Origin of the sequence: Rossellomorea sp. SC111 (genome assembly GCF_024733565.1) — a bacterium.
Taxonomy (GTDB): domain Bacteria; phylum Bacillota; class Bacilli; order Bacillales; family Bacillaceae_B; genus Rossellomorea.
This window is the reverse complement of record NZ_JANIOC010000025.1, coordinates 1-48,134: the sequence shown is the minus strand read 5'-3', so window position 1 is coordinate 48,134 and position 48,134 is coordinate 1. Positions and strand designations below refer to the sequence as shown.

46 protein-coding genes, 1 riboswitch and 3 other annotated features are annotated in these 48,134 nt (G+C 44.6%); of the genes, 41 read left to right on the top strand and 5 right to left on the bottom strand.

Annotated features, from left to right (window positions below; all coding sequences use genetic code 11):
* Window positions 1-419: 419 nt before the first annotated feature.
* From speD to NQ095_RS21750, 12 genes are all read left to right on the top strand, one after another.
* Entirely contained in the window at window positions 420-800 is a 381-nt protein-coding gene (gene speD / locus NQ095_RS21805; protein WP_034756998.1) for an adenosylmethionine decarboxylase, read from the top strand.
* A 133-nt stretch (window positions 801-933) separates the two neighbouring features.
* Window positions 934-1,314 carry a cytosolic protein gene (locus NQ095_RS21800; protein WP_258265441.1) on the top strand — a complete coding sequence of 127 codons (381 nt, stop codon included), beginning with the start codon at window positions 934-936 and terminating at the stop codon, window positions 1,312-1,314.
* Between the two features lie 82 nt (window positions 1,315-1,396).
* A complete protein-coding gene (nrdR, locus tag NQ095_RS21795) occupies window positions 1,397-1,852 on the top strand; it encodes a transcriptional regulator NrdR (protein ID WP_034757001.1) in 456 nt (151 codons plus the stop codon).
* Between the two features lie 67 nt (window positions 1,853-1,919).
* On the top strand, window positions 1,920-3,308 hold the full coding sequence (locus NQ095_RS21790; RefSeq protein WP_375162871.1) for a replication initiation and membrane attachment family protein: 1,389 nt from the start codon (window positions 1,920-1,922) through the stop codon (window positions 3,306-3,308).
* A gap of 12 nt (window positions 3,309-3,320) precedes the next feature.
* Window positions 3,321-4,253: a primosomal protein DnaI gene (dnaI, locus tag NQ095_RS21785; RefSeq protein WP_224519373.1), complete on the top strand. Its 933-nt coding sequence runs from the start codon at window positions 3,321-3,323 to the stop codon at window positions 4,251-4,253.
* Between the two features lie 139 nt (window positions 4,254-4,392).
* Window positions 4,393-5,259, top strand: a complete 867-nt coding sequence (locus NQ095_RS21780) for a putative sporulation protein YtxC (RefSeq protein WP_258265440.1) — start codon at window positions 4,393-4,395, stop codon at window positions 5,257-5,259.
* A 52-nt stretch (window positions 5,260-5,311) separates the two neighbouring features.
* Window positions 5,312-5,564 (top strand) — a binding site (T-box leader).
* Window positions 5,565-5,622: 58 nt separating this feature from the next.
* The gene (gene thrS, locus NQ095_RS21775) at window positions 5,623-7,554 is read left to right on the top strand and encodes a threonine--tRNA ligase (protein WP_258265439.1); all 1,932 of its coding nucleotides are present in this window, start codon (window positions 5,623-5,625) and stop codon (window positions 7,552-7,554) included.
* Window positions 7,555-7,759: 205 nt separating this feature from the next.
* Window positions 7,760-7,899 (top strand) — a sequence feature (ribosomal protein L20 leader region).
* A gap of 72 nt (window positions 7,900-7,971) precedes the next feature.
* Entirely contained in the window at window positions 7,972-8,490 is a 519-nt protein-coding gene (gene infC, locus NQ095_RS21770; protein ID WP_167562127.1) for a translation initiation factor IF-3, read from the top strand.
* A 23-nt stretch (window positions 8,491-8,513) separates the two neighbouring features.
* A complete protein-coding gene (gene rpmI, locus NQ095_RS21765) occupies window positions 8,514-8,714 on the top strand; it encodes a 50S ribosomal protein L35 (RefSeq protein ID WP_032087387.1) in 201 nt (66 codons plus the stop codon).
* Window positions 8,715-8,742: 28 nt separating this feature from the next.
* A complete protein-coding gene (rplT, locus tag NQ095_RS21760) occupies window positions 8,743-9,102 on the top strand; it encodes a 50S ribosomal protein L20 (protein ID WP_034757014.1) in 360 nt (119 codons plus the stop codon).
* Window positions 9,103-9,190: 88 nt separating this feature from the next.
* The gene (locus NQ095_RS21755) at window positions 9,191-9,469 is read left to right on the top strand and encodes a DUF1294 domain-containing protein (protein WP_258265438.1); all 279 of its coding nucleotides are present in this window, start codon (window positions 9,191-9,193) and stop codon (window positions 9,467-9,469) included.
* 95 nt (window positions 9,470-9,564) lie between these two features.
* Window positions 9,565-10,134: a TVP38/TMEM64 family protein gene (locus NQ095_RS21750; protein ID WP_258265437.1), complete on the top strand. Its 570-nt coding sequence runs from the start codon at window positions 9,565-9,567 to the stop codon at window positions 10,132-10,134.
* A gap of 22 nt (window positions 10,135-10,156) precedes the next feature.
* Here NQ095_RS21750 and NQ095_RS21745 read toward each other — a convergent pair whose 3' ends face one another.
* Window positions 10,157-10,555 (bottom strand): sigma-w pathway protein ysdB, encoded by a 399-nt coding sequence (locus NQ095_RS21745; RefSeq protein WP_258265436.1) that lies wholly within the window; start codon window positions 10,553-10,555, stop codon window positions 10,157-10,159.
* A gap of 145 nt (window positions 10,556-10,700) precedes the next feature.
* Between NQ095_RS21745 and NQ095_RS21740 the strand changes: the two genes are divergently transcribed.
* Both NQ095_RS21740 and NQ095_RS21735 read left to right on the top strand, forming a co-directional pair.
* Window positions 10,701-11,189, top strand: coding sequence for a dUTP diphosphatase (locus NQ095_RS21740; RefSeq protein WP_258265435.1), 489 nt, complete (start codon window positions 10,701-10,703; stop codon window positions 11,187-11,189).
* Window positions 11,190-11,281: 92 nt separating this feature from the next.
* Window positions 11,282-12,367 (top strand): M42 family metallopeptidase, encoded by a 1,086-nt coding sequence (locus NQ095_RS21735; RefSeq protein WP_258265434.1) that lies wholly within the window; start codon window positions 11,282-11,284, stop codon window positions 12,365-12,367.
* Window positions 12,368-12,418: 51 nt separating this feature from the next.
* Here NQ095_RS21735 and NQ095_RS21730 read toward each other — a convergent pair whose 3' ends face one another.
* Together NQ095_RS21730 and sspI are read right to left on the bottom strand one after the other, a co-directional pair.
* Window positions 12,419-12,961 (bottom strand): cysteine hydrolase family protein, encoded by a 543-nt coding sequence (locus NQ095_RS21730; protein WP_258265433.1) that lies wholly within the window; start codon window positions 12,959-12,961, stop codon window positions 12,419-12,421.
* Between the two features lie 123 nt (window positions 12,962-13,084).
* Window positions 13,085-13,306: a small acid-soluble spore protein SspI gene (gene sspI, locus NQ095_RS21725; RefSeq protein WP_034757033.1), complete on the bottom strand. Its 222-nt coding sequence runs from the start codon at window positions 13,304-13,306 to the stop codon at window positions 13,085-13,087.
* Window positions 13,307-13,430: 124 nt separating this feature from the next.
* Here sspI and NQ095_RS21720 point away from each other — a divergent pair, with 124 nt between their 5' ends.
* The 3 genes from NQ095_RS21720 (at window position 13,431) to pheT (ending at window position 18,199) form a co-directional block, all read left to right on the top strand.
* Window positions 13,431-14,192 carry a TrmH family RNA methyltransferase gene (locus NQ095_RS21720; RefSeq protein ID WP_258265432.1) on the top strand — a complete coding sequence of 254 codons (762 nt, stop codon included), beginning with the start codon at window positions 13,431-13,433 and terminating at the stop codon, window positions 14,190-14,192.
* A 59-nt stretch (window positions 14,193-14,251) separates the two neighbouring features.
* Window positions 14,252-14,490: a binding site (T-box leader), on the top strand.
* Window positions 14,491-14,719: 229 nt separating this feature from the next.
* Window positions 14,720-15,757 carry a phenylalanine--tRNA ligase subunit alpha gene (gene pheS, locus NQ095_RS21715; protein ID WP_034757039.1) on the top strand — a complete coding sequence of 346 codons (1,038 nt, stop codon included), beginning with the start codon at window positions 14,720-14,722 and terminating at the stop codon, window positions 15,755-15,757.
* Window positions 15,758-15,784: 27 nt separating this feature from the next.
* The gene (gene pheT, locus NQ095_RS21710; RefSeq protein ID WP_258265431.1) at window positions 15,785-18,199 is read left to right on the top strand and encodes a phenylalanine--tRNA ligase subunit beta; all 2,415 of its coding nucleotides are present in this window, start codon (window positions 15,785-15,787) and stop codon (window positions 18,197-18,199) included.
* A gap of 293 nt (window positions 18,200-18,492) precedes the next feature.
* Here the strand turns inward: pheT and rnhC are convergent, their stop codons facing one another.
* Complete coding sequence (gene rnhC / locus NQ095_RS21705; RefSeq protein WP_258265430.1) at window positions 18,493-19,416, bottom strand: ribonuclease HIII; 924 nt, start codon at window positions 19,414-19,416, stop codon at window positions 18,493-18,495.
* Window positions 19,417-19,548: 132 nt separating this feature from the next.
* Between rnhC and zapA the strand changes: the two genes are divergently transcribed.
* The 21 genes from zapA to NQ095_RS21600 all read left to right on the top strand — a co-directional run bounded on the left by zapA (window position 19,549) and on the right by NQ095_RS21600 (window position 43,846).
* Window positions 19,549-19,809 (top strand): cell division protein ZapA, encoded by a 261-nt coding sequence (zapA, locus tag NQ095_RS21700; protein WP_034757046.1) that lies wholly within the window; start codon window positions 19,549-19,551, stop codon window positions 19,807-19,809.
* 6 nt (window positions 19,810-19,815) lie between these two features.
* Window positions 19,816-20,355, top strand: coding sequence for a CvpA family protein (locus NQ095_RS21695; protein WP_258265429.1), 540 nt, complete (start codon window positions 19,816-19,818; stop codon window positions 20,353-20,355).
* 182 nt (window positions 20,356-20,537) lie between these two features.
* Window positions 20,538-22,247, top strand: a complete 1,710-nt coding sequence (gene polX / locus NQ095_RS21690; RefSeq protein ID WP_258265428.1) for a DNA polymerase/3'-5' exonuclease PolX — start codon at window positions 20,538-20,540, stop codon at window positions 22,245-22,247.
* A 20-nt stretch (window positions 22,248-22,267) separates the two neighbouring features.
* Window positions 22,268-24,622 carry an endonuclease MutS2 gene (locus tag NQ095_RS21685; protein WP_258265427.1) on the top strand — a complete coding sequence of 785 codons (2,355 nt, stop codon included), beginning with the start codon at window positions 22,268-22,270 and terminating at the stop codon, window positions 24,620-24,622.
* Window positions 24,623-24,643: 21 nt separating this feature from the next.
* Window positions 24,644-25,051: a DUF350 domain-containing protein gene (locus tag NQ095_RS21680; RefSeq protein ID WP_258265426.1), complete on the top strand. Its 408-nt coding sequence runs from the start codon at window positions 24,644-24,646 to the stop codon at window positions 25,049-25,051.
* Window positions 25,052-25,381: 330 nt separating this feature from the next.
* Window positions 25,382-27,079, top strand: a complete 1,698-nt coding sequence (locus NQ095_RS21675; protein ID WP_375162870.1) for an AMP-binding protein — start codon at window positions 25,382-25,384, stop codon at window positions 27,077-27,079.
* Window positions 27,080-27,215: 136 nt separating this feature from the next.
* A complete protein-coding gene (locus NQ095_RS21670) occupies window positions 27,216-27,803 on the top strand; it encodes a fatty acid metabolism transcriptional regulator FadR (RefSeq protein ID WP_258265425.1) in 588 nt (195 codons plus the stop codon).
* 21 nt (window positions 27,804-27,824) lie between these two features.
* Entirely contained in the window at window positions 27,825-28,595 is a 771-nt protein-coding gene (locus NQ095_RS21665; protein WP_258265424.1) for an enoyl-CoA hydratase, read from the top strand.
* A 134-nt stretch (window positions 28,596-28,729) separates the two neighbouring features.
* Window positions 28,730-29,503: an electron transfer flavoprotein subunit beta/FixA family protein gene (locus tag NQ095_RS21660; protein WP_034757067.1), complete on the top strand. Its 774-nt coding sequence runs from the start codon at window positions 28,730-28,732 to the stop codon at window positions 29,501-29,503.
* Between the two features lie 43 nt (window positions 29,504-29,546).
* On the top strand, window positions 29,547-30,527 hold the full coding sequence (locus NQ095_RS21655) for an electron transfer flavoprotein subunit alpha/FixB family protein (protein WP_258265423.1): 981 nt from the start codon (window positions 29,547-29,549) through the stop codon (window positions 30,525-30,527).
* A gap of 212 nt (window positions 30,528-30,739) precedes the next feature.
* Window positions 30,740-31,054: a thioredoxin gene (gene trxA / locus NQ095_RS21650; protein ID WP_034757073.1), complete on the top strand. Its 315-nt coding sequence runs from the start codon at window positions 30,740-30,742 to the stop codon at window positions 31,052-31,054.
* Window positions 31,055-31,272: 218 nt separating this feature from the next.
* On the top strand, window positions 31,273-32,460 hold the full coding sequence (locus NQ095_RS21645; protein WP_258265422.1) for a hypothetical protein: 1,188 nt from the start codon (window positions 31,273-31,275) through the stop codon (window positions 32,458-32,460).
* 161 nt (window positions 32,461-32,621) lie between these two features.
* Window positions 32,622-33,575, top strand: coding sequence for an NAD-dependent epimerase/dehydratase family protein (locus NQ095_RS21640; RefSeq protein ID WP_258265421.1), 954 nt, complete (start codon window positions 32,622-32,624; stop codon window positions 33,573-33,575).
* The gene (locus tag NQ095_RS21635) at window positions 33,556-34,488 is read left to right on the top strand and encodes a lysylphosphatidylglycerol synthase transmembrane domain-containing protein (protein ID WP_258265420.1); all 933 of its coding nucleotides are present in this window, start codon (window positions 33,556-33,558) and stop codon (window positions 34,486-34,488) included. Before NQ095_RS21640 ends, NQ095_RS21635 begins: the two co-directional genes overlap by 20 nt.
* Window positions 34,489-34,494: 6 nt before the next feature.
* A complete protein-coding gene (locus NQ095_RS21630; RefSeq protein ID WP_258265443.1) occupies window positions 34,495-35,955 on the top strand; it encodes an alkaline phosphatase family protein in 1,461 nt (486 codons plus the stop codon).
* Window positions 35,948-36,715 carry a glycosyltransferase family 2 protein gene (locus NQ095_RS21625; RefSeq protein WP_258265419.1) on the top strand — a complete coding sequence of 256 codons (768 nt, stop codon included), beginning with the start codon at window positions 35,948-35,950 and terminating at the stop codon, window positions 36,713-36,715. The genes NQ095_RS21630 and NQ095_RS21625 overlap by 8 nt, the downstream gene beginning before the upstream one ends.
* A gap of 120 nt (window positions 36,716-36,835) precedes the next feature.
* Window positions 36,836-37,585, top strand: coding sequence for a hypothetical protein (locus NQ095_RS21620; RefSeq protein WP_258265418.1), 750 nt, complete (start codon window positions 36,836-36,838; stop codon window positions 37,583-37,585).
* A gap of 44 nt (window positions 37,586-37,629) precedes the next feature.
* Complete coding sequence (locus NQ095_RS21615; RefSeq protein ID WP_258265417.1) at window positions 37,630-38,550, top strand: FTR1 family iron permease; 921 nt, start codon at window positions 37,630-37,632, stop codon at window positions 38,548-38,550.
* 100 nt (window positions 38,551-38,650) lie between these two features.
* Entirely contained in the window at window positions 38,651-40,162 is a 1,512-nt protein-coding gene (locus NQ095_RS21610; protein WP_258265416.1) for a hypothetical protein, read from the top strand.
* Window positions 40,159-41,928, top strand: a complete 1,770-nt coding sequence (gene uvrC, locus NQ095_RS21605; RefSeq protein ID WP_258265415.1) for an excinuclease ABC subunit UvrC — start codon at window positions 40,159-40,161, stop codon at window positions 41,926-41,928. Before NQ095_RS21610 ends, uvrC begins: the two co-directional genes overlap by 4 nt.
* 312 nt (window positions 41,929-42,240) lie before the next feature.
* A riboswitch (Lysine riboswitch) is annotated at window positions 42,241-42,419 on the top strand.
* 188 nt (window positions 42,420-42,607) lie between these two features.
* Window positions 42,608-43,846, top strand: a complete 1,239-nt coding sequence (locus tag NQ095_RS21600) for an aspartate kinase (protein ID WP_258265442.1) — start codon at window positions 42,608-42,610, stop codon at window positions 43,844-43,846.
* Window positions 43,847-43,906: 60 nt separating this feature from the next.
* Here NQ095_RS21600 and NQ095_RS21595 read toward each other — a convergent pair whose 3' ends face one another.
* Complete coding sequence (locus tag NQ095_RS21595) at window positions 43,907-44,344, bottom strand: YslB family protein (RefSeq protein ID WP_258265414.1); 438 nt, start codon at window positions 44,342-44,344, stop codon at window positions 43,907-43,909.
* A gap of 351 nt (window positions 44,345-44,695) precedes the next feature.
* Here NQ095_RS21595 and NQ095_RS21590 point away from each other — a divergent pair, with 351 nt between their 5' ends.
* The 3 genes from NQ095_RS21590 (at window position 44,696) to sdhB (ending at window position 47,906) form a co-directional block, all read left to right on the top strand.
* Window positions 44,696-45,304, top strand: a complete 609-nt coding sequence (locus tag NQ095_RS21590) for a succinate dehydrogenase cytochrome b558 subunit (RefSeq protein WP_034757098.1) — start codon at window positions 44,696-44,698, stop codon at window positions 45,302-45,304.
* Between the two features lie 71 nt (window positions 45,305-45,375).
* A complete protein-coding gene (gene sdhA / locus NQ095_RS21585) occupies window positions 45,376-47,139 on the top strand; it encodes a succinate dehydrogenase flavoprotein subunit (RefSeq protein WP_258265413.1) in 1,764 nt (587 codons plus the stop codon).
* Window positions 47,139-47,906: a succinate dehydrogenase iron-sulfur subunit gene (sdhB, locus tag NQ095_RS21580; RefSeq protein ID WP_060671328.1), complete on the top strand. Its 768-nt coding sequence runs from the start codon at window positions 47,139-47,141 to the stop codon at window positions 47,904-47,906. Before sdhA ends, sdhB begins: the two co-directional genes overlap by 1 nt.
* Window positions 47,907-48,134 lie beyond the last annotated feature (228 nt).

Below are 48,134 nucleotides of genomic sequence, written 5' to 3'. Positions count from 1 at the left end.
TTGAGTAAACTTGGCCATATGTGCTGGTACCTCCTATTGTTGGTTGGGGTGTCCAACAATAGGGGTGCAACTCAAGCCCGAGGAGGCTCAACTCACGCCCCGCCGGAAAGCAAGTGCCTGAAGCGGAAAGGAACGGTCTTCAAACAATACGAGATATCTCTATTATGCTCTTTACTTAAAAAGGTGAAAATGATATTCCTTTTTGTATGGTTTAAAAACTTTATAAATATTTATTGCAAAAGAGTTTTAAACAAAGTATACTATTTTTCGTGAACTTCTTATTAGCAAATGAATACTGATTTAACTACTTAAAGGGTTAGGACCTCTTCGGACTAACTTTCCCCCGTGGTAGTTAAGATTTTGCCAAAGGATTCGTTCATTTTGACGAAAAAAATCATGTCAAAGGGGGAAATACGAAAATGGAAACAATGGGACGTCATGTAATCTCTGAATTATGGGGTTGCGATTTTGAAAAATTAAACGATGTAGTTGGAATTGAGAAAACATTCGTAGATGCTGCGCTTAAGTCAGGTGCAGAAGTGCGTGAGGTAGCTTTTCATAAATTTGCTCCTCAAGGTGTGAGTGGAGTGGTGATCATCTCAGAATCACATTTAACCATCCACAGCTTTCCTGAACATGGTTATGCCAGTATTGATGTATATACTTGCGGTGATTTAGATCCTAATATCGCTGCTGAATATATTGCAGATGCTCTTGGTGCTGACACACGCGAAACAATTGAATTACCGCGTGGAATGGGTCCTGTGCAAGTGAAGAAGTCCCAGGCTCAAGCCCTTTAATCGATAATAACTAGAGAAGAGATGCGTGTTTCATGCATCTCTTTTTTTTCGTGCGTTCAACGTGTATTACTTATGGGTTTTTCAATCGTGCCTTTTCGTGTAAAATAAGGGTAACTAAAGGGAGGAACTTGATATGAGTGGAATACGTACCCTGTTAAAGCGATTTCAATCGGAGTGTGAGACATCCGACCAGCATGAAGATAAGGAACTGCAATCCCGCTATTATAAATCCATGCATCAAGGTGCGTTTAATGCAGTGCTTGGATTGTTCTCGTCGTCAGAATATGAGGTGATTTCCCAGTCCAAGGACAGAGGGGAAATCACGGTCCGTAAAAACGGGACGCCTCAATTATTTATCGTTGCCACGGTCATCACGGTGCGGCCGCTTGAAACGGCAGTCGATTTCAAGATCAGTGCGGATAAAGGAAAGATCTTTGGTACATATACCGTTTTAAAAGCGCAGATCAATCATTACTATCACCAGCTTGATAGCGAATTGAAAAAAGTGAAATAACGGTAAATCCGATAGAAGCTTGTGTAAGTCACAGCTTTTTTATATGATGAAGATAATAGTATGTAATAACGGAGCTGATATTATGAAATGCCCGTCTTGCCAGCATAATGGTACCCGAGTGGTGGACTCACGACCTGCTGATGAAGGACGATCCATCAGGAGAAGAAGAGAATGTGAAGAATGTACGTTTCGCTTCACGACCTTTGAGAAGGTTGAAGAGCTACCTTTAATTGTGGTGAAAAAAGAAGGGGTCAGAGAAGAGTTTAGTCGAGAGAAGATTCTGAGGGGACTGATCAAGGCCTGTGAGAAGCGCCCGGTACCTCTTGAAAGATTAGAAAAGATCTCAACAGATATTGAAAAGGACCTGCGGAATCAAGGTGCCTCTGAAGTGGAATCTGTGAAGATCGGTGAGATGGTCATGGATCACCTTGCGAAAGTTGATGAAGTGGCATATGTCCGTTTTGCATCCGTATATCGACAATTTAAGGATATTAATGTATTTATAGACGAATTAAAAGAATTAATAAAAAAAGAGTAGAAGAATGAGCTGAAGATGGAATTCTTTGGCTCTTTTCTCTTTATTTATTGAAAGGTAGAATCCAACTATGATGAAGAAGCATTGGAATGAAATACAGCCAATCGATCACTACACGGTAGGTACATATGGGATGCTTCAGGAATATGACCGGAAAATCATTACGTTTCTATACCAGCCTTTAATCGGTTCCGTTTGCTACAGCCTCTATATGAGTCTATGGGGAGAAGTGGAGGAAAATCGGCTCTGGTCGACGGATTCGACCCATTATCATCTGATGAACGTCCTGTCCGTCAATCTTCAGGACGTTTACGAAGCAAGGATGAAGCTTGAAGGAATCGGATTATTGAAGGTTTATGAAAAAAGGGATGATGAAGACCGCCGTTTTCTTTATGAACTGCAGCCCCCCCTCTCTCCTCAGGAATTCTTTCATGATGGCATGCTTAATGTGTATTTATACCGAAAGATCGGCCGGACCCATTATTTGCGTTTGAAGAAATTTTTTACAGACGTGTCTGCTGATAAAAGTCAGTACACCGACATTACCCGATCATTCCAAGATGTCTTCACGTCTGAACCAATTAATTTCCTTCATCATGACGCGAATGTGGATTCGGAAACCGGATCAGGTGAACAATATATGAAATACGGCAAAAATGATGGACTTGCCCTGGATGAGATCGATTTTGATTTTTCTCTGCTGCTGGCAGGTTTATCGGAATCCATGGTCCCCCGCAAAGCCTTTACGCCGAAAGTGAAGGAAACGGTATTGAAGCTGAGCTATCTGTACGGGATCGATCCTCTTCAAATGAAGAATATCGTCTTAAGCTCATTGGATGCGGATGATACGATTGATATCGAATTGCTCCGTAAAACGGCCCGGGACTGGTATGGTATGCAAACGGGAGATCAACTGCCTGACTTGACGACGAGAGTGGAAACGAAGAAGCCTGTGGAACGGGATAAACCCCTTACCCAGGAAGAAGAGCTCATCGATTACCTGGAAACGACGTCACCAAAGGACGTATTATCGGATATATCCAATGGCGGATCCCCCTCAAAAGCTGATCTGCAAGCCGTCGAGGAAGTTCTCATGTCACAGAAGCTGCCGATGGGCGTGATGAATGTGCTGATCCAATATGTGCTGTTAAAAACAGACATGAAGCTCACGAAGGGATATATGGAGAAGATCGCCTCACACTGGTCCAGGAAAAAAGTGACATCGGCAAGTGAAGCGATGATACTTGCGAAGAATGAACACAAACAGTATCTTGAGTGGGCTGAAGGCAAGAAGGAGACGAAATCGAACAGGCGGAGAAAACCGATCCGTACCGAGAAGCTTCCGGACTGGTTCAAGGAAGACGATACGGCGGAAGAATCCGAAACCACTGTTGAAGGATACGACTTCGAAGCAGAAAAGAAAAAACTCGAAGAAGAGCTTAAAAATTTTCGGAAGTAGGTGAACAAAACCGTGGAGAAAATCAATAACACCTTAAAAAGGCTGGCGACTTCCGGGTCATTTCAACAGCGATATGAACAAATGAAAAAAGAGATATTAGAAAACAATGATGTAAAAGATTTTATCCGCAGGAATGAAGGCCGGGTAACGGCTGAAATGGTCAATGAAAGCCTGATGAAACTATATGAGTACATCTCTCAAAGCAAGGAATGCCGGTACTGTCCTTCTTTGCAGGAATGCAAGAACATGATGGAAGGGTATGACCCTCATCTGGTGATCAGGGGAAACACCATTGACATCGATTATCATCGCTGCCCGCGGAAAGTCATCCATGATGAAAGAACGAGTGCCCAGCGTCTGATTAAAAGTCTTTACGTACCTAAGGATATCTTGCAGGCCTCCTTTCAGACTCTTGATCTTGATTCGAAAAGCCGTCTGGAAGCGGTGCGCCTTGCGAAGAATTTCGTAGAGACGTATACAGAAGGGACGAAAATGAAGGGTCTCTATTTTTACGGGAAGTTCGGAGTGGGCAAGTCCTATCTGCTAGGCGCCATGGCCAATGAACTTGCTGAGAAAAAGATCGGATCTTTGATTGTATATGTTCCTGAGTTCTTCAGGGAAATCAAGTCTTCACTCGGTGATAATACGGTGAATGAAAAGCTGGAGATGGTAAAATCAGCACCGATCCTCATGCTTGATGACATCGGAGCGGAAACCATGTCCAGCTGGGGAAGGGATGAAATCCTCGGCACGATCCTCCAGTACAGGATGCTTGAGAATCTGCCTACATTCTTTACCTCCAACTTCAACTTCAACGAGCTGACCCACCATTTAACGTACAGCCAGCGCGGGGAAGAAGAGAAATTGAAGGCTGCGCGGATCATGGAGCGGATTAAATATTTATCTAAGCCTGTGTTGATTGACGGGCGGAATCGAAGGGAATAGTTTGTAGGAAAGGGAGTCGCGTATGCGGTTCCCTTTCCTTTTTTTGATCAGCCAAAAGAATTTCCTGCATCAACTTCTAATTTATACAAGCCTCCCATATATATAAATCAGGGAATTGGGTTTAAGGAGGCGAGAAAGTTTGATTGAATTTATTTTCAAGCAAAAAAGTGATGCGGTAAAGCTTCAAGAATACCTCAATAAAGAATTCATCCAATCATGGTTTCATGAAACGCTCTTTCAACATACAACTCACTATAATCTGACGATAGAGGTTTCGCCCTTCTTCAAGGAGCGGGAAAAGCTTTTCAACGGTGTTTCCAAATTCGTCATGAATGATAAATGCATGGACTGGTCCGAATCAGCCCTGAGAGAAAATTATTTGTATGAAGATAGTGATGAGGTCAATCAAATATTAGAAATCGTATCAGAGATGAGGATGGGGGAACGGCCGGAGTTGCTGGAGCTGATCGGTGAATGGGACGAGGCTGAATACGTACATGCAGGCCTTGAGCTGCTGGTGGAAGGGAAGGCCCCCATTTCATTCGACTCGTTCAGCAAGTTCAGGTTGAAGAAGCTTCAGGAGAGGCTTTTGCTGATGCTGGATCTGGCCATAGATGAATATAAGATGGAACAGGAATATCAGATGTTCGTGCATATGCTCAGGGAATATCTCTCATCCAGAGAACAGAAAATGCGCACAGTCCATCTTTACTCGACGGGTTATGGCTTTCGTTTCTTTGATGAAGACATGAAAGAAGTGACACGGCAGGAATTGACGAAGGCGATCGATAAACGGCTGCTCACCAATCACCCCTTATATGTGGATTCATTCACCATTGCCCCTTTATTGTCCCTTGCCCCTGAGAAGATACTTGTCTATGGAAATGGTGATCATCAATTGATCCGGACGCTGCAGAATATTTTTGAAGAACGGATCGATCTTCTGCCGTTAAGTTATTTTCCCGAGACACTTCTTTATCCTTCGTGGGATATTGCGAATGAATAGGCTTGCTTTTCAAAACATAACCGATTATAATACCTACATAATAAGTCAATAAATAAAGGTTATGATGAGGACAACAATATTCCTATTCATTCACAGAGAGGGAAGTCTCCAGGCTGCAAGCTTCCTAATTCGGTAGTGATATTTACCACCTCGGAACTTCAATCATGAACGGAACCTGATCCGGTTCACAGTAATGATTGACGGCTAAATGTCGTTATTCTTTTTCAATGAAGTCATTGTCTTTAAACCAGGACAGTGAGAAGTTGGGTGGAACCACGAGTTTATTTATTAACCTCGTCCCTTCAAACGTGAAGGGGCGGGGTTTTTTATGTTGTATAAAGATATTTTAAGGAGTGAAAGCACATGTCAGAAGTAGTGAAGATGCAGTTCCCGGATGGTAATGTCAAGGAGTTTCCTAAAGGGACGACGACAGAAGAGATCGCAGCGTCCATCAGTCCCGGACTGAAGAAGAAGGCGCTTGCTGGAAAAATAAATGGTGGAATGATCGACCTGCGTACAGGGATTCAGGAAGATGGAGCGATTGAAATCGTGACGGCTCCTTCAGCGGATGCCCTTGAAGTCCTTCGTCACAGTACGGCCCATTTAATGGCACAGGCCATCAAACGTTTATATCCTGAAACGAAGCTTGGGATCGGTCCGGTCATCGAAGGCGGGTTCTATTACGATATCGATTCAGAGCATACGTTCACTCCCGAGGATCTTCCGGTGATCGAGAAGGAAATGAAGAAGATCACAGGAGAAAACTTAGAGGTGGTCCGTAAAGAAGTCAGCCGCGATGAAGCGCAGAAAATATTTGAGGGGATCGGAGACGAGTACAAGCTTGAACTGCTTGAAGCCATTCCAGAAGGGGAGCAGGTTTCCATTTATGAGCAGGGTGAATTCTTCGACCTTTGCCGTGGGGTCCACATCCCGTCAACAAATAAAGTCAAGGAATTCAAGCTGTTAAGCATTGCCGGCGCTTACTGGCGTGGAAACAGCGATAACAAAATGCTTCAACGGATTTACGGTACGGCGTTCTTCAAGAAGGAAGACCTTGAAGAGCATCTTCGCCTTCTTGAAGAAGCGAAAGAGCGTGATCACCGTAAGATCGGAAAAGAATTGAATCTGTTCATGAACTCACAAAAAGTGGGACAAGGTCTTCCTATGTGGCTGCCTAAAGGTGCGACGATCCGACGCATCATCGAACGTTATATCGTCGATAAAGAAGAGCGTCTGGGTTACGACCACGTCTACACTCCGATCATGGGTAGCGTAGAGTTATACAAAACAAGCGGTCACTGGGATCACTATCAGGAAAACATGTTCCCGGTCATGGAAATGGATAATGAAGATCTTGTCCTTCGCCCGATGAACTGTCCGCATCATATGATGATTTACAAAAATGGCATCCACAGCTACCGTGAGCTTCCGATCCGTATCGCCGAACTTGGGACGATGCACCGTTACGAGTTGTCAGGTGCCCTGTCAGGACTTCAGCGTGTTCGCGGGATGACTCTGAATGATGCCCATATCTTCGTGCGCCCGGATCAAATCAAGGAAGAATTCAAGCGTGTCGTGCGCCTTGTTCAGGAAGTGTACAAAGACTTCGATCTGAATGATTATTCTTTCCGTCTTTCTTATCGTGATCCGGAAGATACTGAGAAGTACTTCGATGATGATGAAATGTGGAACCGTGCACAAGGCATGATCAAGGAAGCGATGGATGAACTGGATGTGGAGTATTTCGAAGCAGAAGGGGAAGCGGCATTCTACGGCCCTAAACTGGATGTTCAAGTGAAAACGGCCCTTGGCAAGGAAGAAACGTTATCCACTGTTCAACTGGACTTCTTATTGCCTGAGCGCTTTGACTTAACATATGTAGGGGAAGACGGGAAGCAACACCGTCCTGTCGTGATCCACCGTGGAGTCGTATCCACTATGGAACGCTTCGTGGCCTTCCTGATTGAGGAATACAAAGGGGCATTCCCTACATGGCTTGCTCCAACGCAGGTTCAAGTGATCCCGGTTTCTCCGGATGTCCACTTCGACTACGCGAAAGAAGTGAAAGAACAGCTTCAGGCTGAAGGGCTTCGTGTCGATATCGATGACCGTAATGAAAAAATCGGCTACAAGATCCGTGAAGCACAGATGAGCAAAGTCCCTTACATGCTTGTAGTGGGAGACAATGAAATCAAGGAAACGGCCGTCAACGTCCGTAAATACGGAGAACAGAAATCCGAAACCATCTCCCTTGACGAATTCATCGCCCACATCACAAAAGAAGCGAATCGCTAAGAATAGAAGAGGGACGGACCTCCAAATGGTCATTATGATTTACACTGATGCTTCCATTGGAGGTCCGTCCCTCCCCATTAAATTTCAAAAAACTGTTGCACTCTCCTAAGATGTCTGATATTATGAAATACGTTGTGATAATAAATGATTATTTGACAGCGGTATTGTCATGTGATATATTATCTAAGGTGAATTGAATACAGTTTGGTACAAGCAGGAGCTACCCGCTTCTCACCTGAATAACGCGTTAAAGCTGTTTACAGGTATGTGATTGACTATTAAAGCCATTAATATATGCTTAATAATCAGGTGCGGGTGTTTCGACACTCGCATCTTTTTTTGTGTGTTGCACGCAAAAAAGGACGCGAGTGCGTCGGCCAAAGCCGTGTATTCTTTTAATAAACCTTGGAGGTGCTAATTATTAGCAAAGACATGATCTTAAACGAAACGATTCGTGCCCGTGAAGTACGTCTTATCGATCAAAACGGTGAGCAGCTTGGAATCAAATCCAAGAATGAAGCTCTTGAAATTGCTGAACGTGTAAACCTTGATCTTGTTCTTGTTGCTCCAAATGCAAAACCACCCGTTGCTCGTATCATGGACTACGGTAAGTTTAAGTTTGAACAACAGAAGAAAGAAAAAGAAGCACGTAAGAATCAGAAGATCATCAATCTTAAAGAGGTGCGCCTAAGCCCGACGATTGATGAACATGATTTCAACACTAAGCTTCGTAATGCTCGTAAGTTCCTTGAAAAAGGAGACAAAGTTAAAGCGTCAATCCGATTTAAAGGTCGTGCGATCACGCACAAAGAAATTGGTCAACGCGTTCTGGATCGCTTCAGTGATGAGTGTAAAGATGTAGCAACCGTTGAATCAAAACCGAAAATGGATGGTCGTAGTATGTTCTTGGTGCTTGCACCAGTTAACGAAAAATAAAGGACCCGAGGAGGAAAAGCATCATGCCAAAAATGAAAACTCACCGCGGCTCAGCTAAGCGTTTCAAGAAAACAGGTTCTGGTAAACTTAAACGTTCACACGCTTACACAAGCCACTTATTCGCAAACAAATCTACTAAAGCAAAGCGTAAGCTACGTAAAGCGGCTGTTGTCTCTAAAGGAGATTTCAAACGCATTCGTCATATGCTTGACAACCTAAAATAAGAAGTAATAGAAACAGGAGGGAATTATTATGCCACGCGTAAAAGGCGGAACAGTAACACGCAGACGTCGTAAAAAAGTTCTTAAATTAGCCAAAGGTTATTTCGGTTCAAAACATACTTTATATAAAGTAGCAAATCAACAAGTCATGAAATCATACATGTATGCTTATCGTGACCGTCGCCAAAAGAAACGTGACTTCCGTAAACTATGGATCACACGTATCAATGCGGCTGCACGTATGAACGGTCTTTCTTACAGCCGTTTAATGCACGGATTGAAACTTGCTGGTATCGAAGTAAACCGCAAAATGCTTGCTGAGCTTGCGATTTCTGACGAAAAAGCATTCAACCAATTAGCTGACGCTGCTAAAGCTCAACTAAACAAATAATAACTGCTGACGAAAACAGCAGATTAAAAGGACTGGCCACTGGCCGGTCCTTTCTTATATCATAAACAGCAGAAAGCAGGTAAAACTCATGGATGCATTATCAGGGATTTTATATCTATATGCCGTTATCATCAACATCATCGGGTTTACGGTCATGGGAAGGGATAAAAGAAAAGCACAACGACACGAATATCGTATCAGTGAACGGGTATTGTGGCAGGTTGCCATTGTAGGGGGAAGTGTCGGGGCTTACATAGGGATGAAGGTGTACCGTCATAAAACCAAACACAAACAGTTTGCCATCGGATTTCCGCTCCTCGTGATGCTGCATTCCGTGCTATTCATTTGGCTGAATGCGAACCTCTGAAACCAAAGTTTTCATTCTTTAACCCGTCTCTCCTACATACTATATAGAGAGTGTGTAGAAACAGCTTAGAAAAGCAGAAGGAGGTCGCGTTAGCCATGGACGAACGGTTGGTAGCTGCATTCGCCCTGATGGAAGCAAGCGGGTATATGGCTCCTGTTTTATTTATTTTGTTCCACGTCCTTAGGCAGTTCCTGTTCATTCCCGTCGCCCTTGTCTGCATGGCAGGAGGGGTTCTGTTCGGAAGCCTCTTTGGCACTCTGTATTCATTGATCGGATTAACGCTCTTATCTGTCACTTTTTACTTTGTCATTAAAAGTTTCAAATCGTTTTATGAAAAGCTCCTGAGGATGAAGGAAAAGTGGTTCGGCCGGAATGCCACTCTCACCACGGGTCAGATTGCAGTTCTCAGGCTGATTCCCTTTGTCCACTATCAGCTCTTGAATCTTTGCTTGCTCGAGCGGAAGAAGGAGCTCAAACCCTTCATTCGCGCTTCCGTCCTTTCTAACATTCCCCTGGCTTTCTTTTTCACGGTCTTCGGCCAATACATCAAACAATTTTCCCCTCCCATTCTCGTCATGATCTTCATCGCACTCATCGTCCTATTTTACCTTTTAAGAGAAAAAGTCAGAGTCATTCAATGGAGAGAGTTTTTTCCGGGTAAATAAAAATGAAAAACGACCAGCTCTGCTAGTCGTTTTTTTGTTGGGATTTTTGAAGGAACTCGTGGATCGGGCTTTTCCAGTCGAGTTTGGCATTCGGATATCTTTCTTTGATTTCGTTGTGGAGGTATTCGAAATCCTCCCGGGTAAGACCTTTTAATGAGGAAACATGTTTGGTCCATACGAATATGGAAACCACGTCGAATGACTTCTCCGTTGCACCAAGATATTTTTCCCCTTCAAATCTTACACCTTTATACGTTATGTGAAAATTCTTCCGCACATTTTCCTGATCATCGAGAAAATAGAATCGTTTCTGCTCCTGGGCAAGCTCCAGTTTTCGCTTTGGGTTGATAATATATTTCACGCTGCTGTATAAAAGATAAAGAATAAGGATGAAAAGCACTAACCGAATAAGCCAAAGCATAACCATTACCTCCATAGGCATATTTCTTCCACTATTATTTACGGTCAAAACAGAAAAAGGTTTCATATTATTATAAATTTGTTTAAAAATTTGTCATACTAAGAGGGTGTGTAAGAAATAAAGGCATCGTTAGGGGAGATATCATATGAATATTGAAAAATTATTGGACATGCAGAAGAAACTTGATCAACATATCGAAGAGGAGCACGGCCTGGAACAAGAAAATCTGATCGACAAAAAAATACTTGCCTTGCTGGTTGAGGTAGGGGAACTGGCCAACGAAACGAGAAGCTTCAAGTTCTGGAGTACGAAACCTTCTTCATCTAAGGAAGTGATCCTCGAAGAATTCGTGGACGGGGTCCATTTTATCCTGTCACTGGGAATCGAAATCGGCATCCAACAATTTGATATAGGAGAGACGAATTATACAAATGAGGATGTGACAAAGCAATTCATGGAAGTATTCAAATATGCCAACCACTTTGCTGAAGAGCGTTCGGTTGAACATTTCCAGGAATTATTCAGGCACTACGTGTACCTTGGCGAACTGCTCGGGTTCACACATGAAGAAGTGTTCGATGCGTATGTGAAGAAAAATGAAGTGAATTATAATCGTCAAAAAGAAGGATATTAAAAGAATGAGTCTAAAGAAGATTCAGGAAATTTTGATGAATCACACAGGTTTTAGTATAATGAAAAGGTAAAACAATTTAGGGGGTCGAAATAATGGTGAAATTAGATGAAACATTGACAATGCTCAAAGATTTAACCGATGCCAAGGGTGTACCGGGTAATGAGAGAGAAGTACGGGAAGTCATGAAAAAATACATAGAGCCGTTTGCAGATGAAGTGACGACAGATAATCTGGGTAGTCTGATCGCGAAAAAAGTGGGCGATGAGAACGGTCCTAAGATCATGGTGGCGGGACATCTTGATGAAGTCGGATTCATGATCACCCAGATCGACAGCAAGGGGTTCCTTCGCTTTCAAACCGTAGGTGGCTGGTGGTCACAAGTTATGCTTGCCCAGCGGGTGACGATCGTGACGAGCCAAGGGGAAGTGACAGGAGTGATCGGTTCCAAGCCGCCGCATATCCTGCCTCCTGAAGCACGTAAAAAACCCGTCGACATCAAAGATATGTTCATTGATATCGGTGCATCAAGCCGTGAGGAAGTACAGGAATGGGGAGTGAAACCGGGAGATATGGTGGTCCCCCATTTCGAATTCACGGTCATGAACAACGAGAAGATGCTCCTTGCCAAAGCTTGGGATAACCGCATCGGATGTGCGATTGCCATCGACGTACTGAGAAATCTGAAGGATGAAAGTCATCCGAACGTCGTATATGGAGTCGGTACCGTTCAGGAAGAGGTTGGTCTCCGTGGAGCGAGAACCGCTGCCGCCAAGATTCAGCCTGATATCGGCTTTGGTGTGGACGTTGGAATCGCTGGGGACACACCTGGTGTTTCTGATAAGGAAGCATCAAGTAAGATGGGTGAAGGTCCACAGATCATTTTATATGATGCGTCCATGGTTTCCCACAAGGGACTTCGCGACTTTGTGACGGATACAGCGGATGAGCATAGCATTCCGTATCAATTCGATGCCATCGCAGGAGGTGGGACGGATTCCGGTGCCATCCATTTGACAGCCAATGGAGTTCCTGCCTTATCCATCACCATTGCGACACGTTATATCCACTCACATGCAGCGATGTTGCATCGTGATGATTACGAAAACACCGTTAAATTGATTACAGAAGTGATCAAGAAGCTTGATAAAGAGACTGTTGCGAAGATTACATTTGATTGATAGCAGAGAAAGAGACCCTTTTGAATCAGGGTCTCTTTATTTTGTCTTTATTTAAAAAGTCATGTCTTTCGCGGATGTCATATCTGCGTCAATCGTCTTTCGGATGATGCGGATCGCGCTTTCATTGTCCTCTTCGGTTTCCGAAGCCATGCAGTCCTGTGGAATCGACATGTCATACTCCCTCATATAGGCATCATTGGCGGTATACAGCACACAAATGTCACCTGCGATCCCTGTTAGAATCAGATGCTTCACATCAAGCTGATGCAGCAGGATATCAAGCTGTGTCCCGAAGAAACAGGAGTGCTTCGGTTTGATGATGAAATAATCGTCTGTATCGGGATGGAGCTTTTCGATCACGTCTTTTCCTTTCCCTTTTTTGCATTCCTCTATGATGTCATTCATATTATCCTGCCAGAGGCCGTAGTTGTCATTCACATATATGACCGGCAGCCCGGCTTCCTTCGCTTTCTTCTTCAGATCCCGAATGTTTTCGACGATGTTCATTGTGTTCTCGTATAATTCCTCTCCGCCCTGAAAATCAAACGTATTAATCATATCGATGATCAATAATGCGCTTTTCTTTTGACTCATACATGCGTCTCCCCCTTCGTTTCCTTATGTATGTTGTATTACCACTGAAAGAGTCGGACTGAAACACTCGTTTTCACATTTCCATTAAACAAGGGCAACCCCGATTCAGGATTGCCCTTGCCTTTACTGCATTTGTTGCTGCTGCAATGATTCCTCTAATGTTTCAAGAACCATTTTCTGCTCCTCTGGATCTGCATTTTGCCAGAAGACTTCAAGGAGTACGCCGAGACCTGGAAGGGTTTTTTCTTCTCCACCCTGGATGGCATCGACGATGGTGTCTCTCAATTCGTCCTGGTTGTTTCCAGATACATTGTGTATGATCGCTTTTCGTAAGTTAAGATTCATCACGCATTTCTCCTTTTTGCTAGGATGAGGAATTCATTGTTATCTTGTCTCAAATTGAATTTATTATGTATGAAAGTTCATGTATAATGAGACCTTGAATAGTAATCAAAAGGAGCGGATACGATTGAAGTATATTCAATCCTCGAAAAATCCTGTTGTGAAGCAGTGGAAGAAATTATTGACGAAAAAAGAACGGGATCTTACCCGTACATATATCATTGAAGGCTTTCACCTTGTGGAAGAAGCATTAAAGCAGGAGGATACGGTCCTTGAACTGATCGTGGTGGAAGGAATCGATCTTCCTAAGAAATGGACGGTGGACTCGATTCCCGTCACCATGGTATCGGATGAAGTCGGGAAAGTCCTGGCAGATACCGAGACCTCTCAAGGGGTTTTTGCGATTTGTAAGCAAAAAGAAAATGAGCATAACCTGGAAAAGGCAGCCACATTCATGCTGCTCGACGGTCTCCAGGATCCGGGGAATATCGGCACGATCATCCGCACAGCCGATGCAGCCGGAATCGATATGGTCGTGTTAGGTAAAGGGACGGTGGATCCATATAATCCCAAAGTGTTACGCTCGGCACAAGGAAGTCATTTTCATATCCCGATCGTCAGGAAAGAGCTGCCTGAAACCATTTCAGCCTTGAAAGAGCGCAGCATCCCCGTTTACGGGACGGCTCTTGAAAATGGAGTGGAGTACACTTCGATCAGCCCGCAATCTTCTTACGCCCTCATCGTAGGGAATGAGGGGAACGGCATGTCGAAGGACCTTTTAAAGGAAACGGACCGGAACCTCTACATCCCTATTTACGGTAAGAGTGAATCATTGAATGTGGCCATTGCGGCAGGCGTTTTATTGTACTATTTTAAAAATGGGCAGTGAATTTCGTGAAAAGGTTTGAATTATGCCGTGAAATTCACTATAATAATGCACATATAACTTAAAAAACGTTGAAAGAGGAAAGTAACACATGAACTTCTTCAAGGGAGAGAATGCCCTGGACTGTAAGCATTCTTAAGAAAACATGATGTGAACATTTCACCTCTCGAGTTGGCATCGGGACCATTCCATCTGCGAATGTAAAGATGCTCCGGCATAAGCCGTTATCCGAATGAAGTGAGTATATCCCCTGTGGATATGCTTATAAGGGTGGTACCGCGATATAAACCTCGTCCCTTTTTGGGATGGGGTTTTTTTATTTGTCTTTAGGTTTTTGTACTCTACTTTGATTGGAGCGGAAGGCACTCGACTCCTGCGGGAAATGTGGGACAGGTGAGACCCCGCAGGCGCTGGCGCCGAGGAGGCTCACCGCCCACCCCGCGGAAAGCGAGTGCCTGGAGCGGAAATCAATCACACCTAAACCCATCTACATGACTATTCGGACGATATACATTAAAGGAGGAAGAACAATGGAGGACAAATTACGATCCCTTCAACAAGAAGCCATCGAAAAAGTGAACGAAGCACAAGACCTGAAAGAACTGAACAACATCCGAGTTGCTTACTTAGGGAAAAAAGGACCTGTCACCGAAGCCTTAAAAGGCATGGGGAAACTTTCAGCGGAAGAGCGCCCTAAAATGGGGGCACTTGCCAATGAAGTCCGTGGAGCGATCACAGAAACAATCGAAGCAAAGCAGGCCGTTCTTGAAAAAGAAGCGGTCGAAAAGAAACTTCAATCAGAAACGATCGATGTCACATTACCTGGCCGCCCTGTGAAAAAAGGGAATCATCATCCCTTGACGATGATCGTGGAAGAAATCGAAGACCTCTTCATCGGAATGGGCTACACGGTTGCTGAAGGACCGGAAGTGGAGAAGGACTATTATAACTTCGAAGCCTTGAATCTCCCTAAAGGACATCCGGCACGTGACATGCAGGATTCTTTCTATATTACGGAAGAAACCCTTCTGCGTACCCACACGTCACCGGTTCAGGCAAGAACGATGGAACTGGCCAAAGGGAAAGGTCCGATCAAGATCATCTGTCCCGGTAAAGTGTACCGACGTGATACGGATGATGCGACACATTCACATCAATTCACACAGATCGAGGGCCTTGTCATTGACGAAAACATCCGTATGAGTGATCTGAAAGGAACACTCAATGTATTTGCCAAGAAAATGTTCGGGGAAGACCGTGAAATCCGCCTGCGCCCAAGCTTCTTCCCATTCACAGAGCCATCTGTCGAGATGGATATTTCATGTAAGATCTGTGGAGGGAAAGGCTGTCGCGTATGTAAAGGAACGGGCTGGATTGAAATTCTTGGAGCAGGGATGGTTCATCCGAATGTCCTTGAAATGGCAGGATTCGATTCAAAGAAATACACAGGTTTCGCCTTCGGTATGGGACCAGAGCGTATCGCCATGCTGAAATACGGCATCGATGACATCCGTCATTTCTACACAAACGATACTCGCTTTGTGACACAGTTCGGAACACAAGAGTAAAGAAAAACGATAGGGAGGTACTAACACATGTTTGTTTCATATAAATGGTTAGAAAATTATGTAGACCTGTCAGGTGTCACACCTGAAGAGTTGGCGGAGAAGATTACAAGAAGCGGGATTGAAGTCGAAGGTGTCGAACGGATCGGTGAAGAAATCAAAAATGTGGTCGTCGGGCATGTCCTGCAGTGTGAGCCGCATCCCGATGCGGATAAATTAAATAAATGCCTGGTGGACGTAGGGGAAGAAGAGCCTGTCCAAATCATTTGCGGTGCACCGAATGTGGCAAAAGGCCAGAAAGTGGCTGTCGCGAAAGTAGGGGCGGTCCTTCCTGGTAACTTCAAAATCAAAAAAGCCAAACTTCGCGGCGAAGCATCCCACGGAATGATCTGTTCCCTGCAAGAGCTTGGAGTCGAAGGAAAGCTCGTACCGAAAGAGCATGCAGAGGGGATTTATGTATTCAGCGATGAGGCAGAAGTCGGTCGCAATGCGGTTGAATTATTGAACCTGGATGATGCGATCCTGGAATTGGGATTGACACCCAATCGTTCGGATTGCTTGAGCATGCTAGGAGTGGCATATGAAGTCGCCGCCATCCTGGACCGTGACGTAAAGCTTCCTGCAACCGGGGTTTCAGAAGGCAACGGTAAAGCATTGGATTATGTATCGGTAAAAGTGGAAGCGAAAGAAGATAATCCTCTTTACGGGGCTAAAATCATCAAGAATGTAAAAATCGGTCCTTCTCCACTCTGGATGCAGAATGCACTGATTTCAGCCGGGATCCGTCCACATAATAACGTAGTCGACATTACGAACTACGTGTTATTGGAATACGGTCAGCCCCTTCACGCTTTCGACTATGACCGTCTCGGTTCTAAGGAGATCCTTGTTCGCCGGGCAAACGACGGCGAAACATTCGTGACCCTGGATGATGCGGAAAGAACGTTATCAAAGAGCCAGCTTGTGATTACGAACGGGACTGAACCTGTTGCCCTTGCCGGAGTGATGGGTGGAGCAAATTCAGAAGTACAGAACGATACGACGACTGTCCTTCTTGAAGCAGCTTACTTCACCGGTGCCATTGTCAGAGGTGCATCGAAAGACCACGGACTCAGAAGCGAAGCAAGCACCCGTTACGAAAAAGGTGTGGATCCGAATCGTGTCCTGAAAGCAGGAGAGAGAGCGGCTGGGCTGATGGCTGAATATGCCGGTGGAGAAGTTCTGGAAGGAACTGTTTTATTTAATGAATTGGATGTTGAACCGGTCAAGGTTGAAATCACCCTTGAAAAAATCAATTCTTCTCTTGGAACGGCCATTTCCGTTGAAACAGTGGAAGATATCTTCCGCCGACTTCAATTTGAAGCAGAAGTAAATGGCGAAACGTTTGTCGTAACTGCTCCTACAAGAAGAGGGGATATCACCATACCTGAAGATTTACTGGAAGAAGTGGCCCGCCTCTATGGGTATGACAATCTTCCAATGACACTTCCAGAAGGAGAGGCAACACCTGGTGGGCTTTCGAATCACCAGTTGAAGCGCCGTACGGTTCGCCGTTATCTGGAAGGGGCAGGACTCCTGCAGGCGATCACGTATTCATTGACAAACGATAAGAAAGCTGCCCAATATGCACTGGACGTCAGGGAGCCTGTCCACTTGTTGATGCCGATGAGTGAAGAACGCAGCAACCTTCGTTTAAGCATCATTCCACAGCTTCTTGAAGTGGTTTCATATAACAAGGCCCGTCAGAATGATTCTCTTGCCTTTTATGAAGTAGGTTCCGTATTCTTAACAGAAACAGGAGAAGAACTTCCCCGGGAAGAAGAGCATATTGCAGGAGCGCTTACTGGCCTGTGGCACCAGCACCCTTGGCAAGGCGAGAAGAAGCCTGTCGACTTCTATGTAGCAAAAGGGATCCTTGAGGGCATGTTCGAAGAAATCGGTGTATCAGAAGCCGTCTCATTCCGCCAGGCAACTGTAGATGGTATGCACCCTGGACGTACGGCCGAGATTCTGCTGGACAATGAAGTGATCGGTTTCGTTGGAGCGATCCATCCGGAAGCGGAAAAAGAATTGGATCTAAACGAAACGTATGTGTTCGAGCTGAAGGCATCACCTGTCTTCCATTATGAAAAGCCGGCATTAAGCTACACGCCGATCCCTCGTCATCCATCGATCACAAGGGATATCGCCCTTGTAGTGAACACGGATGTGAATGCCGGGGACCTTGCATCCATCATCAAAGAAGCGGGAGGAAAACTTCTTAAAGAAGTGTCCGTCTTCGACCTGTATGAAGGCGAGCATATGGAAGCAGGCAAGAAATCACTTGCATTCTCCTTGAAATACTTCGATCCGGCGAAAACATTGACCGATGAAGAAGTAGTGAAAGTGCATGATGGAGTACTTGCTGCCGTAAAAGAAAAAGCAGGAGCGGAATTAAGAGGATAATCCGATTCTTGGAGAGGGGTGTCAGACATTGGTCTGGCATCTTTTTTTGTGTGGTGGTTCGTTTGCCTGTTGAAATAGGAGGGGATTTTGACAGGAGAAAAAAAGGAGAAATTCACCTGTTAAAATATCCCCAACATTCAACAGGTAAAATAACGGCAAAATTCACCTGCTGAAAAACAAAGAAAAATCAGCAGCTGATTCCCAACGAAAATCCACCTGATGAACAACAACCAATCCACCACCCCAAAAAAACCATACAAAAAAACCCCACCGGATAACCAGTGGGACCTTCCTTATTTCCTCGCCAACCTCATCGCCTTCTCACTATTCGCAAAATGCCATTTCGTCATCGATTTCAATTCCTCGATTCCTTTTCGTTTGATGATCTTCGCGGCCGCCACATCCACGTGTTTTCCGGCGCCTTTCGGTATTTCCACCCCGGCTTTCGCACTCAGCTTGTCCATTTCTTTTAAGAATGCGTAGCGGGCTATGATCGATGCAGCTGCCACTGCCAAATGGATGCTTTCTCCTTTTGTGCTGAAGTATACGCGTTCCCGCTGGATTTTCGTTTGGGCAGCGATATGTTTGAAATATGTATTCTTTTCGACGAACTGATCGATCAAGATGCCTTCTGGTTGTTCAGGTGCCATCTTTTCAAGCAGGTTCAGTATGGCTTTGTTATGGAGGAGTGCTTTCATTTTCCCCTGGGTCATTCCTTTTGCCTGCATCTCATTGTATTTCGGGTTGTGGAGAATGAGCAGTGAATAGGGAATGGTGGAAATCAGATCCTTTGCAATACTGATAATTTGAGTGTCGGATAAGTTTTTGGAATCCTTGACCCCGAGCTCTTTCATGAGTGGGATCTGCTCTTTCTTTACGTAAGCGCTCACCACGGTGATCGGGCCGAAGAAGTCTCCTGTCCCTACTTCGTCAGAACCGATGACGGACCAATTCGCGAAATTTTCAGGGAGGTTGGCAGTCCCTTGGGAGGGGGATTTCACCTTGGTTGGGGCGATGCTTCCCCACTGGCTTGCTTCTCCTTCACCGTTTGCTCCTTGAAACATCACTTTACCGGATTTATAGGCTGTGATCGTACATCCGGATGGCTTTGCTACAAAGACTGCCCCCGGCGGCAGTTTTTCGACTAATGCATGTTTGTAATGGCTTTTCATTTTCTCGATTGTATCTTTGGTTGTTTGTATGACGGTATTGGCCACGTTTCTCTCTCCTTATGACAAATATCTTGAATTTAATAAAAAATGTGAGCGTATATGACAAATTCCTTCCATAATCAAAAGACTTCATGGTATGATTATGTGTAGGATTCTTATGAATGGGGGGCTTTCAGGTTGTCTGAAGAACAAAAAAATCGCACCACGGTGGACATATATGGTCAACAATATACGATTGTTGGGACTGAATCAACAAGTCAAATCCGATACGTTTGTTCTAAAGTGGATGACAAAATGAGAGAAATCAACTCCATGAATCCATCTCTCGACACAAGCAGGCTTGCGGTTTTGACAGCTGTTAATGCCGTGAATGATTATCTCAAACTTCAGGAAAAGTTTGAAGAGCTTGAACGGGAAATTAAACGATTAAAGGATTGAAATAAGATGTTGGACTTAGCTTTGTTGGTCATCCTTGTGATAGGGTTTTTAATAGGTTTAAAACGTGGATTCATACTACAGGTGATCCACATTTTCGGATTTATCGTTTCTTTCATTGTAGCATACATATATTATGATCAGCTTGCACCGAAGTTAACTTTATGGATTCCTTATCCTGTTTTGGACGAGCAATCCACGTTGAATATGATTTTTGAATCGACCCATCTGGATCAGGCATATTACCGGGTAATCGCGTTTGCGATGATTTTCTTCGCAGTGCGCATCATTCTTCAAATCATTGGATCGATGCTTGACTTTGTTGCCCATCTCCCTCTTTTGAAGCAGCTGAATGTTCTTGGCGGCGGGATACTCGGTTTTGTAGAAGCCTATTTAATGATATTCATTCTTTTGTATATTGCGGTATTATTGCCGATCGAGTCGGTTCAGACATTCATCAATAACTCATTCATTGCACAAGCAATGGTGAAGCATACTCCTGTTTTCTCCGATATGGTGAAATCCTGGTGGATTGAATATGTAGCCTGATAAAGGGCTGACTATAAGTATGTAACTCAAATTCGTTAGGGAAGCCATTAACGATTTGTTCATCTTATAAGTCAGTCTTTTTTCTTTTTCTGCCAGTTTTGCTACTATATAATTGGAGATGTTATGGATTTTAGATGAACGTCGAGTGCTGAAGGTTAATTCTATGATTGTAGGTGAATCCCTTGAATAAAAAAGATATTATAAAATTATTAGAAAAAATTGCGATATATATGGAGTTGAAAGGCGAGAATTCATTTAAAACATCCGCCTACCGAAAAGCGGCAGCGGCCCTTGAGAATGATGACCGGAGCCTCCAGGAAATCAGTGACTTCACAAAGCTCGCCGGGATCGGCAAAGGGACGGCCTCCGTTATCGAAGAGTACATAAAGGAAGGAACATCTTCAGTGCTTGAAGAGTTGAAGGAAGAAGTTCCGACGGGGTTGATCCCTCTATTGCAATTGCCGGGTCTTGGAGGGAAGAAAATTGCGAAGCTATACAGTGAGCTTGGGGTCGAAAGTATAGAAGACCTGGAAGAAGCGTGTAAAGAGAGCAGAGTACAGGCACTTGCAGGTTTCGGGAAAAAGACAGAAGAAAAGATTCTTGCTTCCATTGAGCAGGTCGGGAAGAGACCGGACCGACTCCCAATCGGCTTTATGATGGGCATAGCGGAAGAAATAGAAGGCTTTCTTTCTGAAATCGACAGCATTGGAACGTATTCGAGAGCCGGAAGCTTACGAAGGATGAGAGAGACCATTAAAGATCTGGATTTCATCGTTTCGACAGAGCATCCCGAAAAGGTGAAGGAAGGGCTCTTGAAGTTGCCGAATATCGTTGAGACAATTGCTGCCGGGGACACGAAGGTGTCATTGACCCTTGCATACCATTGGGATGTAAGTATTGATTTTCGAATCGTGAAGCCTGAAGAGTTCGCGACGACTCTGCATCATTTCACGGGATCGAAGGATCATAACGTCCGTATGCGAAAGCTTGCCAAAGAACGCGGAGAGAAGATCAGTGAATATGGCGTGGAGAACAGTGAAACAGGTGAAGTGAAAACCTTCGATTCCGAAGAAGCATTTTATCATCACTTCGACCTTCCCCTGATCCCGCCCGAGCTCCGGGAAGATGGAAAAGAAGTGGAAGAGTTCAGCAAGGATTATCCGCTCCTTGACCTGACAGATATAAAAGGCGATCTTCACATGCACTCCACATGGTCCGACGGTGCCCATTCCATAGAAGAAATGGTGGAGGCGTGCCGTGCCAAGGGGTACCACTATATGGCCATCACAGACCATTCCCAGTATTTACGGGTGGCGAATGGCCTCACTCCCGAGCGGTTAGTGAAACAGATCGATGAAATAAAGGAACTGAATAAGAAGTATGATGATATAGAAGTCCTGTCAGGGATCGAGATGGATATCCTTCCTGACGGTACCCTCGACTATGAGGATGACCTTCTGGAAAGAGTGGATCTCGTCATTGCGTCCATTCATTCAAGCTTCTCCCAGCCCCGTGAAAAAATCATGGAGAGACTGAAGACCGCATTGAAAAGTGCCCATGTGGATATCATCGCCCATCCTACGGGAAGGATCATCGGCAGGCGGGAAGGGTATGACGTCGATATGGACCTTCTTATCCAATTGGCGAAAGAAACCGGTACGGCTCTTGAACTGAATGCAAATCCGAATCGTCTGGATCTTTCTGCTGAAAACATCCGGAAAGCACAGGAGCAGGGTGTGAAGCTCGTCATCAACACGGACGCACACAGTATCGATCACCTTGAGTTCATGGAGGTGGGTGTCGGTACGGCACGTAAAGGATGGATCAAGAAAGATACGGTCATCAATACATGGGATAAAAATGAGTTCATACAATACATTAAGCGAAACTGATAAAAGGTGGAATACATTCCGTGAATTCTAAAGTATTAAAAACGTTAGAGTTTGATAAAATCAAAGAATTATTAAAGCAATTTGCTGCATCTGCCCTTGGTCATGCAAGGGTTTCCTCCCTCATGCCGTCGATCGATTATGAAGAGATCACTGCTCTTCATGAAGAGACGGATGAAGCCATGACGATTCTCAGATTAAAAGGTCATGCCCCGCTTGGTGGGATTTTTGATATTCGGCCTCACGTGAAGCGTGCCCAAATCGGCGGTATGCTTTCTCCGTCTGAATTCGTCCAGGTGGCAAGTACGATCCGGTCAAGCCGGAAGCTGACCCTTTTTGTAGAAGAGCTCTTGGAGGAAGAGGTGGATATTCCCCTCTTACAAGGAAAGATGGGTACGGTCATCCCGCTTCCTCATTTAGAGCAGGATATACGTAAAGTGGTGGATGACAACGGTGAAATATTGGATACGGCGAGTGAAACGCTCCGTACGATCCGTACGCAGCTCCGTGCCAACGAAGGGAGGATACGGGAGAAGCTGGAGCGGATGATCCGTTCATCCAACGCTCAAAAGATGTTATCCGATGCGATCATCACCATCCGGAATGATCGATACGTCATCCCGGTCAAACAGGAGTACAGGGGTCAATATGGCGGGATCATCCATGACCAATCTTCTTCGGGACAGACGTTATTCATCGAGCCTGAAGCGATTGTACAGCTGAATAACCAGCTGCGTGAGCTCCGGTTGAAAGAGCAGACGGAAATCGAGAAGATCCTTCAGCAACTGTCTGAAAGTGTACAGGAATCGGGAGAAGAATTGCTCCTGATCGTCAACGTCCTGTCCGACGTGGATTTCATGTTTACGAAAGCAAAATTCGGACGATCGATCAAAGGGTCAAAGCCGACGATCAATAATGAACGCCGGGTGAAGCTGAATAAAGCACGTCATCCCCTCTTGCCCATCGATGAGGCAGTGGCGAATGATATCGAACTCGGGAATGAATTTTCTTCCATCGTCATCACCGGTCCGAATACCGGGGGTAAAACCGTCACATTAAAAACGCTGGGCTTAACAAGCTTGATGGCACAGGCTGGTCTTCCGATCCCGGCACTTGATGGTTCCGAAGTCGGTGTATTCCGAACGGTTTACGCTGACATAGGGGATGAGCAATCGATTGAACAAAGTTTGAGTACCTTTTCTTCCCATATGGTGAACATAGTCGACATCCTGAAAAAGGTCGATCATGAGAGTCTGGTGCTGTTCGATGAGCTTGGTGCCGGCACGGATCCTCAGGAAGGGGCGGCCTTGGCGATTTCCATCCTTGATGAAGTCCATGCTACTGGGGCTAGGGTCGTAGCGACCACTCATTATCCCGAGCTGAAGGCGTATGGGTATAATCGTGAAGGAGTCGTCAATGCAAGTGTGGAATTTAATGTAGAGACATTAAGTCCTACGTATAAGCTGTTGCTTGGGGTACCGGGAAGAAGTAATGCCTTCGATATTTCAAAACGTCTTGGCTTGTCAGATGGTGTCATTCAACGGGCGAAGTCACATATAGGTACCGATAGCAAAGAAGTCGAGAATATGATCGCTTCACTTGAAGACAGCAGACGCCAGGGCGAACGGGAGCTCGAGGAAGCCCATGAGCTGTTAAGACAGGCTGAAAAGATGCATAAAGATATGCAGAAGCAAATGATGGAGTATTACGAGAAGAAGGATACCCTTTACGAAAAGGCACAGCAAAAAGCCAGTGAGGTCGTTGAAAAAGCGAAGGCGGAAGCTGAGCAGGTCATCAAGGATCTCAGGAAAATGCAGCAGGAAAAGTCAGCCCAGATCAAAGAACATGAATTGATCCAGGCGAAAAAGCAGCTTGAAGATGCGACTCCTAAGCTGAAGACTGGCCAAAAGAAGAAAGTGACCGGATCCAAGCATGAATTGAAGGCTGGGGACGAAGTCAAAGTACTGAGCTTTGATCAAAAGGGTCATTTGGTCGAGCGGGTATCGGCGAAGGAATGGCAGGTTCAGATGGGCATCATGAAGATGAAAGTGAAGGAATCAGATCTTGAATTCATTCAATCTCAACAAAAGGTCGAAACGAAGCCTCTCGCTACGGTAAAAGGGAAAGACTTTCATGTCAGCCTCGAACTTGACTTGCGCGGAGAACGTTTTGAAAATGCATTATCCAGGGTTGAGAAGTACATTGATGACGCTCTGCTTGCAGGCTACCCACGAGTTTCCATCATCCACGGAAAAGGAACGGGAGCTTTAAGACAGGGAGTCCAGGAGTACTTAAAGAATCATCGGTCGGTCAAGAGCATCCGTTTCGGGGATGCAGGTGAAGGTGGAACCGGCGTAACGGTCGTTCAATTTAAATAACAAGGTAAAGGGAGCTTTACGATGGAGAACTTTTGGGAAAATGAATTTGTTCAGACGGCGGGGAATTACAGTGTGGTCATCCTTTGTCTGGTGTTGTTCTTAGCGATCTTTGAACTGGTGACGAAATATCGGAACTGGGAAGAAATCAAAAAAGGAAATATGGCCGTGGCCATGGCAACGGGAGGGAAAATATTCGGGATCGCGAATATTTTCCGGCATTCCATCAGTCACAACGATACCATCCTCACGACGATTGGATGGGGTGTGTTTGGCTTTTTACTCCTGTTGATCGGGTATTTCATTTATGAATTCCTGACCCCGAAATTCAGGATCGATGAGGAAATTGAAAATGATAACCGGGCGGTAGGCTTCATTTCATTGGTCATTTCAGTCGGATTATCCTATGTCATAGGAGCCGGTATATCGTAAGGAGAGGGAATATGGAAACATTGGCGAAAGTTCTGCTCACCCTGTGCGGCGGCTTTATAGTCGTCGGCATCATCTATATGCTGTTCTTTACTTGATTCAGAACACTCAGGGGGAAAACACAATCCCAAAATAATAATATTGTACAAACAGACTGTCATATGGTGGAATAGGCAGTCTTTTTTCTTTTGAAAAAAGTTCTGTAAGAGAGGTCAAGCTTCATGGATAGGAAGATAGTATGGTCAGCGATTTTTTCAAATTGTAACTGAAGTCCCCTTATATTATAATAATGAATAGAATAAATTTTCTAACTATTCAGAAGGAGGGATTACAATGAACCAACCATGGCTTGCTGAATACCCGGCGGAAATACCAAAGGAGCTCAACCTTGTTGAAAAACCTTTGCAGTCCTATTTGACCGATGCCGCTTCTCTGTATGGAGATAAAGCAGCGATTCATTTCATGGGCAGGGAGATAGGATACAACGAACTATACGAATCTGCCCTCAAGTTCGCCGGCTACCTTAAAACACTGGGGATCAACAAAGGCGATCGGGTGGCGATCATGCTTCCCAATACCCCTCAATCTGTCATTGCCTATTATGGCATCCTTTATGCAGGCGGAGTGGTGGTACAAACCAATCCATTATATATGGAAAGAGAAATCGAATATCAAATGAAGGACTCCGGAGCCAAGGTGATCCTCACATTGGACATTCTGTATCCAAGGGTATCAAAAGTAATGAAAAACACCGACCTTGAGCACATCATTGTAACCGCTATCAAAGATTATCTTCCTTTCCCTAAGAATCTCATTTACCCATTCATCCAGAAGAAACAATATGGTATCGTCGTGAAAGTGGATCATAGAGGTCAGAATCATTTATTCACGGAAATTATGAAAACAGGGGTGGCTGAGGCGATACCCCATGAAGAATTCGATTTTGAAAATGATCTGGCACTGCTTCAATATACAGGTGGTACGACAGGTTTCCCGAAAGGCGTCATGCTGACCCATAAGAATCTGGTGGCGAATGCCTCCATGTGCGATGCCTGGCTGTATAAGTGTACAAAAGGGGAAGAAAGAATGCTCGGGATCCTTCCATTCTTTCATGTGTATGGCATGACTGCCGTGCTGATTCTCTCCGTCATGCAGGGATATAAGATGATCCTGCTTCCTAAGTTTGATGCAGAAACAACATTGAAGACGATACAGAAACTGAAGCCTACCCTGTTTCCAGGAGCCCCTACGATCTATATCGGACTCTTGAATCACCCGGATTTAAAGAAATATGATTTATCATCCATCGATTCATGTCTCAGTGGAAGTGCGCCATTACCGGTTGAGGTACAGCAGCAATTCGAGGAAGTCACGGGCGGAAAGCTCGTCGAAGGATACGGATTGACCGAATCATCCCCGGTCACACATTCCAATTTCCTTTGGGATAAAGCGAGGATAAAGGGTAGCATCGGTGTTCCATGGCCGGGTACGGACAGTGCCGTGTTTTCAATGGAAACGGGTGAACCCCTGCCTCCAAATGAGATGGGTGAAATCGTCGTCAAGGGTCCACAAGTGATGAAAGGATACTGGAACCGGCCGGAGGAAACGGAACAAACGTTAAAGGACGGATGGTTGTTGACGGGAGATATAGGGTATATGGATGAAAAGGGCTACTTTTACGTAGTGGATCGTAAGAAAGACATGATCATTGCCGGAGGTTTTAATATCTATCCCCGGGAAATCGAAGAAGTCCTGTACGAACATCCTGCCATTCAGGAAGTTGTGGCAGCAGGGGTCCCAGATCCGTATAGAGGGGAAACCGTCAAGGCATACGTCGTCTTGAAAGAAGGCGAGTCCCTGACCGAAGAGGAACTGGATGAATACTCCCGTAAATACCTGGCCGCCTATAAAGTGCCGAGGATTTATGAATTCAGGAAGGAACTGCCTAAGACAGCTGTCGGGAAAATCCTCAGAAGGGCCCTCGTGGATGAGGAACGCCAAAAGATCGAGGATGAGCAGAAAACAAGTTAGATTATTCCCCCCTTTAGCTTTTTCTTTTTGATTGAAAGTGGGACAGGGATCCCTTCTTGACATTCAATGAGAAACCTTTTATTATTGAAATATGAATGAATGGTCATTCATATTTTGTTAAGGCAGGTCAGAACTTATGAAACGAAATAAACCAAAATACATGCAAATAATCGATGCTGCTGTAATTGTGATAGCAGAAAATGGGTACCATCAGGCACAGGTGTCAAAGATTGCCAAACAGGCAGGGGTGGCTGACGGAACCATCTATCTTTATTTTAAAAACAAAGAAGATATCCTGATTTCGTTGTTTAAAGAAAAAATGGTTCTCTTTGTCGAAAAAATTGAAGAAGTTATTGCAGGAAAACAGACAGTTTCAGAGAAATTATTAGTGATGATTGAAAATCATTGTAGGATACTGTCGGATGATCATCATCTCGCCATCGTCACACAATTGGAGCTTAGACAATCGAATAAAGATATCCGATTGAAAATCAATGATGTTTTAAAGGGCTATCTGGAGCTGGTCGATAAGATCCTGATCAGCGGGATCGAATCAGGCGAGTTCTCAGATGATCTGAATGTTCGCCTCGCCCGCCAAATGATCTTTGGTACATTGGATGAAATGGCGACGACATGGGTAATGAACGATCAAAAATACGACTTAGTCGAACAAGTGCCTGCCATTCATAAGTTATTGCTTCATGGATGCGGCGGCAGGAATTAAACTAGTTTAGGGGGATAAAAGATGGAAAGTTTATCATGGGTCTTAGAGGGACAGGTCGCAACGATCCTGATTCAAAGACCTCCCGCAAATGCACTCGCAAGTGGACTCATCAAGGAAATCGACGCGGTTCTTGATGAACTTGAAACAAATTCGGATGTCCGGGTGATCTTACTGAAAGGTGAGGGACGCTTCTTCTCGGCTGGTGCCGACATCAAAGAATTCACGACGATCGAAAGCGGTGAAGAATTCTCCAAGCTTGCGAAAAAAGGACAGGACGTCTTTGAACGGATGGAGAACTTCCCGAAACCGATCATTGCAGCCATTCATGGAGCCGCTTTAGGTGGTGGGCTGGAACTCGCGATGGGCTGTCATATCCGATTGGTGAGCGAAAATGCCAAACTTGGCTTACCTGAGCTTCAACTCGGGCTGGTTCCCGGATTTGCAGGATCCCAGCGCCTTCCGAAACTGGTCGGACGGGCGAAAGCGGCAGAAATGCTGTTGACGAGTGAGCCGATCAGCGGTACAGAAGCGGTTCAGTGGGGTCTGGCCAATAAGGCATATCCGGAGGACGAGCTTTTCGATAAGGCGAAAGAAATGGCCGATAAGATTGCGAAGAAGAGCCCGGGAGCGATGAAGGCTGCCATTGAGCTGTTAAGTTATACGAAAGATGATCGTTTCTATGAAGGTGTTATGAGAGAATCGGATCTTTTTGGTGAAGTATTTGTGTCCGCCGATGCCAAAGAAGGAATTTCGGCGTTCGTTGAAAAGAGAGAACCACACTTTAAAGGCTAGAATACATTCTAGTAATATAGTAAACTATTACTTGAGGGGCAGTGTTGAATATCAATGCTGCCCATTCAAAGGGGTTAAATTGTCGAAATCTTTTTAAGGGAAAGAATGTTTACATTATTAGGAGGGACTTACGAATGAACATCTATGTACTTTTGAAAAGAACGTTTGATACAGAGGAGAAAATTTCGATCCAAAACGGTCAAATTGCCGAAGACGGAGCTGAATTTATCATAAATCCTTACGATGAATATGCAGTCGAAGAAGCAATTCAAGTCCGTGATGCACATGGCGGCGAAGTGACAGTGGTAACTGTCGGCGGGGAAGAAAGCGAAAAGCAATTGAGAACGGCTTTAGCAATGGGTGCTGATAAAGCAGTCCTCATCAATACAGAGGACGATCTTGATCATGGAGATCAATTCACTACGGCAAAGATCCTTGCTCACTATTTAAAAGAGCAGGAAGTAGATTTGATCCTTGCAGGTAATGTAGCCATTGACGGCGGATCAGGACAAGTCGGGCCACGTGTGGCAGAACAGCTTGATATCCCTTATGTAACGACGATCACGAAATTGGAAATCGATGGTGAAACGGTAACGGTCACCCGTGACGTTGAAGGGGATTCAGAAGTCATTGAAACGTCTCTTCCACTGTTAGTGACAGCTCAACAAGGATTGAACGAACCTCGATACCCATCCCTTCCAGGAATCATGAAGGCAAAGAAGAAGCCTTTGGATGAAGTGGAATTGGACGATATCGATTTAGACGAAGATGATGTAGAAGCAAAGACCAAGACAATTGAAATCTACCTTCCACCGAAGAAGGAAGCCGGTAAAGTATTAGAAGGCGAATTGGACGCTCAAGTATCAGAGCTTGTTTCCCTTCTTCGCAATGAAGCGAAAGTTATATAAGCGAGAGTCACAGGAATAACTAACATTCAGGGGGTATTTTAACATGGCGAGAAAAGTATTAGTACTTGGAGAAGTTCGGGACGGATCATTACGTAATGTTTCCTTTGAAGCGATTGCGGCTGGTAAGACAGTATCGGAAGGCGGAGAAGTCGTCGGCGTTTTAATCGGCAAAAGTGTAAGCGCTTTAGGGAATGAAATGATCCAGTACGGTGCCGATAAAGTAGTGGTTGTAGAAGACGATAAATTGGAACAGTATACGTCGGATGGATATTCACAGGCGATCCTGTCAGTCATTGATGAAGAGAAGCCTGAAGGAATCATTTTCGGCCATACGGCACTTGGAAAAGACCTGTCTCCTAAAGTGGCAAGCAAACTCAGCACCGGATTGATCTCGGATGCAACGGATCTTGAGGAAGCAGGCGGTAACCTCGTCTTCACAAGACCGATCTACTCAGGAAAAGCATTTGAAAAGAAAATCGTGACTGACGGAGTGATCTTTGCGACGATCCGACCAAACAACATCGAGCCTTTGGCGAAGGATGAGTCACGTACAGGAGAGGTTACATCCCTTTCTGTCGATATTAAAGACTTGCGTGCCATCATTAAAGAAGTCGTTCGCAAAGCCAGCGAAGGGGTGGATCTTTCTGAAGCGAAAGTCATCATCGCCGGCGGACGCGGAGTGAAGAGTGAAGATGGATTCAATCCTCTTAAGGAACTTGCTGACGTGCTTGGCGGAGCTGTCGGAGCTTCCCGTGGAGCATGTGACGCTGACTACTGTGACTACTCATTACAAATCGGTCAAACAGGGAAAGTCGTAACGCCTGATCTGTATATTGCATGTGGTATTTCAGGAGCTATCCAGCATCTGGCAGGTATGTCCAACTCCAAGGTCATCGTTGCGATCAATAAAGATCCTGAAGCGAATATCTTTAACGTAGCGGATTATGGAATCGTTGGAGATCTTTTTGAAGTCGTGCCGATGCTGACGGAAGAATTCAAGAAATTAAAAGTATCTTCTTCTTGATCTGTTCATACGTTTACAGGAACGATTAAGGGGTATGAGAATAATATGAATACAAATAAGACGTAGCTGAATCACGGGCTGCGCCTTATTTTTTCTCCCCGGGTATATTCCCTATTCAAACGGGAATATTACCTACGAGCAGAAAGATAGCATCCATAAAAAAACGGTGATATACTTACGTTACATTCAAAGAATTTAGGAGGCGCATATATATGGCTATAACACATGCTACTGATCAATCATTCACAACTGATACAAACTCTGGACTGGTACTTGCAGATTTCTGGGCTCCTTGGTGTGGACCTTGTAAAATGATCGCTCCAGTATTAGAAGAGCTTGATAGCGAAATGGGCGACAAAGTGAAAATCGTCAAAGTAGACGTTGATGAAAACCAGGAAACAGCAGGTAAATACGGGGTTATGAGTATCCCGACTTTAGTTGTCCTTAAAGACGGCGAAGTCGTAGACAAAGTAATCGGTTTCCAACCTAAGGAAGCACTTGCTGAATTATTAAACAAACACGTATAAGTAATGTTGACGAAAACCGGGGCTGTCTTCAGCCCCGGTTTTTTGTTTTTTTGTCAACCTATTATAAACGTGCTGCACCCCCAATTTGCCGCAACAAACCCTCCAAAGTATTCCCATCACTAAATTTTCAAAAACTCGTTGACTATGAGAATCGTTCTCGATATAATTTAAATGGAATTGAAAATCATTATCATTTAAACAGTCGGAGGTTTATACATATGAGAAAAAGAGATTTGACGAAGATTTTTGCAGCATTCTTATTAACAGGTTCTGTTTTGGCGGGTTGTGGAACAGATGAGAAGAGTAGTGAAGACAAGACGTCTGCTTCAAATGATTCAAAACAGGTTGAAAAAGAAGATGAAGCTGAACAAGAGGAGATTGATTTCTCTGCCTCATTTGAAGAAGCAAAGGCTGAACTTTCAAAAGCGAAAGAAGACAAAGAAGTCGATTATGATAAAGTGACGTCCATTTATAAGGATGATTTACAAGAACTTGTGCAAAAACGTGATCAGGAATCGGAAGGTACAGTGGATGAACATATTTCCACAGCCCTTGAAGCAGGTAAGGATGGTTCCCTTGATCAAGTGGTGGTAGCGCAGATTTTTGATAAATTAATGCAAAAAGTATTCTATACATCGATGAAGCATGAATTTACGGAAGTAGCGGAAAATTGGGGAAATAAAGAAGAAGTGAATGAAGAAATAGAAGAAGCGAAAGAGTTCTATGCGATCCTGGAGCCGACTGTTCAAAAGCGTGACCAGGCTTATGATACGAAAATGATTGATGCGATCAATGGTGGATTCAGTGAAATGGAGAAGGCGGTTGAAGAGGACAAAGAGCTCGGCTTCCAATTGGGGAAACAAGTCGTCGATAAGACGCTCATGAAGACATTTTATCTTGCAGCAGGTGCCCTTCCGAACGGTTATGCTATGAAGGCCTCTGAAGAAGCGAAAGAAAATGCTGAAGCTGCAAAAGCAGAGCAGGCAGAAGGTTGGGCATTCTATCAATCTCTTGATAGTTATCTATCAGGGAATGCGCCGGAAGAAGCAGAAATGATCAACAAACAATTTGATCTCCAAACGGATGTGACCTCCATCGATCCTGAAGCAGTGAACCATGCATTTGTCCGCGGTTTCTCGAAAATCGCCATACACGAATATGAAGAAAGCGGAGAGAACTGGGGCGAAGATAAGGCGGCAATCACGGCCTTGGAAGGTGCACTGTTCATTGATCTTATCTCTTCAGATATAAAGAGTATTATGGGTGAAGAAGCTTATCAATCTCTATCGAGCAATGCTCAAAGCTACTTAGAAGCTGTTAAGTCACAGGATAAAGAGAAAGCAGAAACGCTAAGAACGGACATTCAAAATGTGTTGAATGATGTGGTGGCGAAAGCGAATAAATAGTTTTTTGGGTTGACCCTGTACATTGTGTAAAGTCCATCCTTCAAGTTCTGCTTGGGGGATGGTGCTTTTTTTGCACATTGGGGTCAACCCTTTTTCACATTCTCTCTTAGGTGAGGTACAATATAGAAATGATTAAATCGTAATGTACGAGGTGTAAGAAATTGAAGATTATTGTTACAGGCGGTGCCGGGTTCATCGGTTCCCATCTATCCAGAAAACTCATTGAAGAGAAACACGAGCTGTTGATCATAGACAGCTTTCATCCCTATTATTCACCTGAAAGAAAAAAGAGGCAATTGTCATTTGTACGGGAAATGGGATCATTCCGCTTCGTCCAAAAGGATTTACTAATAGATGAAGAAGATTTACAAGACGTGTTCCACGATTTCAAAGCCGATTGCGTCGTGCACTTGGCGGCGATCCCTGGCGTTTCCCATTCCTTGCTGGTGCCGAATGAATATGTGGATTACGACATTAAAGCGACGATCAACACGCTGCGGATGGCGGGGGAGAGCGGCATCAGGAAATTTATCTTTGCTTCTTCTTCATCCGTTTATGGAAACACAAATCATATTCCATCAAAAGAAGAGGACGCTACCGGTGCGGTGGTGTCTCCTTATGCCGCTGCAAAATACAGTGCCGAATCGTTCTGTAAAGCCTATGCGTCCATTTACGGAATGGACTTGACAATCCTTCGTTTCTTTACGGTTTATGGGCCTTGGGGCAGACCCGACATGGCCATTTATTCGTTTATCAAAAAGCTCATGAATGGTCAGGGAATCCCGATATATGGACTGGAAAATAAGAGGGATTATACTTACATAGATGATATCGTGGATGGTACATACAAGGCAATCAAAAGTGAAGAGTCAGGAACCTTTAATCTGGGGAATGGTTCACCCATTTCAATGGAGGGCCTGATAAGTGAACTGAGAACACACTTTCCAGCACTTGAACTCCGCGTCACGGATAGAAGAGTTGGGGATGTCACGTCAACCTATGCAGATAGTAGGAAAGCAAAAGAGATCCTGGGCTATTCTCCTTCGGTTTCCTTTGCGGAAGGAATCAACAGGACGGTTCAATGGATGAAAGAATATGAACAAAAGGATCTATAAGTTCGCAAAGAATGTTGTTAGATTAGTATTATTGGGTCTGTTTTTCATCTTGGTCACCTTCTATTTTGACAAAGAGTATATGATCAATGCCATCGAGCAGATGCTTGATCACCCTTTTATCCTATTCAGTGTTTTGGGAATCTATTTTTTATCCTTTTTGCTGAAAGGGATGGCGTGGAAAGTCTACCTGAATGAACATGTGCGGTTATCAAGCTGTTTAATCGGATTGTTCTACAGTTTGTTGTTTAATCATTTGTTTCCTTTGAAGGTGGGAGACGGGCTCAGGGTCATGGTGATGAATCAGCGTGAAAAGCAAATCAGTGTTGCACGTTCGTTTCATTCTGTATTCGTGTTGAGAGTGATGGACATTTTATTTCTCATGTTTCTGGCAGGAATCGGCCTGCTATACTTTCCTCTTCCACTAAAACTGCCAGGTTTATACTCGATTGGATTGGCCGGGTGTTCCGTGTTGATAGGGGTACTCCTCCTGTGGTACTTTGCTTCCGACTTTCTTTCTAGGCAACTCAGTATGCTGAAGCGTGCTTTATCAGGACGCAGGGGGCTCATGGTCATTACCCTTGTATTCATGAGCTGGATATTGGAAGGGGCCATTCTTTATGGAGTTTCCATCATCATGCTGGAGCCTCTTTCTATGGGAAAAGCCATTTGGATCAATAGTGTGACAATCATCGGCCAATTATTTCAATTTGCCCCTGGAGGACTGGGTACGTATGAATCCGTCATGAGCTATACATTGCTCTCTGCAGGTATCCCACTTGGAATTGGTCTTTCCATGGCGATATTGAGTCATGGGTTAAAGTTTATATTCTCCTTTATAGCAGGAGGAATCGTAATCGCTGTATCTCCGGTTTCCATCAAAAATGTGAAACAGTGGAGCAGGATGAAAGGATGAATGAAATTGAAAAGCGCATCAAAATTTGAAAAAACGGCGGCCAGATGCTGGAACCTGCTGAATGAAGGGAAACCATTCACCCCTATATTCGTAATAGGGACCATGACACTCTTTCATCTTCAAGGGTTGCTGCAAGGGGAATGGTTCCCGTTCCTCATAAGCTTGCTGTTTACACTCCCCCTATTTATATTGTATTTCTATTATGATTTTCCACTGTTCCTGAGAAACTATTTATGGATTCCGGTCATTGGGTATCTGTTATTCTTTGAATCCCCTAATTTAGCTCTGTGGGGCTTCGGGATTGGTCTTTATTTCTTTTTTACCGTCTTCTTCTGGGGAACATTTTATTATCATCTCCGGATCGGGACAGATTGGCTGAATTTCACCCGGTTTTGGAAACTGGTGTTGAAGAACAGTGACTCGACGAGCGGGAATGCTCAAGAGCAGCTTCCGAAATTCCTGTTGCTGTTGGCAGTATGGGATGGAATGATGACGAATCTGGCCACTGGAGAACTGCTTCCGGCCACTCATTATTTCGTATTCTGCGGTGCTGTATTCGCCTTGTCGTTCATTCTTCACCATTTTCTTTTTGACTGGAAGCCGAAGCAATATGACTCCTTTACAACCGGTGAAGCGGTTGATGAGGAGATGACGAATGAAAAAGTGGTTGTCATTGTGATCGACGGGATGAGAAAAGAACGCTTCTATGAAGCAAATACACCATATCTTGATGGATTGATGGAACAGGGGACCGAGTATTTGAATATGGAAACCGTGTATCCTGCAAGAACGGTTGTCTGCTTTTCTTCCATGTTCACAGGCACTTATCCGAAGGAACACGGCATGAAATCCAATATGGTCTGGAAGCTTGGAATCAAGGTAGAGAGCATCTTTGATTCTCTACGGAAAGTAGGGAAAAAAGGGAAGATGCTGGGGATTGCCCATCTGGTGGATTCCTTCGGAAAAGATGTTGAAACGGTCACTGCCGTGATGCATAAAGACAAAGCAGATCGAAATATTATCAATAAAGCAAAAAAAATTATGAAAGAGGAAGATCCTGATCTCTTTATCGTCCAATTAATCGGTACAGATCAAATCGGGCACAGCAGGGGAGTCCTTTATGACGAATACATCGAAAAGATTGAAGAGGCGGATCGTTTAATACAAGAATATGTGGAGTGGCTGGAAGCTGAAGGGAAAATGGAGAACACGACCCTCATGATATGTGCCGATCACGGACAGGCAGATGGAATCGGCGGACATGGTCATCTTGATGAAGGAGAACGATTCGTTCCTTTCTTTATGGTTGGTCCAGGGGTCAAACCTGGTGAAAAGATTCAGGAAAAGCACAGTCTCGTTTCTATGGCACCGACCATCGCCCATTTATTAGGGGCCCCTTTTCCAGGGAACAGCAGAGGACCTGTATTGAACGAGGCATTAAAGGAGAGTTGGAAGCAACATGAATAAACAGAAAGTCATTGTCTTCATGCCAGCCCATAATGAAGAAGAGTCAATCGGGGACGTCATCAGGCGTGTCCCGCGATCCTTCCACCACTCTGTTGAAGTGGAAGTGTTGGTCATTAATGACGGGTCAACGGATCGAACGGTTGAACTGGCACAGGAAGCAGGTGCCGATCACATCGTAACATTCGATCATAACCGCGGTTTGGGCGCAGCAGTAAGGGAAGGGTTGAAGGTTTCCGTTGAACTGGGTGCCCATATCGGTGTCATGATTGATGCAGACGGAGAGTATCCACCCGAACAGATACCTGATCTATTACAGCCGCTTTTCAAGGGAGAAGCGGACTACACCATGGGATCAAGGTTCCTTGGTACCATCAACGGGATGAAGCTCCACCGCCGCTTAGGAAATTACTGCTTCACAGCACTGCAATCGCTTTTGCTCAGAAAGTGGATTTATGATGGCCAGTCCGGGATGCGTGCGTTTTCTAAACAGGCGATGGAACATGCAGAAATCATCCATGATTACAATTATGCTCAAGTGCTGACCTTGAACCTTGTACGCAAGGGGTTCAGAGTGAAGGAAATCCCGATACTGTATCATGTACGGACAACGGGAAGCTCCTTCATAAAGTTCAAATCCTATATGTCTTCAGTTCTGCCTGCCATTTTGAAAGAGATGCAAATGCCTGTAAGGAAAGTTTATGTAGAAGAGCAGGCCCATTTCATCCCTTCTGAGGAAGGCACAAATCATTTCGCTAAATAAGGTAGGATAGCCTTTGTCTAAATCGTAAAAAATAAGTACTCTCCTTGTTTTGAGAGTACTTATTTTTTATTGACAATACGAATGATAATCATTATCATTGAAAACAGGAGGGAATCATAGATGAAAAAATCGTTCATAACCACTGTACTACTGTTTGTATTAGGAAATATCATGCTGTCTCCACAGGCATCCGCCTATTCATATGGCGACCCGAGTGAAGAGAAAATAGCAGAAGCGTATAAAGAAATCATGATCAAGCTTGATGAAGACCCTCCGAATTATTCAGAGTCCAAAAAGATTTATGAAACGGTTCAAGAAGAAGTTGACCAGCATATGGGTAAAGAACCTTCCAAGGTCATCCTTCAGAACCTTGACAATAAAGAAAAGCGAGAGGCAATTGAAAACCTGGATGAACTCCTTGTCCTCAATATTGCCAGAAGACTTGAAAGCATTGATAAAAACTTCTCGGAATATGATACGAGTAAGCGATTACTCGCAAAAGGATTTGCTACATATAAAACGTTAGCCCCGAAAGTAGAAGGGGAAAACCCTGAATTGGATCAAAAGATCAGAACTGAATTCGATCAGGCGTTGGAATCCCTCGGGAACCCGGGGTTGTTCGGAGTCGGGACAAAGGAATCCGATCAGGACGCGTTTAAAGAAAGTAAAACATTCATAGTGGATTCGCTGCAAAAAGAATTCGACATTAAAAGTCTTGAAGTGGGACATTTTTCTGAAAGTGCCACTGAGGACGCAAGCGGGAAACAGGAGTGGACGGATATTTCAAACCTGAAGAACTGGTTACCCATCATCATTATCGTGGGGGTTCTTGCTGCAGCGATTGTATATGCCGTCAGAAAACGTAAATAAGGTCACTAAAGAAAAAGTCTTTAAGCAAGTAAGGGGGAAACAATGTGGAATTACAAGCTTTACTGATCACCTTTCGTGAAGTCCTGGAAGCGTTACTGATCATCGGGATCATCACTACCTATCTGAAGAAAACGAATCATGGCCGGTTTACGAAGTTTGTCTGGCTGGGGGCCGGATTAGCGATAATCGCAAGTGTCGGTGTAGCGATGCTCTTTCAGGTCGTCTTTACGGGATTTGCCGCCATGGGAAGCGAGATATATCTGAAGATCGGCATCATGCTGGTCTCCTCCGTCCTTCTTACCCAGATGGTCTTTTGGATGGCGAAGCACAGCCGTGACCTTAAAGGGAACATGGAAGGGAAAATGAAGCATTTTATTTCGACAGGTAATATTGTCGGAATGGTGATCCACTCGTTCCTCGTCGTTCTCCGCGAAGGTGTGGAGACCGTATTCTTTTTCGCCGCCATTACAGGTGGGGATATCGGAGCGGCGATGCAGGGCTGGGGAGCGATTACGGGAGTCGTCATCGGTTGTGTCGTAGCTTACTTCTTCTTTAAAGGCACAATGAGAATTTCATTGAAGAGCTTCTTTAAAGTGACCGGCGCATTTATCATCCTTATATCTGCAGGACTTCTTGTACAGGCGATTTCCATGATGCAGGATATAGGGTTGATCGGAAGTGTAATTCCACATCTTTACGACCTGACCTGGTTACTGCCTGAGCATCCGATCGATTACGCCCATTTCCTCCGTGATACGGGAACTGCCCCATTGTTATCAGGTGATGTTGGCATTTTCCTTAAAGCGTTGTTCGGATATTCTTCCATGCCGTCCATTGAAGAAGTGATTTCGTATATCGGCTATTTCGTAGCGATTTACTTCCTCACTTCACCGAAGCGGGAGTCAGTGAAGGTAAAGGAAGAGGTCAATTCCGGAGTGAAGGATTTGAGTCCACAAGCTAAATAAATGTGTCAGTACCAAACCTCATTGCCCTTAAAGATTGAACACCCTTTTCGAAAGGTGTACACTCTTTAAAGGAATGTATGTTTGGTGCTTTTTTTAATGGTTGAAAGTCTATCAAAGTATGAGGGTGAAGTCGTTGAGATTGAAGAGTGGGGAGTTTATGAGTTGGCCGAATGTGGCAGGGGCATTTGCCGTGATGGCTGTTTTTATTCTGCAGGTGATGTGGATCCCATCCTACGCGGCTACTTGGGATATGGTGGATTTTGCACTGGGTGTCCTGCATTTTGATATGTATCAGATGCAGCCACATTTTCCAGGGTACCCTTATTTCATCTTGGGTGGGAAAGTCCTTCATCTGATGGTGGGGGACCCCGTCCAAGCCCTGACACTTTTTAATATCATCGTGTATGGGAGTGCCATCATCCCCCTTTTTCTGTTAATGAAAAGAATTGTGCGTCCGGCTTATGCAGGGATGGCGGCAGCGATGGTTTATACGAGCAGCTTTACAATCCTGATGGTGAATCAGCCGATGTCCGAGGGAGCAGCAGTCGGGATGATGTGGTGGTACATATGGAGTTTAGTCTTGACCGATGAGAAATCCCATAACGGATTCCTCATCCTTCCCCTGCTTCTATTCAGCGTGCTTCTTGGAATCAGGTTATCTTATCTGATCCTTGGAATCGGTATCCTGATTGTCCTGTACAGAAAGTGGAAGGAAGGCATGGTAACATTCCTGGATACCTCCGTTTACTTACTCATTGCGATTCTGTTCCAGCTCCTCTGGGTATCGGGCATCAGCATGTCGGAAGGGGGATATGAAAGTTTCCTCCGATTGGCTCTCTCCTTCACGAACGGACATTTCCAGGAATGGGGTGGAACGATCGGCGCCTCCGATCTAAGTTTGATGGACAGAGTCGTGAAACTGACCCTTGTAAACACAATTTGGGTTGGGGGTGTCGGTGAGTCCATTCCCCTCCTCATTCTGATGGTTGTCGGTTTGGCTGCAGGAAGGAAGGATTCAAACGGGAATCGTTATATGACAAGCCTGATGCTGATGCTTATGGGCAGTTATTTTCTTTGGGCCCTATTCGCCCAGAATGTGATGAAGCCCCGTCATGCTCTGCCATTGATCGGCATCGCTTTGTTCCTTGGAGTGCGAAGGCTGCTTTCACAACGACTCACCCGTGCAGGTTCCCTTCTTGTCCTCTCATTCCTTCTGCTTCAGGTTTACCATACAAGTACGTTATTATATAAACATGAGTCGGATATTCCGGCTGTTTATCAAATGGCCGATTATTTAGAGAGTGGAGGTCAAGGACAGCCTCTCGTCGTATATACATGGGAAGAGTCCAGGGTACTCGAGTATCTTGACGTTCCTTTTAGTCATAAGAAAGTACAAACGTACGAAGTATTTGCCACTGACGCAGGTTATTACCCTGAACGGGATATTTATCTGACGGATAACGTAGTCGAAGGGTTTAAAAAACAGGGGGTTCAGGTGGATGCATTCATTAAAGTCGAGAAGCATTTTCATTCGAGTGAGCTCATCGACCCGATCTACCACGACCTGACATTATATAAATGGGAGAAACAGAGGGAGGAGGAAGATGGATGAATCAGAATATCACGAATAAATTAGCACTGCTGCCTGACCAACCGGGTTGTTATTTAATGAAGGACAGGCAGGGTACGATCATCTATGTGGGAAAGGCCAAAGTATTGAAAAATCGGGTGCGTTCGTATTTCACAGGCTCCCATGATGCGAAAACCCAGCGGCTGGTAGGGGAGATCGAGGACTTCGAGTACATCATGACGTCATCTGACCTGGAAGCCCTTGTCCTCGAAATGAATTTGATCAAAAAGTATGACCCTAAATACAATGTCATGTTAAAGGATGATAAAAGCTATCCGTTCATTAAGTTAACGAATGAGCGGCACCCGAGGCTCATTACCACAAGGAAGGTCCAGCGGGGAAAGGGAAAGTATTTCGGTCCTTATCCAAATGTCGGAGCGGCAAATGAAACGAAAAAACTTCTCGACCGCTTGTATCCTTTACGGAAATGCTCGACGCTTCCCGATCGTGCCTGCCTTTACTATCATATGGGCCAATGTCTCGCTCCTTGTATTAAAGAAGTGAGCAAAGACACGTACCGTGACATGACAGATGAAATAGCCAGATTCTTGAACGGCGGCTACAAGGAGATCAAGAACCAGCTTACGGTGAAAATGAATGATGCCTCGGAAAATCTGGAATTTGAAAGAGCGAAGGAATTCCGCGATCAGATTCTCCATATCGAAGCGACCATGGAAAAACAGAAAATGACGATGACAGACTTCACCGACCGTGATGTGTTCGGATATTCCGTTGATAAGGGCTGGATGTGTGTTCAGGTATTCTTCGTACGGCAAGGGAAGCTCATAGAGAGGGATGTATCTTTATTCCCTCTCTATAATGAACCTGAAGATGAGTTCCTGACGTTTTTAGGTCAGTTCTACTCAAAGTCCAATCACTTTAAGCCGAAGGAGATCTTTTTGCCTGAAGAGATTGATATCGATCTCGCAGAAAAACTTCTTGAGGTGAAAATGACCCAGCCGAAACGGGGAAAGAAGAAAGAGCTTGTGAAGCTTGCCGAGAAAAATGCCCAGCAGGCACTCGGGGAAAAATTCGCCCTGATCGAGAGAGACGAAGACCGGACGATTAAAGCCATTGAACGCCTCGGGGATCATATGGGCATTTATACGCCTTTCCGGATTGAAGCCTTTGATAACTCAAATATTCAAGGAAGTGATCCCGTATCGGCGATGATCGTCTTCTTAGACGGGAAACCTGCCAAGAAAGAATACCGAAAGTACAAGATTAAAACCGTCAAGGGGCCAGATGATTATGATTCCATGAGGGAGGTTGTCCGGAGAAGATATACGAGAGTGTTGAAAGACGGACTTCCTTTACCCGACCTCATCATCATCGATGGAGGAAAAGGTCAGATCGAAGCGGCAAGGGATGTGATCGAGAATGAATTGGGTCTTGACATCCCGATCGGAGGACTTGCGAAAGACGACAAGCATCAGACGTCGGAACTGCTGTACGGAAACCCGCTGCAAATCGTCCCCCTTGAAAAGCGCAGCCAGGAATTCTATCTCCTCCAACGCATCCAGGATGAAGTCCACCGGTTCGCCATCACCTTCCACCGTCAGCTCCGAGGAAAGAGCGCATTCCAATCGACCCTCGATGAGATCGACGGCATCGGACCAAAGCGAAAGAAACAACTTCTTAAGCACTTTGGTTCCATGAAAAAGATGAAAGAAGCGACAGTCGAAGAATTTACAGAAATAGGAATCCCAGAAGCGGTGGCGAAGGAATTGGTGGAGAAGTTGAAATAAGTAATGCTTGAAAGTCATTATCTAGTTTAGAAGTAACTAGTGAATAAGCAGAGTTGATTTCCGCTGCAGGTGCTCGACTCCTGCGGGAAATGCGTGGAAGTTGAGACCCCACAGGGCTTTAGCCCGAGGAGGCTCGACCCACGCCCCGCGGAAAGCGAGCACCTGCAGCGGAAATCAACCACTATTTGCTCATGCAAAACAGCTAACGAACAAATAATCTACAGGAAAATGAAATATTGATCCAATTAGACATTGAATCAATATTTCCCCTATGCTATAATAAACAGAAATTTATAACATTATCACTTTTTAAGTGGTGATAGAGGTGCGAACTTCAAGAGTACAGGTAAAGAGGGGTATGAGCCCCGCCGACATGCCTGGAAAGGGGAGAATCGCCGAAGTGGTTATAGTCTCATGCTATATCCGCTGGTCCTGCGTTTAAGAAATGCAGGATTGTCAAGATGATTCAATCTTGGAGAGCTATCTCACAATGCCGATGAACCTATTTGTATGTTCTGCTGTATGTTCATAAAGCAATGAGATATTATTCTCATTGCTTTTTTTATTATCAGCGCAGGATTTTGTTCATAAATATCCTGGCCAATGAACGTTTAGGATGATTGTGATTGTACTCTTCATCATCAAAAAGAGCGGCGACGCTCAGAAAGAGGGAGAAGTCGTGAGTATTATTGTTCAAAAATTCGGTGGGACTTCAGTAGGGTCAGTGGAAAGAATTCAAAATGTTGCGTCAAGGATCATTGAAGAAAAAGAAAGAGGGAATGATGTGGTCGTCGTCGTATCTGCCATGGGGAAAACGACGGACACACTTGTTGGTCTTGCAAGGGAAATCACTTCTCAACCGAGCAAAAGAGAAATGGATATGCTGCTCTCAACCGGGGAACAGGTGACTATTTCACTCCTTACGATGGCCCTTATCCAATCGGGTCATGATGCCATTTCATTCACAGGCTGGCAGGCTGGCATCGAAACGGAATCTGTCCATAGCAATGCACGGATCACAAATATTCATACCGATAAAATGGCGGCTCACCTTCAGGAAGGAAGAGTGGTCATCGTGGCGGGATTCCAGGGCATGACAGAAACGGGGGAAATCACCACACTCGGCCGCGGCGGGTCGGATACCACGGCCGTTGCGATCGCAGCAGCCCTGAAAGCGGAGCGCTGTGACATCTATACAGACGTAGACGGGGTTTACACGACAGACCCCCGCTATATTAAAGGAGCAAGGAAGTTAACGTCGATTTCCTATGATGAGATGCTTGAACTTGCGAACCTCGGGGCGGGGGTCCTGCATCCAAGGGCGGTGGAGTTTGCCAAGAATTATCAAATTCCTTTAGAAGTCAGATCCAGTATTGAAAGAGTGGAAGGAACGTATATTGAGGAGGAAGCAAGCATGGAACAAAACTTAATTGTACGAGGAGTAGCCTTTGAGAATGAAATTACACGCGTCACTGTATTTGGACTGGGAAATGCTTTAACGGGACTATCATCTGTGTTCACTACGTTGGCTGAGAATCATTTGAACGTTGATATCATCATTCAGACTCAGACGGATCAGAATACGACCAATCTATCTTTCTCCATCAAGGAACATGATCTCGATGAAACCCTTGCTGTTCTTGAACGAAATAAGGAGCGGTTGAATTTCACCCATGTTGAGCATGAGAGTGGGCTTGCGAAAGTCTCCATCGTCGGCTCGGGTATGATTTCAAACCCTGGTGTGGCCGCGGAAATGTTTGAAGTACTGGCTCAAAATGACATTGTGGTGAAAATGGTCAGCACTTCTGAAATTAAAGTGTCTACAGTAGTGGATGGGGAGAATATGCAAAAGGCAGCAGGGGTCTTACATACGGCCTTTCACCTGGATGCAGTGAAGATGGAAGAAATCACGCTGTAGGGTTAATATAGCAAAGGGTTGCCCTGAATGTTTTAGGGCAACCCTTTACTTGGAGCTTGACTACTCAATCCGGTCTTTGTCGTCCCATCTTACAACCACTTTGACCGATTGACTTCGTTTATGTAATTCGTCAGCAGCCTCTGCCACACATTTTCTCTGAAGCTGAATTTGTTCGGCAATAAAGCCCGTTTCCAGTTTGAAATTCACATCCGTTTTCAGTGACAGACGCCGTTTGATCACTGGGCCGTTCAATTCAAATGTCATCTCATTTCTTTTTTGTTCCAGAAGTGTAAGGCTGCCCCATCCTGCTTCATCGAAAAAGGAAGATATTTCTTCCGTGGACTGCAGGGGAAATTTCCTCGCGAGCTGCTTTCCTCCCCAGTACAGGATATCGGGTGTGTGTTTTCCTAATATGTCTGGAATCAAGATGTCGCGTAACATTTCATATCCGAAGATTGGAACGGACGGCTGATGTGCTTCTTCTTTTTTCTGTTCCAAGTAAATCCCCTCTTTCTATAAAACTATTATATACATGAAAGAGGTAATTATCATCCCATACCTTGAAAAAATGACCTTGGGATATTTTGGTGGTATAATATTTATTGTTTATTTATTAGAATTTTCGAACATTTAATCGGGTAAAACCTCATGTTTTCGGTTGTTGATATATTGAAAATATTTTTGCGATATTGTCGAATTTATGTATACGTTTTCTTGACGCTTCCACTCCTTGGGAGTAAAATGAACATGTCACATTATTGTTACAATATAAAATATGTATCGTTGTCTAATCATCAGTGAAAGACATTAGAAAACGAATTCATATTTTATCATTAAGGGGGGTAAATCATGGCTGGAAATCGAGAATTTAATTATCGCAGGCTTCATTCATTGCTAGGTGTTATTCCAGTTGGATTATTTTTAACACAACATTTAGTCGTGAACCATTTTGCCACTGGTGGGGAAGAATCATTTAACCAGGCGGCACATTTTATGGAAAGTCTTCCTTTCCGTTATTTCCTTGAAATCTTTATCATCTTCCTTCCATTGTATTTCCATGCAATTTACGGAATTTACATTGCATTCACTTCCAAGAATAATGCAAGCAAGTTTGGTTATTTCCGTAACTGGATGTTTTTACTTCAACGTGTATCTGGAGTGATCACATTTATTTTCGTTACATGGCATATTTGGGAAACAAGAGTCGCTGCGGCGTTCGGAGCTGAAGTGAACTTCCAGATGATGGAGAACATATTATCCAATCCGTTGATGTTAGGATTTTACGTGCTTGGTGTTCTTTCAACGATTTTCCACTTTGCAAATGGGTTATGGTCATTCTGCGTTAGCTGGGGACTTACGGTTACACCTCGTTCTCAATTAATTGCTACATATGTTACGATCGGGATTTTTGTCGCGTTATCGATTGTCGGTATGCGTGCAATCTTTGCCTTCGTATAAGCAGAAAAATATACAAGTCTGATAGATAAGCAAGTGCACTCGAAGTATGGTAGGAAAAGGAGTGAGTCACGATGAGTAAAGGTAAAATCATCGTTGTCGGTGGCGGTTTAGCCGGCCTGATGGCCACAATTAAAGCAGCAGAAAAAGGAACGCAAGTCGATTTATTCTCACTGGTACCCGTTAAGCGTTCTCACTCTGTATGTGCACAGGGTGGAATTAACGGAGCCGTTAATACGAAGGGAGAAGGGGATTCTCCTTGGGAACATTTTGATGATACGGTTTATGGTGGGGATTTCTTAGCGAATCAACCGCCTGTTAAAGCAATGACGGAAGCAGCACCTGGGATCATTCACTTACTCGATCGTATGGGGGTCATGTTTAACCGTACTCCTGAAGGATTACTGGATTTCCGTCGCTTCGGTGGCACGCAGCATCACAGAACCGCTTTCGCTGGTGCTACCACTGGTCAACAATTATTATACGCTTTGGACGAGCAGGTACGCCGTCATGAAGTGGCTGGATTAGTAAGCAAGTTCGAAGGCTGGGAATTCCTTGGAGTCGTCATTGATGATGAAGGCGTGGCAAGAGGGATCGTTGCCCAGAACCTTCAAACGATGGAAATCAAGTCATTTGCAGCAGACGCCGTGATCATGGCATCAGGTGGACCGGGGATCATCTTCGGTAAGTCTACGAACTCTGTCATCAATACGGGTTCTGCCGCATCGATCGTTTATCAACAAGGTGCTTATTATGCAAATGGTGAGTTCATCCAAATCCACCCGACAGCCATTCCTGGTGACGATAAGCTTCGTCTTATGAGTGAATCGGCACGTGGTGAAGGTGGACGTGTCTGGACGTATAAAGACGGTAAGCCATGGTATTTCCTTGAAGAGAAGTATCCTGCATACGGTAACCTTGTACCCCGTGATATCGCAACACGTGAAATCTTTGATGTGTGCGTAAACCAAAAGCTTGGTATCAATGGCGAAAACATGGTTTACCTCGATCTGTCTCATAAAGATTCAAAAGAGCTTGATATCAAGCTTGGTGGAATCATTGAAATCTATGAGAAGTTCATGGGCGATGACCCGCGTAAAGTACCAATGAAAATCTTCCCTGCCGTTCACTATTCAATGGGTGGACTATGGGTCGATTATGATCAAATGACGAATATTCCTGGTTTATTCGCTGCAGGGGAATGTGATTATTCTCAGCACGGTGGTAACCGATTAGGGGCTAACTCATTACTATCCGCTATCTATGGCGGTATGGTTGCAGGTCCTAATGCGATTAAGTATATTGAAGGACTTGAGAAAACAGTAGAATCTCTCCCTTCTTCACTATTCGACCGATATGTGAAACAGGAAGAAGAAAAATGGAACAACATCATGTCCCTGAATGGCACCGAGAATGCTTATGTCATCCATAAAGAGCTTGGGGAATGGATGACGGATAACGTAACGGTTGTACGTCATAATGACAAGCTTCAACAAACGGATGAAAAGATCCAGGAACTGATGGAACGTTACCAAAATATCAATATCAATGACACGGCTAAATGGAGCAACCAAGGGGCGACATTCACCCGTCAATTGTGGAACATGCTGCAGCTTGCCCGCGTCATAACAATCGGTGCATTAAATCGTAACGAGAGCCGCGGAGCTCATTACAAACCTGACTTCCCGGACCGTAACGATGAGGAATTCCTGAAAACGACGATGGCAAAATACAATGCCGCGACGAACACTCCAGAATTCCATTACGAGGAAGTTGATACTTCATTGATCGCACCACGTAAGCGTGACTATTCTAAGAGCAAAGGGGGAAGTAAATGATGAGTGAAAATAAAAAAGTCCGTTTTATCATTACTCGTCAAGAAAGCCCGGAAACTGCTCCTTTTCAAGAAGAGTTCGAACTTGATTATCGTCCGAATATGAACGTGATTTCCGCATTGATGGAAATTCGTCGTAATCCGGTCAATGCAAAAGGGGAGCACACCACTCCAATCAACTGGGATATGAACTGTCTGGAAGAGGTATGTGGAGCTTGTTCAATGGTGATCAACGGAAAGCCGAGACAATCTTGTACGGCATTGGTCGATCAATTAGAGCAGCCGATCCGTCTTGAGCCTATGCGCACTTTCCCTGTTGTCCGCGACCTGCAGGTAGACCGCAGCCGTATGTTCGACAGTCTGAAGAAGGTAAAAGCGTGGATCCCGATCGATGGAACATACGATCTTGGTCCTGGACCCCGTATGCCGGAGAAGAAGCGTCAATGGGCATATGAATTATCAAAATGTATGACTTGCGGTGTATGTCTGGAAGCATGTCCAAACGTAAACAGTAAGTCAGACTTCATCGGACCCGCTCCGTTATCACAAGTACGCTTGTTCAATGCGCATCCAACTGGTGCCATGAATCAGGATGAGCGCCTTGAGTCGATCATGGGTGACGGTGGACTTGCCAACTGTGGTAACTCACAAAACTGTGTTCAATCTTGTCCAAAAGGTATTCCTTTGACGACTTCGATTGCAGCACTGAACAGAGAAACCACGTTCCAAATGTTCAAGAACTTCTTCGGAAGCGACCATATGGTTGATTGATACTTTCTTATGAAAAGCACTTTCCTTCGGGGGAGTGCTTTTTTGTGTTCCCCAAAAGGTCTATTAGATGAAGGTCGTTTGAAAAATAGACCGTTCCTTTTCTCTCCAGGCATTTGCTTTCCTCGGGGAGGAAGTCAAGCCTCCTCGGGCGATGCACTGGTCCCATAACGTTGGACACTTAAATTTCTAAGCAGCTAATTCAGTACTTACTCGATAAGCTACCGGACT

What these genes read in the sequence shown, in the direction of transcription:
- NQ095_RS21635 (WP_258265420.1), top strand. Translation starts at nt 33,556, where the DNA reads ATGAACAAAAGGATCTATAAGTTCGCAAAGAATGTTGTTAGATTAGTA.
- NQ095_RS21750 (WP_258265437.1), top strand. Translation starts at nt 9,565, where the DNA reads ATGGACGAACGGTTGGTAGCTGCATTCGCCCTGATGGAAGCAAGCGGG.
- NQ095_RS21670 (WP_258265425.1), top strand. Translation starts at nt 27,216, where the DNA reads ATGAAACGAAATAAACCAAAATACATGCAAATAATCGATGCTGCTGTA.
- sdhA (WP_258265413.1), top strand. Translation starts at nt 45,376, where the DNA reads ATGAGTAAAGGTAAAATCATCGTTGTCGGTGGCGGTTTAGCCGGCCTG.
- NQ095_RS21655 (WP_258265423.1), top strand. Translation starts at nt 29,547, where the DNA reads ATGGCGAGAAAAGTATTAGTACTTGGAGAAGTTCGGGACGGATCATTA.
- NQ095_RS21800 (WP_258265441.1), top strand. Translation starts at nt 934, where the DNA reads ATGAGTGGAATACGTACCCTGTTAAAGCGATTTCAATCGGAGTGTGAG.
- NQ095_RS21735 (WP_258265434.1), top strand. Translation starts at nt 11,282, where the DNA reads ATGGTGAAATTAGATGAAACATTGACAATGCTCAAAGATTTAACCGAT.
- NQ095_RS21730 (WP_258265433.1), bottom strand. Translation starts at nt 12,961, where the DNA reads ATGAGTCAAAAGAAAAGCGCATTATTGATCATCGATATGATTAATACG.
- sspI (WP_034757033.1), bottom strand. Translation starts at nt 13,306, where the DNA reads ATGAATCTTAACTTACGAAAAGCGATCATACACAATGTATCTGGAAAC.
- rplT (WP_034757014.1), top strand. Translation starts at nt 8,743, where the DNA reads ATGCCACGCGTAAAAGGCGGAACAGTAACACGCAGACGTCGTAAAAAA.
- NQ095_RS21625 (WP_258265419.1), top strand. Translation starts at nt 35,948, where the DNA reads ATGAATAAACAGAAAGTCATTGTCTTCATGCCAGCCCATAATGAAGAA.
- NQ095_RS21665 (WP_258265424.1), top strand. Translation starts at nt 27,825, where the DNA reads ATGGAAAGTTTATCATGGGTCTTAGAGGGACAGGTCGCAACGATCCTG.
- NQ095_RS21740 (WP_258265435.1), top strand. Translation starts at nt 10,701, where the DNA reads ATGAATATTGAAAAATTATTGGACATGCAGAAGAAACTTGATCAACAT.
- NQ095_RS21645 (WP_258265422.1), top strand. Translation starts at nt 31,273, where the DNA reads ATGAGAAAAAGAGATTTGACGAAGATTTTTGCAGCATTCTTATTAACA.
- sdhB (WP_060671328.1), top strand. Translation starts at nt 47,139, where the DNA reads ATGAGTGAAAATAAAAAAGTCCGTTTTATCATTACTCGTCAAGAAAGC.
- speD (WP_034756998.1), top strand. Translation starts at nt 420, where the DNA reads ATGGAAACAATGGGACGTCATGTAATCTCTGAATTATGGGGTTGCGAT.
- nrdR (WP_034757001.1), top strand. Translation starts at nt 1,397, where the DNA reads ATGAAATGCCCGTCTTGCCAGCATAATGGTACCCGAGTGGTGGACTCA.
- NQ095_RS21620 (WP_258265418.1), top strand. Translation starts at nt 36,836, where the DNA reads ATGAAAAAATCGTTCATAACCACTGTACTACTGTTTGTATTAGGAAAT.
- NQ095_RS21790 (WP_375162871.1), top strand. Translation starts at nt 1,920, where the DNA reads ATGATGAAGAAGCATTGGAATGAAATACAGCCAATCGATCACTACACG.
- NQ095_RS21660 (WP_034757067.1), top strand. Translation starts at nt 28,730, where the DNA reads ATGAACATCTATGTACTTTTGAAAAGAACGTTTGATACAGAGGAGAAA.
- rpmI (WP_032087387.1), top strand. Translation starts at nt 8,514, where the DNA reads ATGCCAAAAATGAAAACTCACCGCGGCTCAGCTAAGCGTTTCAAGAAA.
- thrS (WP_258265439.1), top strand. Translation starts at nt 5,623, where the DNA reads ATGTCAGAAGTAGTGAAGATGCAGTTCCCGGATGGTAATGTCAAGGAG.
- NQ095_RS21695 (WP_258265429.1), top strand. Translation starts at nt 19,816, where the DNA reads ATGTTGGACTTAGCTTTGTTGGTCATCCTTGTGATAGGGTTTTTAATA.
- NQ095_RS21745 (WP_258265436.1), bottom strand. Translation starts at nt 10,555, where the DNA reads ATGCTTTGGCTTATTCGGTTAGTGCTTTTCATCCTTATTCTTTATCTT.
- NQ095_RS21680 (WP_258265426.1), top strand. Translation starts at nt 24,644, where the DNA reads ATGGAGAACTTTTGGGAAAATGAATTTGTTCAGACGGCGGGGAATTAC.
- NQ095_RS21590 (WP_034757098.1), top strand. Translation starts at nt 44,696, where the DNA reads ATGGCTGGAAATCGAGAATTTAATTATCGCAGGCTTCATTCATTGCTA.
- pheT (WP_258265431.1), top strand. Translation starts at nt 15,785, where the DNA reads ATGTTTGTTTCATATAAATGGTTAGAAAATTATGTAGACCTGTCAGGT.
- uvrC (WP_258265415.1), top strand. Translation starts at nt 40,159, where the DNA reads ATGAATCAGAATATCACGAATAAATTAGCACTGCTGCCTGACCAACCG.
- NQ095_RS21675 (WP_375162870.1), top strand. Translation starts at nt 25,382, where the DNA reads ATGAACCAACCATGGCTTGCTGAATACCCGGCGGAAATACCAAAGGAG.
- NQ095_RS21755 (WP_258265438.1), top strand. Translation starts at nt 9,191, where the DNA reads ATGGATGCATTATCAGGGATTTTATATCTATATGCCGTTATCATCAAC.
- trxA (WP_034757073.1), top strand. Translation starts at nt 30,740, where the DNA reads ATGGCTATAACACATGCTACTGATCAATCATTCACAACTGATACAAAC.
- pheS (WP_034757039.1), top strand. Translation starts at nt 14,720, where the DNA reads ATGGAGGACAAATTACGATCCCTTCAACAAGAAGCCATCGAAAAAGTG.